This window comes from Exiguobacterium sp. SH0S2 (genome assembly GCF_004337185.1).
GTDB classification, from domain to species: domain Bacteria; phylum Bacillota; class Bacilli; order Exiguobacteriales; family Exiguobacteriaceae; genus Exiguobacterium; species Exiguobacterium aurantiacum_A.
This window is the reverse complement of sequence record NZ_SJVB01000002.1, coordinates 1-57,671: the sequence shown is the minus strand read 5'-3', so window position 1 is coordinate 57,671 and position 57,671 is coordinate 1. Positions and strand designations below refer to the sequence as shown.

Below are 57,671 nucleotides of genomic sequence, written 5' to 3'. Positions count from 1 at the left end.
CCGGGACGATGATGACACCGCCCCCGATGCCGAAGAAACCGGACAAGGCGCCGACGACCGCGCCGAGCGGGATAAAGAGAAGTGACCACATGACGACCCACCCATTTCTGTTTAGATTCCTCCTCACTATAGCGAATCGGAGAGCGGTTTGGGAAGCGTCTCAGAAGCGAATATTTGTTCGTGTATGTGCTATAATCAAGTCAATATGCAAGGGATAGAAAGCGAGGAATATATATGGACAAGATCAAGCTTCCGTTCGAATTACATTCGGAATATAGTCCGGCCGGCGACCAGCCGGAGGCGATCCGCCAGCTCATCGAAGGCGTCAACCGTGGCGACCGTTATCAGACGCTGCTCGGTGCGACCGGCACCGGGAAGACGTTCACCGTGTCGAACGTCATCCAGGAAGTGAAGAAACCGACGCTCGTCTTAGCCCACAACAAGACGCTCGCCGGCCAGCTCTATTCCGAGTTCAAAGAGTTTTTCCCGAACAACGCCGTCGAATATTTCGTCAGCTATTATGACTACTATCAACCGGAGGCGTACGTGCCGTCGACCGACACGTTCATCGAGAAAGATGCCTCGATCAACGACGAGATCGACAAGCTCCGCCACTCGGCGACGTCGTCCTTGTTCGAGCGGGATGATGTCATCATCGTCGCATCTGTATCGTGTATATACGGTCTCGGTAACCCGGAAGAATACAACAGTCTCGTCTTGAGTCTCCGCGTCGGCAAAGAGATGGGGCGCGACCAGATGCTCCGCAAATTGATCGACATCCAATATGAACGGAACGACATCGATTTCCAACGCGGGCGCTTCCGTGTCCGCGGCGACGTCGTCGAGATCTTCCCGGCGTCACGCGACGAGCAGTGCTTGCGCGTCGAATTCTTCGGTGACGAGATCGACCGTATCCGCGAGATGAACCCGCTCACCGGCGAGATCATCGCCGACCGTGAACACGTCTCGATCTTCCCGGCATCCCACTTCGTCACCCGCGACGAGAAGCTGCAAAAGGCAATCGTCAACATCGAGGCCGAGCTCGAGCAACAGCTCGAGAAATTCCGCGAAGAAGGCAAACTGCTCGAAGCGCAACGTCTCGAGCAGCGGACGAACTACGACCTCGAGATGATGCGCGAGATGGGCTACTGTTCAGGCATCGAGAACTATTCACGCCATCTGAACTTGACGGAAGAAGGGGCGACGCCGTACACGCTCATCGACTACTTCCCGAAAGACTTCTTGCTCATCGCCGACGAGTCACACGTGACGCTGCCGCAAGTCCGCGGGATGTTCAACGGCGACCAGGCGCGCAAACAAATGCTCGTCGACCACGGTTTCCGTCTACCATCGGCCAAGGACAACCGTCCACTCAAGTTCGAGGAGTTCGAGAAGAAGTTGAATCAGGCGATCTTCATCTCGGCGACACCGGGCCCGTACGAGCTCGAGCATACACCAAACATGATCGAGCAGATCATCCGGCCGACGGGTCTACTCGACCCGACAATCGAGATCCACCCGATCAAAGGACAGATCGACTACTTGATGGACCAGATCCGCGACCGCATCAAACAGGACGAACGCGTCCTCGTGACGACGCTCACGAAGAAGATGGCCGAAGACTTGTCGGACTATCTCCGTGAAGCGGGCATCAAGGTCAACTATATGCACTCCGAGATCAAGACGCTCGAACGGATCGAGATCATCCGTGACCTGCGGCTCGGCAAATACGACGTCCTCGTCGGGATCAACTTGCTGCGGGAAGGGCTCGATATCCCGGAAGTGAGTCTCGTCACGATCCTCGACGCCGACAAGGAAGGGTTCCTTCGTTCTGACCGGTCACTCATCCAGACGATCGGACGGGCGGCCCGTAACTCGAACGGCCACGTCATCCTGTTCGCGGACAAGATGACCGATTCGATGACGCGGGCGATCGGGGAGACCGACCGCCGTCGGACGATCCAACAAGAATACAATGAAGAGCACGGCGTCACGCCGCAGACGATCCGCAAAGAAGTGCGCGGCGTCATCCGCGCGACCGTCGCTGCCGAAGAAGAAGTGCTCGAGTCGCTCAGCTCGATGAATCAAGACGAGCGCGAGGCGGCAATCGGCAAACTAGAAGAAGAAATGAAACAAGCGGCCCGCGATCTTCAGTTCGAGCGGGCGGCCGAATTGCGTGACTTAATCTTGGAGTTGAAGGTAGGGAATTAAATGGCTGAAAAGAAAAATGCGATCGTCATCAAAGGGGCGCGCGTCAACAACTTGAAAAACATTGATATCGATATCCCTCGTGACCAGCTCGTCGTCTTGACGGGTCTGTCGGGATCAGGGAAGTCATCGCTCGCATTCGATACGATCTACGCCGAAGGGCAACGCCGTTACGTCGAGAGCCTGTCGGCATACGCCCGTCAGTTCCTCGGACAGATGGACAAGCCGGACGTCGATACGATCGAAGGGTTGAGCCCGGCCATCTCGATCGACCAGAAGACGACGAGCCGGAACCCGCGCTCGACCGTCGGGACGGTGACGGAGATCTATGACTACTTACGACTCTTGTTCGCCCGCATCGGGAAACCCGTCTGCCCACGCCACGGCATCGAGATCTCAAGCCAGACGATCTCACAGATGGTCGACCAAGTGATGGAGCTCCCGGAGAAGACGCGCCTGCAAATCTTGGCGCCGATCGTGTCGGGACGGAAAGGCACGCACGTCAAAGTGTTCGACTCGCTCAAAAAAGAAGGGTTCGTCCGTGTCCGCGTCAACGGGGAAACGATCGAACTGACTGATGACATCGAGCTCGACAAGAACAAGAAACATTCGATTGAAGTCGTCGTCGACCGGCTCGTCGTCCGCGCTGACGTCGAAGGCCGCCTCGCCGATTCACTCGAGACGGCACTCCGCCTCGCGGACGGCCGCGCCATCATCGACAAGATGGACGGGACCGAGTTGTTGTTTAGCGAACACCATGCTTGCCCGATCTGTGGCTTCTCGATCGGTGAGCTCGAGCCGCGCATGTTCTCGTTCAACTCACCGTTCGGGGCCTGCCCGACGTGTGACGGTCTCGGTACGAAACTCGACGTCGACCCGGAGCTCGTCATCCCAGACCCGTCGAAGACGCTGAAAGAAGGAGCGGTCGTCGCATGGCAGCCGACGAGCTCGCAATATTATCCGCAGCTGCTCGCCTCGATGTGTCAGCATTTCGACATCGACATGGACGTGCCGTTCGAACGGCTGTCAAAACGTGACCAAGACCTCGTCTTGCACGGGACGGAAGAAGAATCGTTCTTGTTCCGCTACGAGAACGATTTCGGCCAAGTCCGGACGAACACAATCTTTTTTGAAGGGGTGCTCCGCAACATCGAGCGCCGCTATAAAGAGACGACGTCGGATTACATCCGGGAACAGATGGAGACGTATATGGCGACGCACGCCTGCCCGACGTGTAACGGCTATCGGTTGAAAGAAGAGACGCTCGCCGTCAAGATCACCGACCGCCACATCGGGGAAGTGACGACACTCTCGGTCGAGCATGCGCTCGCCTTGTTCGAGTCGCTCATGGACGAACTGAGCGAAAAAGATATCGCCATCGCCCGGCTCATCTTGCAAGAAATCAAAGAACGGCTCAGCTTCCTGAACAACGTCGGTCTCGACTACTTGACGTTGTCGCGGGCGGCCGGGACGTTATCGGGCGGGGAAGCGCAGCGGATCCGTCTAGCCACGCAGATCGGGTCGCGGCTGACCGGCGTCTTGTACGTCTTGGACGAGCCGTCGATCGGGTTGCACCAGCGTGACAACGACCGCTTGATCGCGACGCTCAAACAGATGCGCGACATCGGCAATACGCTCATCGTCGTCGAGCATGACGAGGACACGATGATGGCGGCCGACTACTTGATCGACATCGGACCGGGCGCCGGAGAGCACGGCGGAGAAGTCATCGCCGCCGGCACACCGAAGCAGATTATGAAGAACCGAAAGTCGCTCACCGGTCAATACTTGTCCGGGAAACGGTTCATCCCGCTGCCGGCCGAGCGCAAAGTGCCGGACGAGCGTTTCATCAGGATCGTCAAAGCAGCAGAGAACAACTTGAAAGAGGTCGACGTATCGATCCCGCTCGGTATGTTCATCGCCGTCACCGGTGTCTCCGGCTCCGGGAAGTCGACGCTCATCAACGAGATCCTGTACAAGTCGCTCGCGCACCATATTAACCGCGCCAAAGCGAAGCCAGGGAAGCATAAGACGATCGAAGGGCTTGACCAGATCGATAAAGTCATCGACATCGACCAGTCGCCGATCGGACGGACGCCGCGGTCGAACCCGGCGACGTATACGGGTGTGTTCGATGACATCCGTGACGTGTTCGCGTCGACGAACGAGGCGAAGATGCGCGGTTACAAGAAAGGCCGCTTCAGTTTCAACGTCAAAGGCGGACGCTGTGAGGCGTGCCGCGGGGACGGGATCATCAAGATCGAGATGCACTTCCTTCCAGACGTTTACGTCCCGTGTGAAATCTGTCACGGCAAACGCTACAATCGGGAGACGCTCGAAGTGAAGTATAAAGGCAAGACGATCGCCGACGTGCTCGACATGACGATCGAGGAAGGGCTCGACTTCTTTGACAAGATTCCGAAAATCAAGCGGAAGATCCAGACGATCTCTGACGTCGGTCTCGGCTACATGAAGCTCGGACAACCGGCGACCGAACTGTCGGGCGGGGAAGCGCAACGCGTCAAGCTCGCGTCTGAGCTGCACAAACGTTCGACCGGCAAGACGATCTACATCTTGGACGAGCCGACGACCGGTCTTCACGTCGACGATATCGCCCGGTTGTTAATCGTATTGCAGCGCCTCGTCGAGAACGGGGACACGGTGCTCGTCATCGAGCATAACTTAGACGTCATCAAGTCGGCCGACTACTTGATCGACCTCGGACCGGAAGGCGGGGACGGCGGCGGCGCGATCGTCGCGACCGGGACGCCGGAAGAAGTCGCCGAAGTCACGGCGTCGTACACCGGCAAATATTTGAAACCGGTGCTCGAACGTGATGCGGCCCGGGCCAAACCGAAAGCAGGAAAAAAGAAATAAGTATAGAAATGTTTAGAAACGGGAACATGATTGACGTGTAACCAAATCGAAGGGGGAAACGAACGTGAAACAAGAAATGCGTGAACTGATTCTCCAGCAAGTGAAAGATGGCAAACTGACGATCGAGGAAGGGATGACCCAACTCGAGCGGCTCGAGAAGTTGGAGCCGGAGCGTATGCAAGCGCTTGAAGAACATCAAGAGACGGAGAAGGTCGATGCCTACTCGGTCGAGTCGCTCACGACGAAACTGACGTCAGCGGTCGATGGACTCGTGACGAAACTTCGCGACAGCGACTTCTCGTTCAGCTCGAACTTCGGGCCGGAAGTGACGTACTCGAAATCGTTCCCGTTCACCGGGAAAGACATCCTGCTCGACTTGTTCAACGCCTCGGCGACGATCGTCTCGTCGGACCATGACGAGTGTGAACTGATCGTCACCGGTCGTCCGCTCCGACAGCAAGACGCGGACAAAGCGCTCGAACAGCTCCAGTCGGCCGTCAAACATTCGGTCATCGGCGACCGTCTCGTCATCTCACTTCGTGACAAGCTCGTCCGGGCCCACGTCGAACTGTACGTCCCGCATCATCATTTCGACCACTTGAACGTCCAAACGTTGAACGGTGAAGTCCGTGCCGACGGGATCGACGTCGAGAGCTTCCGCGTCCAGACGGCGAACGGCCGCGTCGTGCTTCACGAGGTGCACGCTTCAGAGATCCTCGTCAACACGGGCAACGGTACGGTCGAGGTCGAAGCGACCGAGTCTGAGCTCGTCCACGTCCGGACCGGTAACGGTTCTGTCATCGTGAACGGGAAGTATGACAAGGCCTCGCTCAAGACCGGGAACGGCAATATCCGCGCCGAACTCGCGACGGCGCGTCCCGCCAAGTTCGAAATCGCTTCGCTTGCCGGGAACATCCGACTCGTCTTGCCGCACGGCGTCGAGATCGAAGGCGAGCTCGAGACGAACTTCGGTGGGCTTCACTGTAACTTGGACGACCTCGAGATCGTCCGCGACCGTAAAGACGTCGCCCAGCGTCGTCTCGAGTTCCTATCAGGCCGTGGTCAGACGCCGCGCATCGAAGTCGAGGCCGGTACACGTACTGGTACGATCGACCTCGAGCACGGTTCACTCCACACGCCGTCGACGTTCCTCGAAGAAGACAAGCACGAACCGACGGAACCGATCGATCCGGTCGACCCGGTCAATCCGGCCGACTTGAACAACCCGTTCCATCAGCAATGACAATCAACCCCGAAGGCGAGCGCCTTCGGGGTTGTTTTTGTACAGCGTGAATCATAAGAAGCCCGAAGGCGATTGCCTCCGGGCTTTGTCACGTCATAAATTCATTTCGTTCTCGAACTGTTCCCATTCCATCATCGGGGCGTCATACAACGTGAACGAGCCGATGATAAAGAGGATAAACAGAATCGGTCCAGCGATGAGTAGGAAGATCCCGAGGTTCCGCATTTTTTTCGAGCGGTTCCAGTAGAAGATGATGGCGACGATCATCGAAAGTAACGAGCCGGACAAGAAGACACCGACGATGTTCAGGATGAACAACAAGAGCACCGTCTCGTTCTTCGTCGTCGCATATTCGCGCCACATGTCGATGAGCGACTTGATCAGATAGACGAGCGCCGCGATCCCGACGATGAAAATAAAGACGATGGCAATCCAAAAGAGTGCGTCCATTTTGTTTCACCTCCTTATAAACTTCTATACCCGTTCTACGCAATTGCCACAAATTAGTTTCATTCCTTTTGAATTGACAAGTTCTGCCTCACTTTTCACTAACGCTTCTGCTAAGGAGCTATGATACAATAATGAGCGTGAAAGGGGCAGATACTTATGCAAAATATCGTACGCACGGCTCAACTCGTTGAGCGCTTCAAGCTTCAAGTCATTTCCGGGGAAGAAGGGCTTCACCGTCCTGTCGCCACACCGGACCTCAGTCGACCAGGACTCGTCCTCGCCGGCTACTATACGCACTATGCGAAGAATCGTCTCCAAGTGCTCGGCAAGACGGAGCTCACGTTTTACGCGAGCCTGTCTGAAGAAAGCCGCCGCGAGCGTGCCAAAATTCTTTGCACGGAGTCGACACCGGGCATTCTCATCACGCGCGGCTTCGACATCCCGATCGAGATCGAGGAAGAGGCCGAGGCGGCGAACGTTCCGCTCATGCGCACAAACGCGGTGACGACGTCGATCGAGTCACAGATCACGAACTTCCTCGAGATGGAACTCGCACCGATGACGGCGATGCACGGCGTCCTCGTCGACATTTACGGTGTCGGCGTCCTCATCAAAGGACAGAGCGGCGTCGGTAAATCCGAGACCGCGCTCGAGCTCGTCAAGCGGGGCCACCGTCTCGTCGCCGACGACTCGGTCGAGATCCGGCAGACGGGCGACCAGCTGCTCGTCGGGTCGGCACCAAAACTGATCCGCCACTTGCTCGAGATTCGCGGGATCGGCATCATCGACGTGATGACGTTGTTCGGAGCGGGCGCCGTCCGTTCGCACAAAAAGATCAGCTTGATCATCAACCTCGAGAACTGGGACGCCGGCAAAGTGTATGACCGCGTTGGGCTCGACCATAACACGATGAAGATCATCGACAGTGAAGTGCCGCTACTCACGATCCCGGTCCGTCCGGGACGTAACTTGGCCGTCATCGTCGAAGTCGCGGCGATGAACTATCGCCTGCAAAACATGGGCATCAACACGGCGGAAGAGTTCGCCGAACGACTCGCCAACGCGATCCACGATAACGAAGGGGACATGGAATGATGGTGGAGCCGACGTTTGACCGCGTAGCGTTCGAGATCGGGTCGCTCCCGATCTATTGGTACGGCATGATCATCGCCTTCGGAGCGATGCTCGGTCTCGTCCTCGCCTTGTTTGAGGCGAAGCGACTCAATTATGATTCGGAGCGGGTCGTCGACGTCATCATCTGGGCGATCCCGATCAGTATCGTCTTCGCCCGGATTTACTATGTCGTGTTCCAATGGGATTACTACAGCCAAAACCTCGGGCAGATCATCGATATCCGTCAAGGCGGGATCGCGATTCACGGGGCCATCTTCGGCGCCTTGCTCGTCGTCATCATCTACTCGATGCGTAAATCGATGTCGTTCTGGAAAGTGACCGACATCCTCGCGCCATCGCTCTTGCTCGGTCAAGCGATCGGGCGGTGGGGCAACTTCATGAACCAAGAGGCGCACGGGTCTGAAACGACGAGCCGGTTTTTGAAAGAGACGTTGTTGTTACCAGACTGGATCGTCAACCAGATGTATATCGACGGGGCGTACTACTTGCCGACATTCTTGTTCGAGAGCGTCTGGAACATCCTCGGCGTCATCTTGCTCGTCGTTTGGCGCATGGTCGGCAATCCGCCGCGCGGCTATATCTTCTTGTCGTACCTCGTCTGGTACTCGATCGGTCGCTTCTATATCGAGGGACTCCGTACGGACAGCCTCATGGCCGGTGATCTACGGACGGCACAGCTCGTCTCGATCGCGATGATCGTGTTCGGGATCGTGATGATGGTGTTGCGCCGGAAAGCGAAGCGGTACGATGACCCTTCTGAGAAAGGACTGTTTGATTGATGGATACGATTTTATTTGATTTAGATGGTACGTTGCTCGATACGAACCCGCTCATCCTTGCGAGTTTTCGTCATACGCTCGGGTATTACTTCCCGAACGAGACGTATCAGGACGAAGATATCTTCCCGTTCATCGGACCGACGCTCGAGAAGTCGTTCAAAGCGCTCAATGAGCCGGAATGGAAAGAGATGCAGGCGTTCTATCGCAGCTTCAACATCGCCATGCACGACGCGCTCGTCGCCGAATATCCTGGCGTGATCGAAGGACTGCATCGTCTGTACACCAAAGGCTATAAGATGGGTATCGTCACATCGAAAGGCCGGCCGGTCGTCGAACACGGACTTCGCTTGTTCAACATCGACCACTTGTTTGGCGTCGTCGTCACGGCTGACGACGTCGAAAACGAGAAACCGCACGCCGAGCCGGTCGAGCAGGCGCTGCGCGCGCTCGGTTCGACACCGGAGCGGGCCGTCATGGTCGGAGACAACGATACGGACATCTTCAGCGGCAAAAACGCCGGCACGAAGACGGTCGCCGTCGGTTGGGCCTTGAAGGGCCGGGCGTTCTTAGAGACGCTCGAGCCTGACGTCATCATCGAGTCGATGGAGCACTTCGAGACGTGGCTCGACGAGGTCACGGTCAATGCGTAAGACGGAACGGTATCATCTGGACGGGCCCAACCCGCTCTGGCAGATGTATCGGACGATCCGCTTCTTGCGCGTCTTCAAAAATACGACGGTCGTCCTCGTCGGTCGTTACTTCCCGTCCGTCAAGGCGAAGCGTTGGCTGTACCGGAACTTCCTCGGGATGAAGATCGGGGAGTATAGCGCCCTCGCCCTCATGGTGACGCCTGACGTCATGTTCCCGGAGCGGATCACGATCGGACGCAACACGGTCATCGGCTTCAACACGACGATCCTTTGTCACGAGTACCTCGTCGACGAGTATCGGATCGGTGACGTCCGGATCGGTGACGACGTCTTGATCGGGGCGAACGTGACGATCTTGCCGGGCATCACGATCGGGGACAAGGCGGTCATAGGAGCCGGTGCCGTCGTACATCGCGACGTCTTGCCCGGCGAACGCGTCGTCGGCGCTAAACTACAAACCATAGACACGAAATAGACACAATTTAGCGCGAAATCATTTCAAGCTGTTCGATTGGTCTTCGTGTGAAAAATACTTGAGCGGTATCACTTTATTTGAAGGTGATGCCGTTTTTTTGTGTCGTGTCGCGAGGTGAGACGTCATGTATATTTTTGTCGAAAAACAATTGTCAGACCTAGTAAAATATATTCATTATAGAAGGAATATAGTCCCGATTTTTTTAAACTTTTTCGGTTGCCCTCATGGATTGAGTGCGGTATTCTTAATCCTGCAACTAAAAAAAGATACTAGAGACGATGTGGAGGATTTAGAATATGGAAGCGAACTATGAAGCACTAATGACGCTACCCGAACCAGAATCTCCGCTTGCTGCGGAGCTCCACTACTATAGAGGTCGTCGAGCGTTACGAGAAGGTCGCCTAGATGAAGCGACTTTTTTCATGGCTGAAGCAACTGCTGCGGCAGTCCATCGCGTCGATTACCACAAACAGTACGCTGAACTGTTATTCGAAGTAGGGGAGGTCTACCACGCCAATGATGTGTGGAAACGGGTATTAGAACTCGACCAAACGGCGACAGAGGCACTTTATCACCTCGCGAGCAACTGCGCCTATATCTCACAGTACGAAGAAGCGGCCACGTATGCGAGCCGCTATCTTGAACAGGAAGCGCACGGTCGTTACGCGGAATCGGTCCAATCCCTTCTCGAACTGATCGAGCTTGAACAAGAGCTCGAAGACGAAGAAGAGGACGAGTTGATCACGTGGCACACCGAGGCGCAGCAACACATCGACAAAGGTCGGCTCTTCGCCGCCAAGTCGACGCTCGAGCGCTTGATCGATCAATATCCGACGTTTTGGCCGGCGTTCAACAATTTGGCCATCGTCCACTTTTACCTCGGCAACGACGAATCGGCGTTCGAGACGCTCGGGTACGTCCTCGACCAAAATCCGGGCAACTTGCATGCGATCTTGAACACGATTCTTCTATTACATGAGGCCGGACAGTCGGAAGCGGCGCTGCAACTGTCGGTCCCGCTCACACGCGTCCGTCCGATCCAATTTGAATTGCGCTACAAGCTCGCTACGACGCTAGCTCTCGTCGGCCAGTACGACCATGCCTACGAAGAACTGCGTCTATTGAAAGAACGCGGCTTCCGTGGCGACTCACTGTTCGGGCATTGGCTCAGCGTATCCGCCTACAAGACAGGACGTTCTGAAGAAGCGGCTACCTATTTGAACAGTGACGAGTTGAAACAGTTTGAAGAGAAAAATCCGTTCGATATCCGCGACAACCTCGAGTTCCGCTCGGCGCTCGTCCAAGGTCTGCGCCAAGAGGAAGACACGGCCCGCATCGAGATCATTCGGATCATCTCCAAGCTCGCCGATGACGAAGCGTTCGAGGCGCTCGCCTTGACGAACGGATTGACCGATAACGAGACGGTGATCTCGTTCGCCGAAAAGTGTCGCGCTGAAATTTGCGGTTCTCCGTTCACGGGCGACGCCCGGATCGAACGAGGATACGCCGCCCTCGTCCTCGCCGAAACAGAAGTGACGGAAGCAGAACAGATGAGCCTCGACGGCGATTTCTATGAGCGCTTCTCGCGACTGCTGCTAGCGGGAGAAACGTTCGAAGACGTCACGGCATCGGCCGCGGCGCTCGTCTGGATGTTTTACGCGAAACGCGAATCACTCCTGCTCGAGGAATGCGCCGATACGTTCGGCGTCTCGGTCGACACGCTCACCGGGACGATCCGGACGTTCAAGCGGACACTCGAGCAAGCATAAAGATAGACGATACCTCCCTAGGTTTCTTATACTGAAGTCAATCAATTTCATGCAGAGGTGGAATCACTATGACAGAAGAAAAAATCTATGACGTCATTATCATCGGGGCCGGCCCAGCCGGAATGACGGCGGCACTTTACGCGTCGCGTGCCAATTTGTCGACACTTATGATCGAACGAGGCATCCCAGGTGGACAGATGGCGAACACGGAAGATATCGAAAACTATCCAGGTTACGACAGCATTCTCGGTCCTGACCTATCTCAAAAAATGTTTGACCACTCGAAAGCGTTCGGTGCGGAATACGCGTATGGCGATGTCCAAAGCATCTCGGACGAAACCGAATATAAAGTCGTCCACGCCCATAACCGTGACTACAAGGCACGCGCCATCATCCTTGCTTCAGGGGCGCAGTATAAAAAAATCGGCGTACCGGGCGAAGAAGAGCTCGGCGGTCGCGGTGTATCCTACTGTGCAGTCTGTGACGGTGCGTTCTTCAAAGGGAAAAACTTGTTCGTCATCGGCGGCGGCGACTCTGCTGTCGAAGAAGGCGTGTTCTTGACGCGCTTCGCGGACAAAGTGACGATCGTCCACCGTCGCGATGAGCTACGGGCGCAGAAGATCCTGCAAAAACGTGCGTTCGACAACCCGAAAGTCGACTTCATCTGGAACCATACGTTGAAAGAGATCGTAGAAGCAGACGGGAAAGTCGGCGGGGCCCGTCTCGTCAGCACGATCGACGGCACGGAGTCGGAGCATGAGATCGATGGCGTATTCATTTACATCGGGATGAACCCGATCACTGGATTCGTCAAAGACCTCGGCATTTTGAACGAGCAAGGCTACATCGTCACGAACGAAGCGATGGAGACGACGATCCCTGGGATCTTCGCCGCCGGAGACGTTCGCGACAAGACGCTCCGTCAAGTCGTCACAGCGACGAACGACGGATCGATCGCCGCTCAAAACGCGCAACATTTCATCGAGGGTCTCCTCGAGAAATTACAAGAACAAAACGCGTGACCAAGGCAGAAGGGATTGCGGGCAACCGCAATCCCTTCTCTTTTTTTCGGGCGTTCGTTATACTGAGGGTAGAAGAGAGCCGAACACACGGCTCGGTTGTCAAATTTAAGGGGGCGTCAGCGACATGGAAGACTTTAAAGGATTAGAAGAATTGATCATCATCAGCGGGATGAGTGGGGCTGGTAAATCGGTCGCAATGAATAGCTTTGAGGACCTCGGCTATTTTTGCGTCGATAACTTGCCGCCAGTACTGTTGCCGCAGCTGATCGATGTCATCAGTTCGGTCCGTCCGAAGATCGCGGTCGCGATCGACACGCGCACGCCGGACTTCATCGATAGCTTGTTCATCGTCATCGATGATCTCGAACAAAAGAACGTGCACCCGCATCTGCTCTATCTCGACACACGGGACGACGTGCTCGTCCGTCGTTATAAAGAGACGCGCCGGTCGCATCCGCTCGCCCCGGAAGACGCACCACTCGTCGGCATCAAGATGGAGCGCTCGCTGCTCGAAGGGTTCCGTGACCGGGCCCACACGCTCTACGATACGAGCGACTTGAAGCCACAAATGCTCAAAGACCGGATCTTGCTCCAGTTCAACGAGGAACGGATCCCGTTCACCGTCAACTTCATGTCGTTCGGCTTTAAGCACGGCGTGCCGCTCGACATCGACTTGTTGTTCGACGTCCGCTTCATCACGAACCCGTTCTACATCCCGGAGCTAAGGCCTCTCACCGGACAGACGGAAGAAGTTCAAAATTACGTCATGTCGCATCCTGAGGCGCGGGCGTTTTATAAAAAAGTGATCGATATGCTCGAGTTCCTGTTGCCGCAATACAAGCGGGAAGGGAAAGCGCAAGTCGTCGTCGCTTTCGGTTGCACGGGCGGGAAACACCGCTCGATCACGTTCGCTGAAAAAGTATCGGCCCATTTCGCCGAGCGCTACAACGTCAAGACCGTCCATCGCGACCTCGTCCACGCGACGAAGGAGAAGTAAGATGAGACGCGAGAGAAAAGTTGTCGCCATCGGTGGCGGGACAGGGCTATCGACGCTCGTCCGTGGTCTCAAGCATTATCCGCTCGCGATCACGGCGATTGTCACGGTCGGGGATGACGGCGGCAGCTCGGGACGGCTCCGCGACGAGTTCCATATGCTCCCGCCCGGGGATATCCGTAACGTCATCTTGGCGTTGTCTGAAGTCGAGCCGCTCATGGACCGCATCTTACAGTATCGGTTCGACAGTGGCTACGGGCTCGAGGGTCATTCGCTCGGCAACTTGATGTTGACGGCGGCGACACATATTTGTGAAGGGTCGTTCGTCAAGGCGATCGACGTGCTGTCGCAACTGTTGAACGCCCAAGGGAAGGTCTTGCCGGTCACGGAGACGCTCATGACGCTCGCCGCTGAATTTGAGGACGGGACGATCGTCAAAGGCGAATCAAAGATCCCGCTCGTCGGAAAAGCGATCAAGCGCATGTTCTTGCTTGAAGAAGGCATCAAGGCAGCACCGGGTGTCGTCGAGGCGATTGAACAGGCGGATGTGATCGTCCTAGGTCCGGGAAGCCTGTATACGAGCATCATTCCGAACTTGTTGATCCCGGAAGTGCGCGACGCCATCGTCCGGGCCGGCGTCCCGATCGTCTATATTTGTAACGTCATGACGCAACCGGGTGAGACGCAAGGCTACGACGCGATGCGGCATTTGAAGTCGGTCGAGGCGTACCTTGGGAAGTCGACGGTCGATACGATCGTCGTCAACAACGAACCGATTGAAGATATTTATTTAGAGCGCTACCTCGAAGACGGATCGGAAGAAGTCCGGTTCGATCGGAAGAAGCTCCGCAACTATGGCACGAACGTGCTCGCCGGAGACATCGTCGACTATAACCGTGACTATATCCGTCACGATTCGGACGCGATTGCCGGGCTCGTCATGCAACGCGTGCTGCGGATCAAGAAACCACGCTCGTACCAGGAGCTTGAACTGAAATAGCAGGAATGGAAAGGAGGGGACCGAGATGAGCTTTGCCTCAGAAGTGAAAAAAGAACTGACGCAACTCGACGTCACCGATGCCGAGGCGAAAGCGGAATTGTCCGCGCTCGTCCGCATGAACGGTGTCATCTCGCTCGCTTTAGGACGGGGGATGACGCTTGACGTCTCGACCGAGAACGCCGCGATCGCGCGCCGCATCTACTCCCTCATGAAACGTCTGTACGACCATCACTTGGATCTGTTCGTCCGGAAGAAAATGCGGTTGAAGAAGAACAACGTCTACATCGTCCGTGTCTCGCAACGTGCCGAGACGATGCTCCGTGACCTAGAGATCCTCGGGGAGAACTATGAGATGATCCGGACACTCAACTCGGATATGACGCGCAACCAGAACCTGGCCCGCGCTTACTTGCGTGGTGCGTTCCTCGCCGGAGGATCGATCAACCATCCGAAGACGTCATCGTACCATCTAGAGGTGTACAGTCTGTATGAGAACCATAACCAGGCGCTCCGTGACCTCGCCAACCGCTTCGGCTTGAACGCAAAGACGCTCGAACGGAAAAAAGGGCATATCCTCTACATCAAAGAGAGCGAGAAAATCTCCGACTTCCTTAAACTGATCGGGGCGACGCGCGGTATGCTCGATTTTGAGGACGCCCGCATCATCAAAGACATGCGCAACTCGGTCAACCGGCTCGTCAACTGTGAGACGGCGAACTTGAACAAGACGGTCGGGGCGGCGCTCCGGCAAGTCGAGAATATCAAGTATCTTGAACGGACGGTCGGGCTTGAAATTTTACCGGTCAAGCTCCGTGAGATCGCCGAGCTTCGGGTCACCCATCAAGACGTATCGCTCCAAGAACTCGGGGAGATGCTCGAGACGGGACCGATTTCGAAGTCGGGCATCAACCACCGGCTTCGCAAAATCGACCAGATTGCGGAGAAAGTTCGCAGCGGCGAAGAAATCGGGTCATCCTGACACCGGTTGCGCCAAAAGCATTCTTCCTATATAATTAGCAATTGTGTATAGGAATTTGAAATGTAAACTAAAGGAGCTTCAACATTATGTCGAATGCAAAGAAAAGACTTTCGCTCACGATTGACGCTGAGCTAGACCGGGTCATCACGGACCGGGCCAAAGAAATCGGGATTCCGAAAAGTGCGCTCGTGACATTCGCGACAAGCCTCTTCCTCAACCAGTTGCGTGCTGAAGAGATGTTGTCGGGCGATACGAACGCGATTTACCAAGTTATCCGTAAAGACTATGAACTGCTCACGAGCGTTGATAATTTAAGCAAATGAGAAAAGGGCTGACCGCGGTCAGCCTTTTTTGGTTGCATCCGTCACGGAAATTTGGAATAGTGGAGTTACTGAATTGGAATGGAGGTCGATCCTATGGGACAAGCGAGCCAACTCTTGCTCATTTTATTATTACAATTACTATTTGTACCGGTGCTCACGCTTCGGACGATCATGCTCGTCAAAGGGAAAACGGTGATTGCGGCCATGTTCGGGACGCTCGAGACGCTCATCTATATCTTTGCGCTCGGTATCGTCTTTCAAGATTTGACGACGCTCGGGATGATCGTGTATGCGGTCGGGTTCGGGCTCGGTATTCTTCTCGGCGGTTTCGTCGAGCGGAAACTTGCGATCGGCTACAACATGATCCAAGTCCACACGCAAGAGTTTCCGGCTGAGCTTATTCAAAAAATGCGCGACAGCGGATATGGTGTGACGCACTATCAAGGCCAAGGCCGTGATGGAACGCGTTATCGTCTTGATGTCTTGGCGGCTCGGACGCGGATGAAAGAATTGCGCCGACTGGTCGAGGAGTATGAACCGAAGGCGTTCCTCGTCGCGTTCGACCCGGTCGATTTCAAAGGTGGATATATGTTGAAAGGGCTACGACGCCCGAAATGAACGGAAGACTCACGAAAGTGGGTCCTTTTTTGTGGAGTGGGGAATAGACAGGGAAAGGAGATGAGTGCGTTGAAGCGAAAAGGGCGATGGGTGTTGGTGATCGGGTTATTGGTAGTCGGGGGAGGATTGCTCGCGATGTCCTTTTGGAAAACAGAATCGTCGCTACGCCCGCCACTGCCGACGGTCCGGGTCGGTTCAGTGACCGCCGAAGTGAGACAGTCGACGTTTTGTTGGTCCGATCAGGGACAAGGGGTATGTGAAGACCACGGGTTACCGGGAGCGGACGACCTGCAGCTCGTCCCGGTCAAACCAGGTGCTGAAATCGACGTGACGTTCCACGCCGAGCCTTCGAACTTTTCATTCAATCAGATTGTCGACGGGGAACTCGTCCCGTCCGAGCAAGTCGTTCCCGATGAACCGGGCGTCTATTTGTTCGAGACGGGCGGGGACTGGGCACAAGGCGACAGCCGTTACGTGTTCGGCGTCAAGGTCGAGGAATAAAAGAGTTGACCTGTCCGTTACGGACGGCTTTAACATAAACGAGAAGGGGGAACGCCAATGATTCAAATCGGAAAAGTTGTCCATCTAACGGGGTTGTCAATTAAAGCGATAAAGTGGTATGAAGCGAAAGGGCTCGTCCAGCCGACTCGTTTAGACAATCAGTATCGGTTATACGGAATAGAAGAAATAAGACGCTTGAACGAAATCAAGTTATTGCGGCAAATAGGCATTTCGCTCGAACAGATTCAGACCGCAGGAAGTGTGAGCGAGTTACTTGAAGGCAGGCTTGATGAAGTCCAACGTGAAATCGAGGCGTTGCGACAAATCGAGCAACAAATCGAATGGATGCAAACAGGAGGGAATCAAATGAATGTTCGCTATGAGACGTGGGAGCAACCTAAAGTTGTGAACGGGTACGTATCCGAACTCACAGCAATCTCGGTCGTATGGGAAAAACTAAATCCAGAGCTGACGACAAACGAATCGTACGGTGTCTGTTTGCCTAAAGAAGAAGCTTATCTGGCCGGCATGACCGAACCCGTACATGGGAAGGGTGCCCGACAAGTCGAATTGTCGGCAGGACGTTACCTGGTCGCAACGGTCGAAGGGGGGATCCAGGCCATTCCATCGACGTACGATCAACTTTTGGCTTTGCCGGATGTGACGTTGCGTGATGCAGTCGATTTTGAGCGCTATATCCATGGGCAAGATGGGGCCGATGATTTGATTGAGATTTGGTTACCGACCCAATAAAAAAAGCGCCTTTCCCGAAGCTGGGAAAGGCGCCTGTGGTTTAACGTGTCATGACTTTATCGATGAGACCGTAGTTGCTCGCCTCATCAGCTGACATGAAGTAGTCGCGCTCTGTGTCGCGCTCGATGACTTCAAGCGGCTGTCCTGTGTTGTCGGACATGATTTGGTTCAACTTCTCACGCATCTTGATGATCCGTTCGGCGTGGATTTTAATGTCCGACGCTTGACCTTGTGTTCCGCCGAGCGGTTGGTGAATCATGATCTCCGCGTTTGGAAGCGCGAAGCGTTTACCTTTTTCACCGGCTTGGAGCAAGAAGGCACCCATCGATGCGGCCATTCCGATACAGATTGTCGATACGTTCGGCTTGATGAAGTTCATCGTGTCGTAGATCGCCATTCCGGAAGTGATCGAGCCACCCGGGCTGTTGATGTAGAGTGAGATGTCCTTATCTGGGTCCTCAGCTGCAAGGAAAAGAAGCTGGGCGACAATCGAGTTGGCGACGTTGTCGTCGATCGCGCTTCCGAGAAGGATGATCCGGTCTTTAAGCAAGCGTGAGTAAATGTCGTACGCGCGTTCCCCGCGACCTGTTTGTTCGATAACTGTTGGAATTAACATTGATTTTGCCTCCTTGTATGTATCGTGTAAACCTATCATAACCGCTATAGTCAATGTTGGTCAAACGATAGTCTTTGTTTCTCACATATTCCACCGTTCGGCCAATTATAAACGACAAAAGAGGCCAGGCATCTGCCTGACCTCTTGATTTGATACACCCGGAGAGATTTGAACTCCCGACACCTGGCACCGGAAACCAGTGCTCTATCCCCTGAGCTACGGGTGCATGTTCTCTGACACGATTTATTATACAATTGTTTTTTTGAAAAAGCAATCCTGTTATCACGTCTTTTTTTGTGAGCGCGTTTGGCGACCATTCGTTACAATTAGAAGTGAGAGGGGTGTGACCGATGCAACGGCAAGAACAGCGTCAACTTCAGAAGCTTCAGCTGACACAAGACATGGTCCGGCGTCTGCCGGTTCTTGAGGCGGACCGGGTCGCGCTCGAGTGGCAGCTCGCCCGGTTGGCTAAACGAAACACGCACGTCACAACGGGCGGTACGGTCGAATGGATTGCGGACGCGGCGGGCGGTTTTGAAGCACGGCTATTTGAACAGATTGACGAAGGAAGCGGGACCGAGGCCCAAAAGCAGCTTCAAAAGCAACTCGTCATGACGCTCGACCATCGCGGGCTACTGCCGGAGACCGATGCCGTCCTCGCGAAGCGATTCGGTGTCGAGATGGCGGACGTCGATTTGGCCCGGCGCGCACTGTTATTTTTAGAGCCGACCGGGATCGGTGCGACTTCAGAACATGACTGCCAATACCGTCACGCGATCGAGCATGACGATCCACACGTGCTCGACGTGTTCGAGGCGTTTGACGCAAAGGTCGAGCATATAGCGGACAAGCTCGGGATGACGACCGAAGAATACGAGCGAATCAGCCGAATCGTCGCCACGCTCCCGAGGATACCGATATTATATGAAGAAACCGAGCATATTCTGCCCGAACTCGAGGTCGTCGTTCAAGACGGGGAACTCATCACGACGTGGTTCAGCCCGATGATTGCCTTAGACGTCGGTTCGGACCGGGAGGCGAAGTGGTGGCAAGAGACGCTCGCGATGCGCGCAGAGACGCTCCGCTCTGTGTGGGCCGTCATCGAGCGACGCCAGGCGGACTGGCTCCGCGGCCAACTCGTCCTGCATCCGCTCACACGAAAAGAAGTCGCCATCGAGATCGGCAAGCATGAGTCGACGGTCGGCCGCGCGATTCAAGGCAAGTACGCCAAGACCGCGGGCGGCGTGATGGAGTGGCGTCACTTCTTCGTCCGCGCCACATACCACGGCCAAGCCCCGTTCATGATTAAACGGGCGCTCGCCGAGCTGATCCAACAAGAGACGGCGCCTTTGAGCGACCAGGCGCTCACCGAGGAGCTGGCCCGGATCGGTTACACCGTGACGCGGCGAACGGTCGCGAATTATCGTGAGGCGCTAGGTTTTGGCAACTCGCGGGAGCGGGAACGACAGTTATGGAAAGGGGAGACGTGACATGGTACTGACGTTATATCGCCGGGAGAACTGCTCGCTCTGCGAGGAGGCGCTCGTCATGCTCGAATGGCTACAGGAAGATTATCCATTCGAGCTCGAGCAAATCGACATCACGGGTGACGCGTTGCTCGAAGAAAAATATTTATTTGAGATTCCCGTCGTTGTACATGAAGGAACCCTTATCAGTCAAGGGCGATACGATGATGAGAAAGTTGAAGAATTTGTTAAGTATACGCTTACATCGAAAAAAAACGTTTGAAGGGGTTGCCAGACGGTAAGGTGATTGGTAAGATGAACTCGTAGCGGTGGGACGTAAAAATAAAAGTGGGACAATTTTTGTCCACACTTTAAGTCGAGGGGGAATGAGCATGATCCAGCAACTGATTCAAGTTCAGAAGCAAATCGTCCCTGACCTGCTCGACACGCTCCGACATCGTTATGACATCTTACATTATGTCCGGCTCATGCAGCCAATCGGCCGCCGGACGTTGGCCACAAGCCTCGGGCTGACGGAACGAATCTTAAGACGAGAAGTCGACTTTTTGAAAGACCAAGGTCTTCTCACAGTCGCGACCCAAGGGATCTCACTTACAGAATCGGGCCGAAACGTTCTCAGAGACTTGCACGAGGTCATGGGAGAAATCCTAGGGATTTCACAAATCGCACGAGTTCTCGAGCAAAAACTAGGCGTTCGCCAAGTCGTCATCGTACCGGGAGATTCGGACGAGACGTTCTGGGTCCAGCGAGATATCGGTCGGGCCGCCGTCACGCAACTAAAAGCGCGACTGGCACCTGACGACAATATCATCGCGGTCACAGGCGGGACGACGATGGCATCGGTTGCGGCAATGATGTCGCCCGATAAAAAAGAACGACCGATGCATTTCGTGCCGGCACGCGGCGGACTCGGCGAAACGCTCGAGTTACAGGCGAACACCGTCTGTTCTCGGATGGCGGACCGGGCCCACGCCGACTATCATTTACTCCACATTCCGGATGAGGTTTCGCAAAAGACGTTTGAACGGATGGTGGAGGAACCAAGCATAAAAAATGTGCTGGAAATGATTAGAGCGGCTCGAATAGTGGTACATGGAATTGGTGAGGCCGAAACGATGGCAAAACGTCGTCACGCTACACCGGAGCATTTGCGGATGATCGAACGGCACGAAGCCGTCGCCGAAGCGTTCGGATATTATTTCAACGCAGAAGGTGAAATCGTTCATCGGGTCAAGACGGTCGGCATCCAGTTAGAGGAGCTCGACGACATGGACACCGTCATCGCCGTCGCCGGAGGAAAGTCAAAGGCACAAGCGATTGCCGCATATGCGAAACATAGGCCGAACATCATCCTCGTCACAGACGAAGGTGCGGCCACAGAATTATTAAATCGTTATTAAAGAGTTGACCCCCGTTGGCTCTTCTAATAAATAGCTTCTACCCTAAGGAGGAAATTAACTATGGCAGTAAAAGTTGGTATTAACGGATTTGGACGTATTGGTCGCTTGGCATTCCGCGAGATCATCAAGAACGAAGGAGTCGAAGTTGTTGCAATCAACGACTTGACTGACACGAAGATGCTTGCTCACCTTCTCAAATATGACACGACACAAGGTCGTTTCGACGGAGAAGTTGAAGTACACGACGGTCATTTCCTCGTAAACGGCGAGAAAGTCGTTACACTTGCTAACCGTAACCCAGAAGAACTTCCATGGGGCGAGCTCGGTGTTGACATCGTCCTCGAATGTACTGGATTCTTCACAGACAAAGAAAAAGCGGAGCTTCATTTGAAAGCTGGCGCGAAAAAAGTTGTGATCTCGGCTCCGGCTACAGGTGACATGAAAACTGTTGTCTTCAACACGAACCACGAAATCCTTGACGGTTCTGAGACAGTAATCTCTGGTGCTTCTTGTACAACAAACTGCTTGGCGCCAATGGCGAAAGTTCTCCAAGATCAGTTCGGAATCATCGAAGGTCTCATGACAACAATCCACGCTTACACTGGCGACCAAAACACGCTCGACGCTCCACACCCTAAAGGTGACTTCCGTCGTGCACGTGCGGCAGCAGCGAACATCGTACCGAACACAACTGGTGCGGCTAAAGCGATCGGCCTTGTTATCCCAGAACTTCAAGGTAAACTTGACGGCGCAGCACAACGTGTACCAGTTGCAACTGGTTCATTGACTGAGCTCGTAACAGTTCTCGAGAAAACAGTTTCTGTTGACGAAATCAACGCAGCAATGAAAAAAGCAGCGAACGAGTCATTCGGTTACACTGAAGACCAAATCGTATCTTCTGACGTCGTCGGAATCACTTACGGTTCACTCTTCGATGCGACACAAACGAAAGTCATGACAGTCGGCGACAAGCAACTCGTTAAAACAGTTGCATGGTACGACAACGAAATGTCATACACTGCACAATTGGTTCGCACACTCAAGCACTTTGCTGAAATCGCGAAGTAAGTTCGTGAACTAAATAGAACCAAATAGGAGCGGAAACAAGAGATTGTTCTCCGCTCTATTTATGAAATTTAAACGCACGACATATGGAGGCGAAGTTTATGAACAAAAAGTCTATTCGTGACATCGATGTAAAAGGGAAGCGCGTCTTTTGCCGCGTTGACTTCAACGTTCCAACTAAAGATGGCGTCATTCAAGACGAGACGCGGATCCAAGCAGCTATTCCGACGATCAAGCATTTGATCGACGGCGGCGCGAAAGTCATTTTGGCGAGCCACCTCGGCCGTCCAGGCGGCGAGAAGAACGAAAAATACTCGCTCGCACCGGTTGCAAAACGTCTAGGTGAGCTTCTCGGCAAAGACGTACCGCTCGCTGAAGAAGCGTACGGTCCAGTTGCAGAAGAAGCCGTTTCAAAACTTGGTGAAGGTGACGTCGTCGTTCTCGAAAACGTCCGTTTCTACCCTGGTGAAACGAAAAATGATCCAGAACTCGCTAAAGGCTTTGCGGCGCTCGCTGACGTCTTCGTCAACGACGCGTTCGGTGCGGCTCACCGTGCCCATGCCTCGACGGAAGGGATCGCGCAAAACGTCGACACGGCGGTTGCTGGTTTATTGATGGAGAAAGAACTTGAAGTGCTCGGCAAAGCGCTCTCGAACCCGGATCGCCCGTTCACGGCTATCATCGGCGGTTCGAAAGTTGCTGACAAGATTGGGGTCATCGACCACCTTCTCGACATCGTTGACACGCTCATTATCGGTGGCGGACTCTCGTACACGTTCTCGAAAGCACTCGGGAACGAAGTCGGAACGTCACTCCTTGAAGAAGACAAGCTCGACCTCGCTCGTGAGTTCATGAAAAAAGCAGAAGACAAAGGCGTGAAGTTCTTGTTGCCAGTCGACGCTGTGATTGCGAAAGAATTCGGCGAAGAAACTTACGTCGGACCAGTCGATATCGACTCGATCCCTGCGGATCACATGGGTCTCGACATCGGACCGAAGACGGTCGAAATTTACGCGAAAGCGATTCGCGAATCGAAACTTGTCGTTTGGAACGGACCGATGGGCGTATTCGAACTCGATAAATACGCTAACGGAACGAAAGGTGTCGCTCAAGCACTCGCAGACAGCGACGCGTATTCAATCATCGGTGGTGGCGACTCAGCCGCGGCAGCAGCCAAGTTCGGCCTTGCTGACAAGATGAGTCACATCTCAACTGGTGGCGGCGCTTCACTCGAATTCATGGAAGGCAAGAAACTTCCAGGCGTCGAAGCGTTGAACGACAAGTAAAACTGAGGAGGATTATCGATGCGTAAACCGATTATTGCAGGTAACTGGAAAATGAATAAAACACTCTCGGAAGCGGTCGCTTTCGTAGAGGAAGTTAAAAACAATATCCCGTCAACGGACAAAGTTGACGCGGCGATTGGTGCACCAGCAGTATTCTTAGCCCCAATGGTAGAAGCGGCTAAAGGATCGAACTTAAAGCTTAGTGCGCAAAACATGTACGACAAAGACAGCGGGGCATACACAGGTGAAACGAGCCCGGCGATGATCGCCAACCTCGGCGTCACTTACGTCATCCTTGGACACTCAGAGCGCCGTGAATACTTCGGCGAGTCAGATGCGTTCATCAACAGCAAAACGAAAAAAGCGTTCGAACACGGTCTTACGCCAATCGTTTGTGTCGGTGAAACACTTGACGAGCGCGAAGGCGGCAAGTTCGAAGAAGTCATCAAGACGCAAGTCGAAGGTGGCCTCGCCGATCTTTCAGCTGACCAAGTCAAACAACTCGTCATCGCGTACGAGCCAGTTTGGGCAATCGGTACTGGCAAATCAGCGGACGAAGCAGACGCGCAAAGCTCATGCAAATACGTTCGCGACGTTGTAAAAGGCCTTTACGGTGAAGACGTGGCGGCTGCGGTTCGCATCCAATACGGCGGTTCAGTCAAACCTGAGAACATCAAGGAGTATATGGCTCAAGAAGACATCGACGGCGCACTCGTCGGCGGTGCTTCACTCGAAGCTGCTTCGTTCCTCAAGTTGTTGGAGGCGATTTAAATGGCAAGACCTGTCGCCCTTATCATCTTAGATGGTTTCGGTATGCGGAACGAAACGTTCGGTAACGCGGTCGCTGCGGCGAACAAACCGAACTTCGACCGTTACTGGGAGACGTATCCACACACGCTGTTAAACGCGCAAGGTGAGTACGTCGGTCTCCCGGAAGGTCAGATGGGCAACTCGGAAGTCGGTCACTTGAACATCGGTGCCGGCCGGGTCGTCTATCAGTCACTTTCACGCGTCAACAACTCCATCAAAGACCGGTCGCTCTTCGACCGTCAAGCGATGAACCATTTGGCGGGACATGTGAAGAAGTATGATTCAAGCCTCCACATCATGGGGCTCGTCTCAGACGGTGGGATCCATTCCCACATCCAGCACATGTTCGCCATCGTCGAGTTCGCGAAACTCCACGGCATTGAAAAAGTATTCATTCACGCTTTCACGGACGGCCGTGACTGTGATCCGAAATCAGGTGCAAGCTTCCTCGAACAGACGGAAGCGAAGCTCGCTGAACTCGGTGTCGGTCAAGTCGCTAGCGTGTCTGGACGTTACTATGCCATGGACCGCGACAACCGTTGGGAACGCGTCGTAAAAGTTTACGACGTCCTCGTCAACGCAAAAGGCGAAGTCGGAACGAATGCGGTCGACGTGCTCAACAAGTCGTACGCAGACGGTTTGACAGATGAGTTCGTCTTGCCGACGGTCATCGAGAAAGACGGTCAACCGGTCGCGACGATCAAAGACAACGACGCAATCATGTTCTTCAACTTCCGTCCGGACCGGGCGATCGAACTCGCGAAAGTGTTCAAAGAGAAGACAGGCTTCAAAGGGTTCGAGCTCTCGAGCGCGCATCCGGAGAACGTCTTGCTCGTCTCGATGACGAAATTCTCGGATGAGATCGATACGGATATCGTCTTCCCGCCGGAAGATTTGAAAAACACGCTCGGCGAAACGCTCGCCGCGCAAGGGTACAAACAGCTCCGCGCAGCGGAAACTGAGAAATACCCGCACGTCACGTTCTTCTTGAACGGACAACAAGAAACACCGTTCGAAGGTGAAGATCGCTTCCTCGTCCCGTCGCCGAAAGTAGCGACGTACGACTTGAAACCGGAAATGAGCGCATACGAGCTCACAGAAGGTCTTCTCGAGCGCATCGAATCAGACACGTACGACGCGTACATCATCAACTACGCGAACCCGGACATGGTCGGCCATTCCGGTATGCTTGAACCGACGAAAAAAGCGGTCGAAGTCGTCGACGAATGCCTCGGTAAAGTAGTGGACGCACTACTCGCCAAAGGCGGCGCGGCGATCATCACGGCGGACCACGGGAACGCTGACCTTGTCACGAACCCGGACGGCTCACCGATGACGGCCCATACGACAGAACCTGTACCGTGTATCGTCACGAAGCCAGGCGTTGAACTGAAACCAGTTATGAAAGGTTCGCTTTGCGACCTCGCGCCGACGCTCTTACACCTCCTCGGAGGAGAGCAACCGGCTGAAATGACCGGTACGTCAATCGTTAAGAAGTAAACTACATTTTCCAAACAAAAAGGAGCGATTTTTATGTCAATGATCACAGAAATTTACGCACGCGAAATTTTGGATTCACGCGGTAACCCAACAATCGAAGTAGAAGTATTCACAGAAGACGGCGGCTTCGGTCGTGCCCTCGTCCCATCAGGCGCATCAACTGGTGAGCACGAAGCAGTAGAGCTTCGCGATGGCGACAAGTCACGTTACCTTGGTAAAGGCGTACTCAAAGCCGTTGCTAACGTAAACGACACAATCGCACCTGAACTCATCGGCTACGATGTTTTCGACCAAAACGCACTCGATGCGAAAATGATCGAGCTCGACGGTACGAAAAACAAAGGTAAACTCGGCGCAAACGCGATCCTCGGTGTCTCAATGGCAGCAGCACACGCAGCAGCAGACGAGCTCGGCCTTCCACTTTACACGTACCTCGGTGGATTCAACGCGAAGACGCTTCCAACTCCAATGATGAACATCATCAACGGTGGTTCGCACGCTGACAACAACGTTGACTTCCAAGAGTTCATGATCATGCCTGTAGGCGCGCCAACGTTCCGCGAAGCGCTCCGCATGGGTGCAGAAGTATTCCACGCTCTCAAATCAGTTCTTTCTGGTATGGGTCTTAACACAGCTGTCGGTGACGAAGGTGGTTTCGCACCAAACCTTAAGTCGAACGAAGAAGCGATCACAGTTATCCTTGAAGCGATCGAAAAAGCTGGTTACAAAGCTGGCGAAGACATCTACCTCGCAATGGACGTTGCATCGTCTGAGTTCTACGACAAGTCGACTGGCAAGTACGAACTCGCTGGCGAAGGCAAGTCAATGACGACTGCTGAGCTCGTAGACTTCTACGCTGAGCTCGTTGACAAGTACCCAATCATCTCAATCGAAGACGGTTGCGACGAAAACGACTGGGACGGCTTCAAATTGCTTACTGACAAAATCGGTCACAAAGTTCAGCTCGTTGGGGATGACCTCTTCGTAACGAACACTGAGAAACTTGCTGAAGGTATCGAAAAAGGCATCTCGAACTCGATCCTCATCAAAGTTAACCAAATCGGTACGCTCACAGAAACATTCGACGCGATCGAAATGGCTAAAAAAGCTGGCTACACAGCAGTTATCTCGCACCGTTCTGGTGAAACAGAAGATGCGACAATCGCTGATATCGCAGTTGCGACAAACGCTGGTCAAATCAAAACTGGTTCACTCTCGCGTACAGACCGTATCGCGAAGTACAACCAACTTCTCCGCATCGAAGACATGCTCGGCGATGTAGCGAAATACGACGGTATCAAGTCGTTCTACAACCTCAAAAAATAATTGATTGATTGTTTCAGGTCCGCCTTATGGCGGGCCTGTTTTTTGTTGTCGACACTTCATCCGACGGTGGGACGCTTTCCTGGGGTGATGCGGATGCCTCCGCAGCGCCTTCGCGCTTTACGGGGTCATCCTTGCATCACTCTCCCCAAGGAGTCGCCCATCGTCTGATTCCGTTGATGTCAACTCGGACCGGTTATTCAAGCGTTGGATGCGAGTGACAACGAGACGAATCTATGTTCTAAGTGACACCGTCCGAGCGGCACTGCTAGATTGCCTGCAGACAACAGTGGTGGCGCCGGGTGGCTTGTACACACGTATTGGACGATCGGAAATGGTTGTGACGCATGTCACGACCGTTTTGAACGTGCGTGAAAGTCGAATTTTTGGGTATAATCATCTACATAATGAAAAAAGGAGATACGTTCATGAAACGTGTACGCAAAGCCATCATCCCAGCCGCCGGGCTCGGCACCCGCTTCTTGCCGGCGACGAAGGCGATGCCAAAAGAGATGCTCCCGATCGTCAACAAGCCGACGATCCAGTTCATCGTCGAGGAGGCGGTCGCCTCAGGGATCGAGGACATCATCATCGTGACCGGGAAGAACAAACGTGCCATCGAGGACCATTTTGACCGCGCCATCGAGCTCGAACAGAACCTCGAGTCGAAAGGGAAGACGGAGCTGCTCGAGTCGGTCCGCCACTCGTCGAACCTCGCCAACATCCACTACATACGCCAACAGGAGCCGAAAGGACTCGGCCATGCGATTTGGTGTGCCCGCAAGTTCATTGGCGACGAACCGTTCGCCGTCCTTTTGGGCGATGATATTATCGAGGCGGAAGTGCCGGCGACACGCCAGCTCATCGAGCAGTACGAGATACATGAACGCTCGATCATCGGGGTTCAGCGTGTCCCGTATGAAATGACGAATCGATATGGTATAATTGACCCGCTTGCCGTCGAAGGGAAGCTCATCCCGGTGCGGACGTTCGTTGAGAAACCGCCCGCCGGGGAAGCGCCCTCGAACCTCGCCATCCTCGGCCGCTACATTTTGACGCCTGACGTCTTTGAGGCGTTATCGGCCCAAGAAATCGGTACCGGGGGCGAGATTCAATTGACGGACGCCATCGCGCGCTTGAACGAGGCGCAGACGGTGTTCGCCTACGAATTTGACGGACGTCGCTTTGACGTCGGGGAACCGATCGGCTTTATCGAGGCGACGATTGCCTATGCGTTATGCGACCCAGATTTAAAAACCAACGTCCATAAGCTCTTGAAACGGTTCGTGGACGAACTCGAACAACAGTAAGGTGTGTTATTTTTGAAAACAATGTTAATGGTGTGTCAAAACTATTATCCGGAGATCGGCAGCGCCGGCAACCGGATGCAAAATATTACGCATCTCATGAAAGAACGCGGCTACGAGGTCGAGGTCATCACGGCCGCCCCGTCGTATCCGAACTTCAACTTGTATAAAGACGACCGGTTCTGGAACGACACGGAGCTGAACAACCAACCGTTCATCAAGCGGTTGATCACGAAACAGCGCAAGCATACGTCGAACATGTTGAGCCGGCTCGCCTTGTTCCTCGAGCAGATGATCAAAGGTGTCGCCGCCGTCAGAGCACTCGATACGAAACCGGATGTCGTCTTCGCGACGACCCCGTCTTTTTTTATGGCGTTCGTCGGGGTGTATGCGAAGCGAAAACATGGCGTCCCGTTCGTACTCGACGTCCGTGACCTGTGGCCGGAGTCGGTCAAAGGTGTCGGTGTGTTCAAGTACGACTGGATGCTCACGCCCGCGTTTTGGTTCGAGAAACGTCTCTACAAGTCGGCCGATGCGATCATCATCAACTCGGAAGGCTTCCGCAGCTATTTGCGCCAACGTGGTGTCGACAATGGCATGATCCACTATATGCCGAACTCGATCCGTGTGAGCGAGCGCAACTTGGAGCGGACCGTTCCCGAAGACGACCGGATGGAGATTTTATACGCCGGCAACATGGGGCTTGCCCAAGACGTGTCGCTGTTGCTTGAACTCGCGGAGCGGTTCCGAGACGAGCCGCGTGTCCATTTCAAGCTGATCGGCTACGGTTACCGGAAGAACGAATTGAAAGCAACGATTAAAGCCCGCGGATTCAAGAACTTCCTCTTCCTCGAGGCGATGCCACGGACGGAGGCGTTCCAAGCGATCAAAAATGCCGACGTCGCGTTCGTCAGCTTGATCGACCAAGACGTGTTCGACACGGTCATCCCGGGTAAATTAATCGATTATATGGCGGTCGGCAAACCGATCGTCGCTGCGGTGTCAGGCCATGCGGCGAATGTCATCGAAGCGGCGGAAGTCGGCTACGTGTCACGGAAGCGTGACATCGACGAGATTGAACAGTCACTCAGGACATTGCTCGATCGTCCGGACCTGCGCGATAAGTTCGGGGCGAACGGTATCCGTTACGTGAAAGACAACCTGTGCTGGGAAAACAATATACACGTCCTCGATGACGTGATCGAAAAGTTATTGATGGAGGAACAACGATGAAGGTATGTATGTTTGTTTGGAACCACTTTACGAATGACGCCCGTGTCCTTCGCGAATGCTCGGCGCTCGCCGAGGCGGGGTACGAGGTCGATTTGATCGCCTTGCAAGACCCTAAAAATAAAGATCTTCCGGCCGAAGAGATGCGCCCAGAAGGTTTCCGCGTCATCCGGGTGAAACGTCAACCGTCGATTCTCGTCAACGGGATGAAGGCGTTGAAATCAGTCCGGACGTGGGTGTCGGAGAAGAAGACGCGCCAACTCGGGGCTGGACTCGTCGGGGCGGGATTAGTCATCCTCGCGCCACTGACGATGCTCGGTCTCGGCGCGGCAGCGGGTGCGATTTTGCTCCCGCCGGTCCGTAAAAACATCGTCAACGCGAGCGCGATGCTCGAGATGGTGTTCGCCTCGACGAAGAAGTCGTACGACTTCTATCACGCGAACGACTTGAACACATTGCCGCAGGCGTTGATCGCTGGCAAACTCGTCAATAAAGGCAAGATCGTCTACGACTCGCATGAGGTCCAGACCGACCGGACCGGTTACGGCTACATCCAAAGTAACCTTGAGGGCTGGTTGTTGCCATACGTCGATTCGATGATGGTCGAGAACCATACGCGTGCGGCGCACAACGAAGGGTTGTACGGTTTCTATCCGTACGTGCTCCATAACTATCCGTTCTACCGTCCGCTCGACTTCTCGCTCCGGAAAGACTTGCACGCCTTGCTCGACTTGCCGCAAGATGAGAAGATCTTGCTCTATCAAGGCGGCGTCCAAGCGGGACGCGGTCTCGAACAACTCGTCTTGGCAGCAAAAGACTTTAAAGAAGGCACGCTCGTCATGATCGGCGATGGGAAACTGAAGCCGGTCATCAAACAGATGATCGAGGACGAAGGCGTCAGTGACCGCGTCAAGATGATTGATAAAGTACCGGTCGAGGCGTTACCGTACTACACGATGAACGCATATCTCGGTTTCCAAGTGTTGAACAACGTCTGCTTCAACCACTACTCGGCGTCATCGAACAAGCTGTTCGAATACTTGATGGCCGAAGTGCCGGTCGTGTCGTGTGACTTCCCTGAGATCGAACGTGTCGTCGCCGGCAACGACGTCGGTGTCGTCGTCGACTCACACGATCCACAATCGATTGCGGAGGGCGTCAACCGCCTGCTTGAAGATCAAGAACTTTACGCCCGTGTCAAAGAGAACACGAAGACGGCGCGTGAGAAATATAACTGGGATTTGGAAAAAGAGGCACTCTTGAACGTCTACGAAAACGTCGCAGACCGCAAGTTGCCGATTATGAAAGACGGTGCGCCAAAGCCAGTACAACGTTAAGACTGCGGCTTTTGCCGCGGTCTTTTTTATATGCAAAATGGAAAGGGGATTTTTTATGAAACGTCAGCAACAACATCTTTTGCGTCAACAAGTTTGGCAAAAACTCCAATCGATCTCATTGAAGGACATCGCCTGGATCATCGCCGGGTCGTTCATCCTCGCCTTCGGGGTCAACTACTTCACCGTCCCGAACGCCTTCTCGGAAGGCGGCCTGCTCGGGGTCACGATCATCTTGTACTACTTGTTCGGTTGGGACCTCGGCATCACGTCGATCATCGGGAACGGCCTGTTGTTCATCGTCGGCTATAAGTTGCTCGACCGCCGGACGATGGTCTATTCGGTCGTCGCCGTCGTCGCGACGTCGTTCTTCCTCAGCTTGACCCATAACTGGGGCAGCCCGGCCGAGGATAAACTGCTCGCGGCGATTTATGCCGGGATCTTGATCGGTGTCGGCATCGGCATGGTGCTCCGCGTCGGCGGGACGACCGGGGGCGGGGTCATCATCGCCCGGCTCATGGAACGCTATCTCCACATGAGCGTCGCCGTCTCGATGTTCATCATCGACGTCATCGTCGTCGGGGCGTCGGGCTTTTTCCTCGGGGAACAAGTCGTGCTTTATACGCTCATCGCCATCATCATCGGCTCGTGGGTCATCGACCTCGTCGCCGAAGGGTTGAACATCCGGAAAGCCGTCACGATCATCAGTGACAAGCACGAAGAGCTCGCCGCCGTCTTGACGGAGACGCTCGGCCGCTCAGCGACGATCATCCACGGTCACGGCCATTATTCGAAGCAAGATAAGAACATGTTGTACATGATCGTCGACAAGCGCCAAGTCGGTCCGCTCAAGAAAATCGTCGAAGTGACCGACCCTCGTGCGTTCGTCGTCATCCACCAAGTGAAAGAAGTGATCGGGGAAGGGTTCAGCTACCCATCCCGTTAATTTGAAAGCTGGCGTTTTTATCACAACTTCTATATAATAAGAAGCGTGTAAAAAGAAGGAGGAACTGACTATTATGCAAACGATCGCTACAATCAGCCTGCTCGTCGTGGCTGTTTTATTGATTGTCGTCGTACTGCTCATGTCAGGTCGGTCGCAAGGTCTTGGGGCGATTGCAGGTGGCGCGGAGCAGTTGTTCGGCCGCCAGAAAGCACGCGGCTTTGACGCTGTTTTGAACCGAACTGCAGCTGTACTAGGCACATTGTTTTTCATTTTAGGATTACTAGTCGCATCACTATGATGAAAGGCTGATCGTTCTCGGTTTTTACGTGAGGCGGTCAGCTTTTGTTTTTTTGCATTATTTTTTGGGAATAATGGAATGTATGAGGAGTTGACTTGGACGATGAAAGTGAGTGCACCGAAACCGTTCTTCTTCGAAGGCGGACCACGTGCCGTGTTAATGTTACATGGCTTTACAGGATCGAGCGCGGACGTCCGCATGCTCGGTCGTTTCCTACAAAAAGAAGGCTACACGTGCATGGGACCCCAGTACCGGGGACATGGCGTCCCACCAGAAGAGTTGCTCGAATTTGGACCGAACGACTGGTGGCAGGACGTCCAAGACGCCTACCAAGCGTTGAAAGACAAAGGCTACGACGAAATCGTCGTCTGTGGCCTATCGCTCGGCGGCGTCATGTCGCTCCGTCTCGCTTCAGAAGCGAGCGTCAAAGGTGTCGTGCCGATGTGCGCACCGACTGAAATCGATGCCGAGGACCGATTGTATAAAGGAGTCCAGGCATACGCCCGAGAATATAAATCAAGGGAAGACAAATCGACCGAACAAATCGAACGGGAGATGGCGGACTTCAAACCGATGCCGACACTCACCGATTTACGTGCGTTCGTCGAGGAGACGACGTCTCGGCTCGAAGATATCTTCGTACCGGCGCTCGTCATCCAAGGAGCGAAAGACCGCATGGTCGATCCTCAATCTGCACACGAGATCTACGAGGCGATCAACGCGTTCCAAAAAGAACTGCTCATGTACGAGCATTCGGGACACGTGATCACCCTCGACAAAGAAAAAGAGAAACTGCACCAGGACGTGCTCGATTTTCTCGAAACGTTAGACTGGTCAGTGTGAAAAAGGAGGTGTCACGTTGAATTTACGTGACCAACTACTAGAAATCATCCAGGCAAGCGACAAAGCGCTGACTGTAGACCAATTGACCGAGCGTCTTGCGCTCGAGTCGACGGATGCCTTTAAAGAGCTCATCCGCACCTTGAACGAACTTGAAGCGGAAGGCTTGATCGGCCGGACGCGGACGAACCGTTACGGCACGCTCGCCGTGCTCGGCCAAGCGGCCGGGATCATTTCGATCCACCAACGCGGCTTCGGCTTCTTGTCGGTCGAAGGCGAGACAGAAGACGTGTTCTTGCCACCGGACCAATTGAAAGACGTCTATCACGGCGATACGATTCTCGTCAAAAAACGCGAGGATAACCGTGGCAAGACAGAAGGCGTATTGCTCAAAGTCTTGAAGCGCGGCCTATCTGAATTTGTCGGGACGTATACACTCCCGAGCGGCCGCCTCGACCAGTTCGCCTTCATTGAACCGGACGACAAACGCATCAACTTCTGGCCGATCGTCAACACAGACAAATCGCTCGGTGCCGTCGAAGGACACAAAGTCGTCGTCCGCATCACGAAGTATCCGGATGGACGTTTCGCCGGAGCGTGTGACGTCGTCCGTATCATCGGACATAAGAACGACCCTGGCGTCGACATCTTGTCGATCGTCTACAAGCACGGCATCCCGACGGAGTTCCCGGAAGACGTCATCGACCAGGCGAACGCCGTGCCGGAAGAGGCGGACGATAAAGACTTCATCGGCCGTGTCGACCTGCGTAACGAGACGATTTTCACGATCGACGGCGAAGACGCGAAAGACTTGGACGATGCCGTCCACGTCAAGAAACTGAACAACGGCAACTATGAACTCGGTGTCCACATCGCCGACGTGTCGCACTACGTCAAGGAAGGCTCACCGCTCGACGTCGAGGCGTTCGAGCGCGGGACGAGTGTGTATCTCGTCGACCGTGTCATCCCGATGTTGCCACACCGCTTGTCGAACGGGATCTGTTCACTCAACCCGCACGTCAACCGCCTGACGCTCAGCTGTGTCATGGAGATCTCGCCGCAAAACGGGAAAGTCGTTAGCCATGAGCTGTTCCCGAGTGTCATCAAGACGACGGAGCGGATGACGTATACGAACGTCCGTGAAATCATCGAACGTGACGACGAGGAGACGCTCGCGCGCTACGAGCCGTACATCGGTGAATTCGACCTCATGGCCGAACTCGCGGAAGTACTTCGTGCACGCCGTAACTCGCGCGGTGCCATCAACTTCGACTTCGCCGAGGCGAAAGTCATCGTCGACACGGAAGGGAAAGCAGCCGATATCGTCTTGCGCCCACGCTCGGTCGCCGAGAAGTTGATCGAGGAGTTCATGCTCGCGGCCAACGAGACGGTCGCCGAACACTTCCACAAGATGGACGTCCCGTTCATCTACCGTGTGCACGATAACCCGAAATCAGACAAGCTCGATTTCTTCTTCGACTTCGTCGCCAACTTCGGCGTGCATATCGAACGCTTCAAAGGCCAAAAAGTCGAACCGAAGACGCTTCAGAAGATCTTGAAAGCGATCGAAGGGCAGCCGGAAGAGCCTGTTATCAGCACGATCATGTTGCGCTCGATGCAACAGGCGAAGTATGACGATGTCTCGCTCGGTCACTTCGGTCTTGCGACCGACTTCTATACGCACTTCACGTCGCCGATCCGTCGTTACCCTGACTTGATCGTCCACCGTCTCATGCGGACGTACGCCTTCAATCAAGATACGTCGGATAAGACGATCTCTAAGTACGAGGAACGTCTCGGCTCGATCGCCGAACAGACGTCGAGACGCGAACGTCGCTCGGTCGACGCTGAACGGGAGACGCAAGCGCTCAAGAAAGCCGAGTACATGGAGTCACGTCTCGGTGAAGAGTTTGACGGTGTCGTCAGCGGTATCACGAACTTCGGGATGTTCATCGAGCTCCCGAACACGATCGAAGGGCTCGTCCGTCTTCAAACGATGGATGATTACTACCACTTCGACGAGTCACAGCTCATGTTGCTCGGCGAGCGGACGAAACGTCAGTTCCGGATCGGTGACTCGGTCCGGGTCAAAGTCGACGCCGTCAACCTAGACGAGCGCACGATCGACTTCACGGTCGTCGGTATGCCGAAACGGGAACAGACGCGCCGTCGCCAACCGACGACGATCAAAGCGACGGAAGGTCGTCCGAAGAAAGACGATAAGCGCGGTGGACGCGGCCGTGACGACAAACGTCCGAAACGCGGCAAGCCGGGAAAACCGGGTCAAGCGGGCAAGCCGAGTAAGCCGGGCGAGAAGCCGAAATCGTCGCAAGGACGTTCGGCGCTCGATCTGAAGAAACAAGACGGTCAAAAACGAACAGGCGACGCGAAACGCGGAGCGAAGAAACGTCGCTGACGGGAGGGGGAGACCCCTTCCGTAATTTGATATAAAGGACTGAGTAATATGGCCAAGAAGAAAGATTCGAACGCGCTCGCGCAAAACCGAAAAGCGTCCTTCGATTATGCGATCGAAGATACGATTGAAGCCGGCATGGTGTTGACCGGGACCGAGATTAAATCGGTGCGCCAATCGAAGATCAACATCGCCGACGCGTACGTCCGCTTTGACGGTGGCGAGGCAACGCTTCACAACTGTCATATCAGCCCGTTCGAGCAAGGGAACCGGTTCAATCACGAGCCGCTCCGTATCCGAAAGCTATTGTTGCATAAAAAACAAATCAACCAGCTCATCGGCGCACAAGGCCGGGACGGGTATACGATCATCCCGCTCAAAGTGTATCTCAAGAACGGCTTCGCTAAATGTCTCCTCGGCATCGGGCGCGGGAAGAAGAAGTATGACAAGCGCGATGACTTGAAGAAGAAAGACGCGAAGCGTGACGTCGACCGGGCACTCCGGGACCGGCAAAAATACTGACAGCGAGACCTGATTGTGGTATAGTAGTGATAGTACCAATTACCACCTCGGGGACGTTATGGATTCGACGGGGGTAGGTCGGTCGTATGTGGCGTGTCGAGGGGTCGGCCTCGTTAAAACGCAAACGCCTATAACTGGCAAAACTAACACACAACTCGCAGCAGCCTAAGTGCCCTGCGGATCCTGACATCCATCGCTTGTGTGGATGATTATCAGGGTCTCAAACTAAGCAAGCTACGCTTCAACCTCGCCGTCTGAGGGCGCGAAGAAGAGATGAATCAGACTGGATGCGACAACGCCTGTTTATCGGCAGTGTCACATTGAGATCCAATAGATAAACTACACACGTAGAAGCATGCGTTACGATGCCTTCGGACGCGGGTTCGACTCCCGCCGTCTCCATTTTTAAGCAGTCTACAATGACTGGAATCAATGACTTTTAATGAAGACCTTCTAATTTCATTGAGATTAGAAGGTCTTTGATTTTAATGGAGCTATTAAATTAAAGCAGGTGAAGAGAATGGGAAAATATCAATTAGATCATAAAAGTAAAGTGGCGGCTGCAAAGTATCAAGACGGTAAAAAACCAGCTGTTTCGAATAAAAAAGAAAAGCTAAATCAGATTCGAGAAGCATATTTGCAGAAGCAAAAAGATAAGCAACAGTCTGGGGAATGATTAGACTGCTTAGCTGACTTTATGTGTCATGCTATCAGGAGTCGAAATGAAAGAAGAGGGCCAGCCGTGCGTATGTTTTGCATGGGTGGCCCTCTTCTTGTTTTTCCTTTTTCTAATCTGATGCGAGTTGATTCTCACAATAAGTTAAAAAAAATTGCAACAATTGTATCATTTTCATGAATGAAAATGTTTTCTATAAGAGGAAAAATTAATATCACTATTGCGATAAGTATTGCTCCTAGATATCCAATCAAACGTTTATTTCTTTCTTGCTTTTCGTAATTTGAAGTAATGATAGAATACTTATTATACATTTCTTCGATACCCTTATTAGAACTCAAATTATTATTTTCATGAGAGTTGTGTTGCGGTACTTCCTGCTCATATTTTTTTTCATGTAAAGGTTGATCTAAAGTCTGGACTACAATAGTTTTATTTTTCTTATCTTTAGATTTTAATTTTTCATACATATAATCTATGTCGGAATGATTTTCAACATTGTTAATTGTAGACTCATATTTCTTTGTATAATATCGAATTTTATCTAAATGCTGAATAGTGTGACATACTTCACTTTGAGAAAATTGAACAGAACTTAAGATACTAGACAATGCGTTAGCATTTTGTCTCATGATTCCTGCAGTCTCCATTCGACTCGTGCCACCTAAATGCGTAGAATAAAGAGATAGAGAGATAGAAAAAGCTAAAATGACATATGAAGCCATCGGAACATTAACAGTATAGTAATTATAAAGAGTTAAAATAGACAAAATAATAATAATCATATTGTAAAATAACAACAACTTGTTTCGCCACTCATGTTCTTTTTTTAAACGATTCGCCATGTGAAATCTACTTCTACGTGTGTCGTCAATTTTTCTAATTAAATTTTCATATTGTATGGTTAGATTTTCATTATCAAATGATTTTTGCTGAATTTTTTCCACATTTATTCCTCAATTTCATTAAAATTAAAAATGGTAATGTTAAAAACCGCCGATTTTTCAAACGTTAGTTTTCCTGTACAATGTCATAAACTAATTTAGATAGTGGTCTTTTATAGAATAAATTTTCATCAAGTTCTGTACCATATAAAAGTCTATTCTTATCAATTTCACTTAAATTCATATTTTTGAACAGCTCATTAAAAGAGTCTTTATATGCGTTATTATAAGCCTCTTTTTTATATAAAATCTCACTGACAAATATTTTATGACAATTGTACAGTTTTTCAAGCTCGAATAGTAAAGCATGATCATTATATATTTCATCTTCACAAATAAGTTTGATTTCAAAATTAGTGCTCTGGTTAAAAAAAATATCGAGGGTACTATCTTTATTTAATGTTGTACAAAATCTCATCTTTTTATAGTCTATTTTTTGATTGTAAGGATTTATTATTTCAATACCTTTTGCTAACTTAAATCTAGAATTGCAAATCTGACATGAGGGAACGAAATTGTATAAGGATAAAGAAAGTAGTTTAAAGTCTTTTTTTGGATAAAAATGATCTAAATCACTAGTTGTTTTTGATTTACCTTCTTTTTCGTAATTTGAAATGAAATTTCGATTACAATATGGACATACTTCAACTTTAAAGGAATATAAAATTTCATGTCGTTTTTGACTAGATATCATGCTATAGTTTATCGATTTATCAATTAAGCTATGTAATAATTTTAACTTCTTTTTTATTTCAGAAATAAATTGGAGATATTTAGTTTTATTTTTGTAAAAATCTTTATGTTCACTCAATATGTTATATAGCCACTGATTTTGGTACTTTTCCACTAATTCTTTTCTGATTTTTTTCAATTCTAAATTGTCCAGATTTTTTTTTGAAGCCCATTTATTTTTTGAATCAATATCTGATAAGAAAATAAGTTTAGAAGTTAAAAAATAGTTTTTAAATTCCTCATAATTTTTACATAAAAAAGCTATATCTTTAGCTAAAAGATGCTCTATAAACTCTTTTGAACTACTTTGTCTATTAGTGAACAGAGAAGTTATCTCTTCACCCGTAAATGGGTTAATATCTCGAGATGTATAGTGCAAAATTTTTTTTGAAATTTTCGGACTCATATAGCGAATGTAATTTTCGCTATAATTAATAATTGCTTCGTCACTTAAATTTATCATTTTTCAACTCCTCCTCAATTTTCTGTAGTTCTATTAATAAAGCTTCCTTTTTATTGATTAATGAAGTTTTGGGTGAAACAACGGATTCCATTTTTTGATTGTAATAATTAAGAAGTTGATTTCGAATTAATTGATCATCAATTAATTCAATAATAGTTTGTACTTTTTTTAGCTCAGCAAACATTTCATCTTTTTTCTTTCTTGATAAGGATACTTTTTTTTCATTGAGTTTTTTGATTCGTGAATCTATATCATGAATGATAGTATTAAAAGTAAGAGTTGCATAAGCCCCTATAGGCTGATCCATAAAAAAATTATTCTTTATTAAATCATAGAAATTGCTCATCAAACCGAAATCTGCATTAGTTATTTTTCTCTCAAGTTTGCCGCTTATTTCATTTTTATTTATATCGATACATTTTATATAGTGACGAGGTAAATCTGAAATCATAAACGGAGAATGTGTAGTTATAATAATCTGGAATTTAATTTTTTTATTTTTAGTCTCATTCAATGTATTAATTAACTCTAATATATATTTTCGAGACCATTCAGGATGGAAATTCGCGTCAGGTTCATCTAATAAGATAACTATGTTTTCAATGTGTTCATTTAAAGTAGCCACATGTACCGCTTTTGATAAGGTAGAAAAATGCTTGATATATTGAAATTCGCCACTACTCAAATTTTTGAATTGAACTCTAAGCGGATAGCGTGATCTTAGACTTTCCGTCCTATCCATAAAAATCATCAAGTCTGATATCGTCTCATCTGAACTAGATTGCTTAAATGGAATGACAATACGATCACTATCATAATTTTTATCCGCTATTTCATTGACGACTTTAAAAATATCTCTATAAAAATTAGGGTTATAGCTAGAAGTTTCTAAAAAAATAGATTTGAAAATAGTGTCTAATACACAGAGTAGATATTCTATTCGTGATTCAAAATCCTGAAAATCAATATTAGCATTAAGCTCATGAATTATATTATATATCTTGTGAATATCAACAATCTCATCTTTATTTTCAAGCATTTGGTAGTATATTATTTCTTCAAAAAACTCAATTATAAATCTTTCTTTTTGAGTCCATTGTTGATTTTTTTTTGATTTTTCAAATGGAAGTTGAATTTGATTATTAAATAGAATCACATATTCCTGGTTGCCATAAAGATTAATATTTTTAATCTCTTTTTCGATGCTATTCAATTTTTCATTCTGCAAATGATATTCATTGTATTGTATTGAATCCCGCTTAGTGATAATTATTTCGATATTTCTTGCGCTGAAGCTTGTAGTTTTTGAAGAGATAGATTTTTTAATTTTTTTATAAACATCTTGCATTAGGGGATTTTGTAAATACACTCTAGAATACCCAACAGAAGAATTTTCACCTCTATTTTTTTTTCCGAAATACCAATATTCTTCTAAATCCATTGGATTATATAAAATCACTAATTTGTCTTGTTCTCTTAAATCTTCATATTCTTGAATGACATCTATAAAGTCTAAGTTTTCCTGTTTATTTTCTACAACAATTGAGTACTCGTCGTTTAAATATTTGTGCTTTATATTAATATTTTCTATTATGTCAATATTGTTACCCTCTACCACAAAAAAATCATTCTTTAAATGATAAACTGCAAACCATGTTTTTGATTCGCTACCAGATAAAAAATTTATCCTATTTGATCTAGTAGAACCCACTAAGTCTAATATGGAGCTTTTTCCGCTCCCATTCTTTCCAACAATTAAATCTATGGATTCAATGTTATCTTCTTTAAAAAACACAGGTATCTGATTGTCTGTTTTTTTAATTTGAAGAGATTTATCTGCAACACTGAAACTGACTTTGAAGTTTGAAGAAAACTCAATCCCTTGATCGATAAAACAATCATTTAAGTTCTCCATATAAATATAAATTAATTTTCTAGTCATAATGTATCTCCCTGATTAATAATAACTTTTATTTCTAATTTTATTATTGAATATAATAACAAATATGCATAAGAATTTAACTGAAAAAATTGCTTTTATAAATTAAATTAGTTTTAGTATTTCAAATAATTATCTTTATATCTACCCACCGTTCATTATTATTTTGACACTTTATTTAATTATTACCAACTATTTAAAATGGGATAATTGAAGGCTAATAAGATTTTGCTATATCTTTATGTTGCACTACAACTCGTTTTTTTACAGAATGAGAACTTTACTGAAAAGTACAGTATCTGTGCAGGTATAGAGCAAATATTAAAAAAATCGGGTTCGTTTCGGCTCTTCAATCGCTCGACGAGTTCAAACAGATTTTACTGAGTCACGGTCATCCCATCTGTTTTTATTGCATGAAGCCGCTCAAACAGATTCACGTCGATCACTTTATCCCGTGGTCTTATATGCAGAATGATGTCTTATGGAATTTTGTCCTCGCTTGTCCGACTTGTAATACGAGCAAGAACAATCGAATGGCGAAGGTTGATTATCTTTACGCGCTCGTGGAACGAAATCATAAGTTAAAAATGGCAGAGCAGATGGAGACGTACAAAGAGACGAAATTGATTCACCTGTATGATTATGCGGTGCAAAATGGGCTTGAAGCCAATTGGGTACCGAAGACATAAACGTGTTCAATATTTTGCGAAATTCATAGATATCGGAATGCCATTTAAACAGAGGTTATGACCATCAATTTATGAACTTCATAATATTTCAGAATGGGGAACGTCACAAATATAGAAAATCGCTCATCTCAATTAGCAATTTAAACGGAACAATCATTTCCAAAAATTGTATGGTTAACTGAGGGAAAGAAGATTGTGAGGGGAACAATAATGGACATTCATTCTGAAAAGATGGACGAAGGGGAACTTACTTCTTATTTGACGTGGTTGATTGATGATTATGCGAACGACGTCGCCCGCAATTATCAATTACCTGCTGCACTGGCGCAAGAAGAGTCGACGCAATTGATTCGTAGTCTGTTTCCAGACAATCAACCGACTGAGGGACAAACAGTCGTCCATGTGATAGACGGTGCGACGCGAGTCGGGGTTTTATGGTATGCCTTTCAGGAAGAATCAAAGCGTGTCTTCATTTACCATGTTTGGATGCAAGAAGCCTATCGCGGACGTGGATATGCGACGGCAGCATTGCAACGACTTGAGACGATTACAGCACAAGAATTAGGGGGCGACGTCAATTGGTCTAAGTGTATTTGGTTCAAATCCGGATGCTGAGCGACTTTATGCACGCCTCGGATTCCAACAAGCTTCGATTGCGATGAACAAGCTTTTAGGTGAGGTATCGAGATGAAGCGCTTTTGGAAATGGGCATTGCTCGGAATCGGAATACTTGTCGTCGGGATGGGAGGGCTCGTTTTTGGCGTTCAATCAGTCGATGCAGTCCGATCCGGATGAAGAAGCAAAGGCAATCCAACTCGCTGAGCCGTATGTAGCGGAATGTTTTGACAATGCCGAATTGAAGAGAGAGGTCACGTTCGACAACATGGGGAATTTCCCGTTCGAATATGCGGCAACCTCAGTTGATTCTGTGACAGGGACCGAGTTTTTCGTTTACGCGGACGAGACGACAGGGGAAGTCGTCGACACGTTCCTGGCATCGAAATGGGAAGATGACGTGACGGATGTTATTGAGGATTCGGTCATGACGTGGTTTGGAAGCGACGTCACATACGACGTTTTTTTACGATGAAGTAACCCTACGACAACTCGGCGCTTCGGCGGCGAACCCGTTCGCCCATAAAACGGCCGACGTCGTACCGACAATCCTGGTGACGATTCATCGGGAGCCAGCGTCAGGAGACGAGGCACTCGTCCGCACTTGGATGACAGCGCTAAAAGAGAGCGACATGTTACGTCATGCGGAAGTTCATGTCGACTATGTCGCTAAAAATGGAGAGATTCTCAATGACGGGCCCTCGTTAATTCTATCGTTCTAATGAAAAAACACTTTCTGCGTGCAGGAAGTGTTTTTGTTCGGTCTATAGTCACCACAAGTTAAACAAAGCCGCAACAATCGCATCACTTCCATCTTGGAACATAAACAATCCGAGTGCAATTAACAAACCTCCGATGACGAGTGTGCCGAATCGCATGAATCCGTTCGTGTTTTTTTGAATAAGCCGCGCATCACGAGCCGTGCACCTGGATTTGAAAACGCCTGTTTATCGGCAGTGTCACATTGAAACTTATTCGATAAACTACACACGGAGAAGCATGTGTTAACAATGCTTTCCGACGCTGGTTCGACGCCCGTGGTTTCCATTATTTTAAATTTATTGCAAATGTTTTTATGTGTTAAACTTTAAGCTAAGGAGGTTAAAAAAACATGATATCACAAACTTCAGATCCAAATATTGAAACTATAAACTCTAGAATTCAAAAAGGTATTTATGACTTACAACCTGATTTTCAACGTGGAGAAGTGTGGGATGTAAACAAAAAGAGAAAATTGATTGATAGCATTTTAAGAGATTGGCATATTCCTCCTATTCACTTGGTCTATGTCAAAGATTCTGGAAAGCATGAAGTTTTAGATGGTCAACAAAGGCTTGCCGCAATTAGAGATTTTATAAATAATCAGTTTGGGGTATTTGGAGATGAGATCCCATTAGATCCTCTTATAAAAGAGTTAGATGGTTTGAAATTCTCTGATTTCCCTGAAAAAGTAAAAAATAAATTTTTAGATTATACTATTAGAGTGTTTATTATCAAAGAGTATCTTCCTGAAGAACCTGGAGAGCTCTTTTATAGATTAAATCAGTCCACAACCTTGAGTCCTGCTGAACAAAGAAATTCTTTCTACGGAGTTCCTAGAAACCAAGTGAAAAATTTAAGTGGCTACATGAGTCATTTAGGTTTAGATAAATCAGTTCTGGGGTTTTCTAATGCTAGAATGGCTCACGATGATATGTTAGCAAAAGTTTGTTTTACATTAGAAAATAAATCGTTAAAAAAACCTGCTTCATCAAAAAATATTACTATGAAATACAGAAGAGGTGAACCTTTTGACGAAAACGCAATAGAAAAAGCAACACAGTCTTTAGAAATTTTTAGTGACTGTCTTTCTCAATTTGATACGAACATTAGATTTAATAAGTCGACTATGTACAGTTTACTCTGTTTTATATCGCAACTTGATTCTTACATAGACACTCAATTTTTGGGTAAATTTATTTATAACTTTGAAACTTCAAAAAATAACTCAAGGAATATACTTTTTACTTATTATGATTTAGAAATTCCTGAAGAAGTAGTAGAAGATCTTTTAAATCTTTACAACGATAGGGCCAGTTATAGGGCTGAAAACACTAGCTCTATTAAATTAAGAGATTTAGTCTTATGGATTTTTATGTATTTGACTTATGATAAATTTAATTTAAAATATCCTGAACAACAAAAGTTACTCTCTAAATTAATTCAAACTATTTCTGAAAGTTATGATAGTAATTACTCAAGTGCTAACTTAGCGTATATTCTCGAAGAATTTTTGGAGAATTATTGGGATAACGAACTATGAGAAGTGCGGAGATAAATGATTATTGGAGTCGACTTGAAAGTAAAAAAGCCGAATTTAAAACAGGTATCGCAGAATTAAGCATCACGAGTTTAGGAATGCTTCACTCAGATAGAATTGCATTTGATGGACAATTGATAGCAATTTGTGGGAGAAATGGTGTAGGTAAATCCACTTTACTTAGTTCTTTAATTGCAGTTTTAGATCCTATTTACTTTCAGTCAAACGCCTACAGACAAAAAAAAGTAAATGAATCATCTTTTGTATTAAAAGTTTTGTATGATAATAAAAATCATTCAATTTCTTATCCACAAGTGGGGTTACAAGAGGGTGGAGCAAATGAAGCGGAAGAAGCTCAAGGTGAAGAATTAAATTTCTCTTCTATGATTATTGACACTTCGAATCATTGTACAGAATTATTAAGTTATTTTACTAAACAAAGTAATCTCTCTGAATTGATAGAGCCTGCTCCCTCAAAAAAGTTGAATCCTAAAGAGTTAAAAGAGTTAAGTTTTATTTTAAATAAAGACATTTCTAATTGTTATATCTATGATATTGAGGTAGACGATGACCGCTATATTCCTTACTTTGAAATAGAGTACTCAGGACACCTTCATGGGACCGAAATTTTAGGATTAGGGGAAATTGCAGCTATATATATATATTCTTCTGTTAAAAATTTGGCAAAGCATAGCTATTTGATAATAGAAGAACCTGAAACTTATTTATCTTATCAAACTCAAGAAAATTTGATTAACGTACTTGCTAAATATACTGTAGAAAAAAAACTTTGTACTATAATCACTTCGCACTCTCATGCAATAGTAAATAGGATTCCTGCACACAACATTGTATATGTTTCCAGGACCGGGTCTCGCTCAAAGGTCAAAAAACCTAAAAATAAATACTGGACCTTAAAGTCATTAGGAATGCCGCTCACAGTTCCTATTATTTTTTGTGTGGAAGACAATGTTGCTAAAACAATAGTTACAAACATTTTCAATAGATATAATTTAAATAGCCAATTTGATTACTTGGTGATTACATTAGGCGGTGTAGAAAATATCAAAAACACTTTAAAAGTGCCTCACTTATCTATACTGCCATCTAGAATAATAGGCATATTTGATGGCGATCAAAATGGTAAAATTACTGGACACTATTCTCATCCGTTTACCTTTTTACCTGGTTTACTTAGTCCGGAAAACCAATTTAAAGATTTGATATTATCTCAAATAGATGTTGTCTCATATAGTTTACAAATAGACTCTGAAAAACTAGAGGAAGTACTAACTGCCTTAGAAGGGTTTAACGAACATGATTGGCTAATTGAACTCTGTAGAGACCTTTCTATTAGTCAAGATATATTTATTGATAAAATGATAAATATATTATTAGAAAATAATAAAGAAGATTATGATGATTTCATTTCACAAGTAAGTAATTTTTGTACTTAATTTTCAATAGTATTTGCTAAACATTTGTTAGGAGTAGACAGATTTATTTCCCGCAAAGCTTTAATGTACTTCAACTATGAATAGCTTAAGAAAACTAGGAGATCAATTGTGATTGTTGGGTTAGAGACTGGATGAACTCGAATATGGACCATGTAAAAGAAGAAAATAGCGTTATTATTTTTTGTCTTTTTTATAGTTGGCAATAATGAGTATTTAAGGCTAAAATTTACAATTAAGTTCCTAAGATATAAGTGAATCGAACCTGTTTACAAAGGTTCGATTCACTTATATCTATTTAATCCTCACCACAAGTTAAACAAATCCGCAACAATCGCATCACTTCCATCTTGAAACATGAACAGTCCAAGCGCAATTAACAGACCACCGACGACAAGTGTGCCAATCCGCAGGAGGCCGTTCGTGTTCTTTTTGAATACGGCACGAATTACGAGCCAGCCACCGATCAACAGCATCAAGAAATACCAAAATCCCATAACCATTCCTCCTCTTCCTGTAATTGAGTCTAGTTTACATAAATTTTCCAATGCACACTGTAGGGCTCGCGACTGATTTAATCTCAGTCCAAGACGGGTACATAACCTCTATGTGCAAACTAAGGGGAGTGACCAATATGCGGAAAACGATCGTCATCGCGGGCGCGAGCGGCTATATCGGCTCGAACGTGATGGAACATTTAAAAGAAGAATATGACATTATCGCCTTATCCCGCTCGACGAAGAACAAGGAAGACGAGGCCCATATCACGTGGCGGTCGTGCGACTTGTTCTCATATGAGCAGACGCGCGAGGCGTGCGAAGGGGCGGACTACGCCATGTTCCTCGTCCACTCGATGATCCCGGACGGTGGGCTAACGCAGGCGACGTTTGAGGATATGGACGCGCTCATCGCTGATAACTTCGCCCGGGCAGTGAGCGCGAACGATATCGAGCAGATTGTCTATTTGAGCGGCATCATTCCAAAAGAGTCGAAGACGTTGTCACGGCACTTGAAGAGCCGCCTTGAAGTCGAACGCATCCTCGGTGGCCAAGGCGTTCCGGTGACGACGATCCGGGCCGGACTCATCATCGGTCCGGAAGGCTCGTCGTTTCCGATTCTCGCGAAACTCGTCAAACGACTCCCGGTCATGATCCTCCCGAACTGGACGAAGACGGAGACACATCCAATTGATTTGCGAGAAGCGGTCCAAGCGCTCATCTCGGTCGTCGGGGCCGAATCGTTGTACGACCATCATATCGACATCGGTGGTCCGGAAGTGATGACGTATCGGAAGATGATCGAAGATACGGCTGACGTCATGGGCAAGCGTCGCGTCATGATCGACTTCCCGTTCCCGACGATCAAGCTGTCACGGCTTTGGGTCATGGCTGTCACCGGTGAGCCGAAAGACACCGTCTATCCGCTCGTCGAGAGCATGGATCACGTCATGGTCGCCAAAGACACGGACGGCGTCAAGCAAGGTGAGATCCCGTTCAAGGAAGCGGTCGAGCACGCGCTCGAGGAAGAAGAGAAGCAGAAGTCGGCCGGCAAGAAGAAAAAAGCGCCGCAACAGTATACGGTCCGTTCGATTCAACGTTTCGGTCTGCCAGACGATAAATCAGCGGCTTGGATGGCCGACGAATATTTCGAATGGCTCGGGCGGATCGCTTATCCGCTCATCCAGACGACGAAAGAACAGGATGATTGGGAAATTGCGCTCCTCCGTCCGTCACTCGTCGCACTCCACTTGTCGCTTGAAGATGCGGCGACGGACGACATGGCCTCATTCGAGATCGATGGGGGACTGTTCGCGAAGCTGACCGAGGACGACAAGACCGGCCGCCTTGAGTTCAGGCGACTCCCTGACTCGGACGAGGGGCTGATTGCAATCCACGAGTTCGTACCGGCCATGCCGTGGTGGTTCTATACGAAGACGCAGGCGAAAGCCCATCTCGTCGTCATGTGGCTGTTCGGCCGTCACGTCCGTTTACTTGGAGAAGACGCGGACGAGGGCGATCAAGTCGTCAAGGCACCGACGAATTAATTTCATGTTCCCACGAGAAGACAGGACACCCTGTCTTCTTTTTTGTGCCCTTTCATCATGGTCTATGTCTGCTTTTAAAAGTTAAATGCGCCAATAGCATCAAAAAAATAAATACATTGCATAACAAGTTATTCATGTGGGAAAATTAGGTAACTCTGATTGGGATATAAATGGATGGACTTATGGAAATCGATAAAAAGTGATTGAAAAGGCAGATCGACACGATTATCTTGTCGTTGCTTAACGATCAGGATATGTACGGCTATGAGATTGTCAAAGTCGTCCACGCTCGAACGGACGAAACGTTCGAGTTGAAAGAAGGGACGCTCTACTTGTCTCTGAAACGACTCGAGAAGAAAAGGAAGCGTCGAATCGTATTGGGGCGACGATCAAGGTGCCGGTGGGCGCCGGAAATACTACCGCGTGACAATAGAAGAGCTGGCCGCGCCCGAACGCGATCGGTTTTTGGATGGCGAATCGTACTACATCGAAGGAGGAATAATATATGAAGCAACTCATTCAACGAGAACTCACTAACATCTGGACCGTCCGTTCCTTACTCGTCTATGCGACCATTATCTTCATCGTGCCACTCGTTCAGTTCATGACGATTCGAGAGGGGTATCAGTTCTTCGAGCCGATTGAAGTGTTTGAAGAAAGCGTCTCGACGATTCCGAGCATGTTGTTCCCGGTGCTCGCCATCTTGATTTTTTTACCGAATATCCTCGCGGAACACCGTCATCATTTCGTGACGTATACACGGACGCGCGTTGACCTATCGAAATATCTGTTCGTGAAGGGGCTCGTCAACGCGGTATTGAGCGGCGTCGTACTCTTCCTTATGATTTTCGTGACTTTTTTATTTGTGCTATACATCGAACCGATGTTCCATCTCGTCACGTATACCGACGTGACGGAAGGGGTAATCGTACCGCAGACGACGTTATCGTTTTTGGCTGACATCCATCCGCTACTATACGGATTCTCCTATGCCGTCTGGATTGGGTTGAATGGGGCGTTATATGCGACGATGGCCTATCTGTTCATGTTGACGCTTGAGAATGTGTTCGTCGCCATCTCACTGCCGTTTTTGATGTATCACATCCTGAATTTTGTCGCAGGTGTTTTTCAGTCGCCCCAGTTCTCACCGCTCAGCACGTTGTTCCCGTTCAACATCACGGCGCAGCCGGTGTGGACGATGTTCGTTCCGTTTCTGATTTTCGTTTCGCTTGGGGTCGGAATTTATGTCTTCCGGCTCCGTCCACGTCGCGAGTGGAGCTTTTAAGGGGGGATGGGTCATGGTTGTGGAACGCTTGAGACACGAGTTCACGCGAAAAATTTGGCTACTCGCGCTCATCATCGTCTTCTTATATGCTTTTTTTTCGAAGCGCGAGATGATCGAAATAGTGCACGTACAACAGACGAAGGTGAACATGTGGGATGGATTTTATGCGCTCACGAACGACATGTATTTGCTGACGTATTTCGTGTTTCCCATCATATTGTTTCTGTCGGTCGGCATCCTCATCCGTGAGAGCCGTCATGAAGTGTTTATTCGTTTCGCGACGCCTCGAGGCTGGGCTTACCGGACGTTGAAGCTATTCCTCGTCGAGACCGCTCCGCTGTTCACCGTCTTGTTCGTGCTCAGTCTCTTCATGACAATCGGATTGCCTTATGAAGGAGGATGGAGCGGTTATACGCAAGGGATCGATGATGTGAATGCGACGAGCGTGTTACAGGAGCAGTTCTCGATTCCGTGGCATCCGCTCCCGGTACAACTGCTGTTGTTGCTCTTGTTCCTTATCACTGTTCACTTCTCGCTTGCCGGTCTGTTTTTTTTCCATCAAAAGAAAGGCTGGCTGTACGCGCAGACGATTGTGACGTTCTTCTTCGGTGTTTTCGGGTTTAAGGCGCTTCCGGAGGAGCTGAAGTTTTTGTCACCGACGACGTATCTATCGGTCGCGATGACGTCCCTCTCCTATTCGAGTTTACTTGTCGCCGCACTCGTGCTCGTCTTTGTGATAGCGGGGCAACATCTCGTATTCGGTCAGCTGACGACCTTACAGCGTATGGACTGGGGAAAGTGGAAAGATTACGGGCCCTATATGTTATATGGTGGCTTAGTATTTTTACATATTTCATATACCGCGATGATGTCCTCAAACGAAATCACAACGGGTAGCGAACTCGTGACAGCGACGTTCATCGGGGTGAATTCAGATTATTTCTCCTATCTTTCGCTCATGTCGTACTTGATTCTCTTCTTTGGGGCGACGTACATGAGTCAAATCCGGATGCAGCGGGAACTGCAAGAAATCAGTCATTACAAGCTCATCCGGTATAAGAGTCCGCATCGCTGGTTCCATACGATCATTGTCCGAGAAGTGATGTTTTTCGCGGTGCTTATCACATGTCTGATTGGAGCGACGCTACTCGTTGGTCAGCTCATGCGCCTGGAGTTCAGCTTTGGAGGTGTGTTTGAGCACTCGCTCCCAGCCGTGGTCGCGTTTCTATTTGTCAGCACGGTGTTTCAATTACTTGTCTATACGTTGATCTGTTTTATCGTGACTTGGTTGCTTCAGGAGGCGTATGCGGTGCCGATGGTGTTAGGGGTGTTATCAATCTTGCTGTTTCCGAGCTTGAACGTCGGCTGGTTACCGGTCGGCATGAACGCTTTGGTCGTGCTTGAGTCGCACTCGATTCCATACGTGTTGTCCATATTAGCGGGAACGGTCGTTTTGTTGATGACGAGTGCGCACCTGTTGTTCAGAAGAAGTTTACAAGTATAAAGGGGGATGACCATGTCTGCAGTGATTGAATTAAAAAATGTGACAAAGTCATATAAAGGAAATGTGTTGTTTGACGCGGTCGACTTATCGATTCCACCAGGACGGATCGTCGGAATCGTCGGACCGAACGGGTCGGGGAAATCCATCCTTTTCAAAATGATGTGCGGGTTCGTCTTCCCGGATGTGGGAGAGGTGTACATCCGAGAGAAACAGATGGGGAAGGATCATCGTTTCCCGGAGGACATCGGCATCATCATCGATCGTCCAGGTTATATTGCCAATAAGACCGGGTTTAAGAACTTGAGCGAATTGGCGCAAATCCAAAACAAGATTAGCGAAGAGACGATTCGGAAAACGATGTCAATGTTGGGACTGAACCCGGACAATCAACAGAAAGTGAAAAACTATTCGCTTGGGATGAAACAGAAGCTTGCCATCGCACAAGCCATCATGGAGAATCAGCAGATTTTGATTTTGGACGAAGCGTTTAACGCGTTAGATCATGATAGCGTCCAATCGTTACGGGAGTTGTTGCTCGCGTTTCGAGACGAAGGGAAAACGATTCTCATCACGAGTCACAATCAAGAAGACATCGATTATCTCTGTGAGGACGTGTATCGGATCAATCGGGGAAAGCTAGAGAAAATTGTTTGAAAGGAGAAGTAGGCTCATCGTCATGTGGCTATTCGGCCGTCACGTCCGTTTGCTTATAGAAGACGCGGACGAGGGCGATCAAGTTGTCGAGACACCGACGAATTGAAGAAGACGCAACCATCACACAATGGTTGCGTCTTCTTGTTCTGTCTTTTAGTACATAATGAGTACTGTTCGGTTTTCTCTCATTATTCGTTTACTACGTGACGGTTCAAGTGTTGATTTATTAAATCATGAAGTATTCGGTTCTCTGATTCATTCAGTGCGGGAATCATTTTGGGGACAATGATAGCTTCGTTCGTTTCATAGTATAAAAAGAAGTGATGGTCGTCTTCGCCAACAACTTTAATTGATTCCCATGCCACGTCAGTTTTTTTAATCCCACTGACGTAAGATGAATTTACGTGAATCCCAGTTTCGTGAAGGTGCAACGTCACATCGCGCGGCCATCGTTTATCGTTTTTATACGCAGATTTGAGTTTACGAAGCGTGACGAAATCGTAATATTTTCCAATAAACGATTTTAATAAAATTACAGGGATAAGAGCTAAACAGACCACAATAATTTTAAATATATTCTCTGAATTCAGGTAGAGAGTATAAAAATAGAGAGACATTGGCAAGACGATATGGAGAACGATAAAGCCGAACAGGAAGACCATCATGGCGAGTGCGATAGTTGTGATGTTATATCTAGCTTGGTGATGCTCAATCCTCTTTAATGAGTCTTTCTGTAACGCCATAAAATCTTCAAACGTCAGTTGATATTTTGTATCCATCGTGTAATCCCTCTTTTTCTAAGTAAAGCCGTATACATTTTTAACACCTTACACGTAGTGATTAGATTTGTTGCCGTCACGACTTACCTCTTTTTATGTGTTGCACTTTAAAATAACAATAACAAAGTGTTTACTGTAATTTCCAATAAAGTAACTTTGATTGTTCTAGACGACGCAAGACGCGATTGACGCGTCTTACCGGACCGACAGGATGTGGCTGAACGGGATGCGGCGCACGTCTGTGTCGAACAGTTCGACTTCGCGTTCGGCGTAATAGATGGCATGGACGTAGCCACGCATAGAGCGGGCGAGACCATCCTCGAACAACGTCAGTTCGACTTGGTCGCCTTCCCGGATGGCCCGTTCGAGTTCGGTCTGCCACAGATAAAGGAGTTGCTCGTCGATGTCGGGCAGCTCGATCTTTTGGACGTGGGCGTAATATTTTTTGAGCAGCGCCACGTGTTCGGGCATGAGAAACGGGATCCACTTCAATTCACCGCGGTCTTTGTAGCGGGTTTGGCTCATGACGGTTCACCTCCTTGTTTATGTCCGCCGATCAGGCGTTGCCGCGTGCGGAGCGGACTGTCTTTCAGTAGACTCGAGGCCGGACGGATCGTGCCGCGGCCGAAGCGGACGTTCAATTGATCGACGAGGTCTAAAAAGTCGAACCGACGGGCCCGAGCCCATTCGTCCTCGAACAACGACAGCTGGACGTGGTCGCTCCGGGGCTCGAGCTTGCCGAGGGCGACCGAGACGTAACGGACCGCCTCGGTCTCGTCCCACGCCTCAAGAAACAGTTGGAACAGGACCGGCAAAAACTCACGCTCGTCCGCCGTGAAGCGGGCGAGCTTTTTTTGTTTGCTGAAGCCGCGCCGCTCGCTCGTCCGGGTGTAGCGGACACCGAGATGGATGTTGCCGCCGACGAGTCCCGACTGCCGCGTCCGCATCCCGACCTCGACGGCGATCGCCTGCAAGACGAGTCGGGTCGAACTTTCCGTCGTATAGTCTTTCATGAGCGTGATGCCGTGGCCAATCGTCCGGGGCCGTTGGCGTTTCGCCCCGAACAGCGAACTCGCCGGCAGGATCGTCGGCGACTCGTCGATGCCCCAGGCGTGATGCCACAGCTCGGCGCCGATGACACCGAACTTATCGTGCAACACGTCGAGCGGATAACGGGCCAGGTCGCCGATTGTGTCGATGCCGAGCCGATGGAGATGGACCGCCATCTTCGCCCCGACGCCCCACATCTTCTCGATCGGCGCCGGATGGATCAATCGTTCGACGTCGTGGAGGGCACAACTGGCGACACCGGTCTTTTTGCCATGCAAGTCGAGGACAAGTTTGGCGAGGACGTTGTTCGGTCCGATCCCAATCGTGACCGGGACGCCGGTGTAGCGGAAGACGGTCGAGCGGATGAGGCGGGCGACGTGGTCATCGTTCCCGAACAAGCGCTCCGTCCCCGTCAAGTCGACGAGCGTCTCATCGACCGAGTAGACGCGGATCGCCTCAGGCGGTGCGAACTGGTGCAAGATGTGGACGATTTGCACCGATACGTTCAAGTAATGGCTCATCCTGGCCTCGGCGTAGAGGACGTGCCGTCGCTCATGCCAAGGCAGGCGGTCGATGTGAAAGCGTCGGGAGCCGGTCTTGATGCCGAGCCGTTTCAGCGGCGGGGTCGCGGCGAGGACGAGGGCGCCGCTGTCCTGTAAGTTCGATAAGACGACGAGCTTCGTCTTGTACGGGTTCAAGTTACGGGCCGCGCACTCGCAGCTGGCATAAAATGAGACGCTGTCGACACAGAAGATCCGCCGGCGCATGATCCCATCTCCTTTTTTACGAACAAATGTTCTGTTTTTCTTATCGTATCACGGTCTCAAACCGTCTCAAATAGAAAAATGAAAATAAACTTGTAAATATATTTTGAAATTTACCCAATTTTTATAGGAATTTCACAATTTAAAAACCATCTTTTAGGAAGTTTTCGTAAAAAAGTCTCCGAAATGAGCAAAATTTCGCTATAATAGACGGGTATGGATTTGACAATGACTGTGAACTAAATGGAGGCTACAACGTGATTCAGTTTGTAAAGCAATTGACGAATGACCAGAGCCGGCGCTTGAAAGGCTATCAGCGACGCGTCGACCGGATCAACCAATTAGAGACAACGATGCAGGCGCTCTCAGACGACGAGATGCGCACATATACCGAAACATTGAAAGCAAAAATCGTCGACGGCGCCAAAGTCGATGATGTCGCCGAAGAAGCGTTCGCCCTCGTCCGTGAGGCGGCGGTGCGTGTCTTAGGCATGCGTCACTATGACGTCCAGCTCATCGGCGGGTTCGCCCTCCTCGAAGGGAACATTTCCGAGATGCCGACCGGGGAAGGGAAAACGCTCGTCGCCGCGCTCCCGAGTTACGTCATAGCACTCGAAGGCAAAGGCGTCCACGTCATCACCGTCAACGAATATCTCGCGACGCGTGACGCGAAACAAATCGGGCAGATCCACGATTTCCTTGGTCTCTCGGTCGGGTTGAACGTTCCTGAGATGGAACAGAGCGACAAGCACGCTGCTTACCAGGCCGACATTACATACGGCGTCGGGACCGAGTTCGGGTTCGACTACTTGCGCGATCACTTGGTCGGGTCACCGGAAGAGCGCGTCCAGCGCCCGTTCCACTTCGCCATCATCGATGAAGTCGACAGCATCTTGATCGACGAGGCGAAGACGCCGCTCATCATCGCCCAAAAAGACCGCTCGCACATCCGCTTGAAGGAGTTGGCGCAACGTGTCGTCACCGAGCTCGACGAGGCGGACTACGAAGTCGACCTCGAATCGAAATCGACGGCGCTCACTGACTCCGGGATCTTGAAAATCGAAGACATGTTCGCGGTCGACAACTTGTTCAGCGCCGAGCATCAAGTGCTCTATCACTACCTCGTCCAAGCGCTCCGGGCGAACGTCTTGTTCGAACTCGACGTCGACTATATCGTCAAAGAAGACAAGATCGAGCTCATCGACTTGTTCACGGGACGGATCATGGAAGGACGCAGTCTGTCGGAAGGGCTTCATCAGGCGCTCGAGGCGAAAGAAGGCGTCACGATCACCGAAGAGAACAAGACGACGGCCGAGATCACGATTCAGCATTATTTCCGGATGTATCCGCTCATCGGTGGTATGACCGGGACGGCCCAGACGTCTCGCCAAGAGTTTTTGAAGACGTACAACATGGACGTCGTCCAAGTGCCGACGAACCGGCCGCGTTTGCGCGAAGACAACTCGGACCGTATCTTCATGACGGTCGACCAAAAGTATGCGGCCGTGACCGACAAAGTCGTCGAGCTGCATGAGATGGGACGCCCGGTGTTGATCGGCACGACGTCGATCGCCCAGTCCGAGGCCATCAGTAAGCACTTGTCGAAACAGCGGATTCAGCATGAGGTGTTGAACGCGAAGACGGTCACGCAAGAAGCGGACATCATCGCCGACGCCGGACGCTTCGGCAAAGTGACAATCGCGACGAACATGGCCGGTCGCGGGACCGATATCATGCTTGATACGAAATCGAAAGAAGTGGGCGGCTTGTTCGTCATCGGGACGGAACGCCATGAGTCGCAACGTGTCGACAACCAGCTTCGCGGTCGTTCGGGACGTCAAGGCGATCCTGGCGCGACGCAGTTCTTCGTCTCGCTCGAAGATGAGATTGTCAAACGTTACGCGATCCAAAAACTTGAGCGGATCGAGAAGAAACTGAAGCCGGACGAACGTGGCGAAGTGTCCGCGAAAGACGCGGCTGACGTCATCGAGTACGCCCAGACGACAATCGAAGGACTCGGCGTCTCGATTCGGGACTACTTGTTCAAGCTCGACGACGTCTTGAACGAACAACGGAAAATCATCTACACGATCCGCGATCAGGCGGTCAACGCCGACGCTGCGGCGATCACGAACAACGTGCTCGGCATGATGCATCTCGCTTTAGCGAACAGTATCGACATGCACGTCTCGGACGAGCTCGTCCCAGAAGAGTGGCCGCTCGACGAGTTGAAGACAGACCTCGTCTACTTGACGACACGCGAGCCGGTCTGGTCAGATGAGATCGCCGACTCGTTGGAATTGAAGGCAGAGCTTGCGCCGTGGATCGACGACATCGTCAAAACGGCCGAGGCCCGTCTTCAAGCCGAGGAAGTCGTGACGTTCGTCAAAGAATCACTGTTACGGGCGTTGGACGGAAAATGGACGGACCACCTCACGACGATGAGCGGATTAAAAGAAGGCATCGGACTCCGTAGTTATGGGCAGGAAGACCCGAGTCGTCAGTTCGGTAAAGAAGGATTTGAGATCTTCGAACAGACGTATGTCAATATTGCCCGTGAAGTGACGACGGAAGTATGTCAGCTCGACCGCTATTTCGTCACGCAATTGGAGGAGGAGTAATATGTTAGGATTTCGTAAACGTAAACAAATCGATACAGGGAAGACCGAGACAGGGCGTCAACTGACGCTCGTGATCGACAGCGACATGGGGATTCCGAAAGAAGACGAGTACATGTTCCGCTATCACGCGAAGCGGCTGCCGGCGCTTCTCGACAACCAACTGTCGATCGAGCTGTTGCACGCTGAAAAGTTGATGGGCGGATTGTCGCTCGTCGCCTTGTTCCGGAACACGCTCCCGAGCTCGTTCGAAGTCAATGAATTGCCGGTTCTCCTCTTGAACAAAGACAACGTTCCGCTCGGGCGGAAAGTATTGAGCCGCGTCGACCTTCCGAGCTTCGAGCCGTGGACGAGCAAACCGGTCTATTTGGACTTTTTTGCAGATGAACTGTTCGGCGAGTTTGAAGCGGAAGAACTGACGTCGATGCGACTCGTCTTCCAAATGAATCCGATCGATCCGTTACAGATGCTTCTAGATGAGGAAGTCGAACAATTTTCGAACACGGCGTGGCAACAGCTCCGTCGCACGAACGTGTCGACACCGCCCGTCGGCGAGAATGAGTTCAATTTGATGCTCGTCTCGGTCGAAACAAGTGAGACGAACGTCACGGCGACGTTGCTTCTCCGTAACGGCTACGAGCATGAACTGAACGTTGAACAGTTACCGCTCGAACTCGTGAGCGGGGACGAAGCGATCGCGAACACGACGATTCGCTTGAGCGAGCCGGTCCAAGGCAAACACGCCTATCCGGTGCCGGCGACGTTTGAAGCGATTGAAGTGACAGGGCCGTTCACGGTCCGCATCAAACAATAAGGAAAAGCCCAGGTTCTCTAAAACTGAACTGAACCCCGAATGAAGGACACTTGAAATAAGTGACCCATTTGAACTGCCCCATAAAAGTTGGACATAAAAATCCAACTTTTATGGGGTGTTTTTATGGTCAAATTTACGAAGGCTTTCAAAATTCATGTGGCCGAACGCTACTTGACGGGCAAAGACGGATGCACAA

Annotated in this window: 55 protein-coding genes, 1 tRNA gene, 1 other RNA gene and 2 pseudogenes (1 of these 59 running past the window's edge); 48 read left to right on the top strand and 11 right to left on the bottom strand. The window is 50.1% G+C overall.

Features of this window, described 5'->3' with window-relative positions; genetic code table 11:
• On the bottom strand, window positions 1-91 hold the start of the coding sequence (locus tag EVJ21_RS05100; RefSeq protein ID WP_131490026.1) for a sulfite exporter TauE/SafE family protein. The gene continues 767 nt to the left of window position 1, outside the view; the window shows 91 of its 858 coding nt (coding positions 1-91); its start codon is at window positions 89-91; the stop codon falls past the left edge of the window.
• Between the two features lie 143 nt (window positions 92-234).
• On the opposite strand from EVJ21_RS05100, the gene uvrB reads away from it, so the two are divergent.
• From uvrB to EVJ21_RS05085, 3 genes are all read left to right on the top strand, one after another.
• Window positions 235-2,211, top strand: coding sequence for an excinuclease ABC subunit UvrB (uvrB, locus tag EVJ21_RS05095; protein WP_370251869.1), 1,977 nt, complete (start codon window positions 235-237; stop codon window positions 2,209-2,211).
• Window positions 2,212-5,085 (top strand): excinuclease ABC subunit UvrA, encoded by a 2,874-nt coding sequence (gene uvrA / locus EVJ21_RS05090; RefSeq protein ID WP_131490025.1) that lies wholly within the window; start codon window positions 2,212-2,214, stop codon window positions 5,083-5,085.
• A gap of 64 nt (window positions 5,086-5,149) precedes the next feature.
• The gene (locus EVJ21_RS05085; RefSeq protein WP_131490024.1) at window positions 5,150-6,328 is read left to right on the top strand and encodes a DUF4097 family beta strand repeat-containing protein; all 1,179 of its coding nucleotides are present in this window, start codon (window positions 5,150-5,152) and stop codon (window positions 6,326-6,328) included.
• A 93-nt stretch (window positions 6,329-6,421) separates the two neighbouring features.
• Here EVJ21_RS05085 and EVJ21_RS05080 read toward each other — a convergent pair whose 3' ends face one another.
• Window positions 6,422-6,778, bottom strand: a complete 357-nt coding sequence (locus tag EVJ21_RS05080) for a hypothetical protein (RefSeq protein WP_070328686.1) — start codon at window positions 6,776-6,778, stop codon at window positions 6,422-6,424.
• Window positions 6,779-6,934: 156 nt separating this feature from the next.
• On the opposite strand from EVJ21_RS05080, the gene hprK reads away from it, so the two are divergent.
• The 13 genes from hprK (at window position 6,935) to EVJ21_RS05015 (ending at window position 17,775) form a co-directional block, all read left to right on the top strand.
• A complete protein-coding gene (gene hprK, locus EVJ21_RS05075; protein ID WP_070328687.1) occupies window positions 6,935-7,873 on the top strand; it encodes an HPr(Ser) kinase/phosphatase in 939 nt (312 codons plus the stop codon).
• A complete protein-coding gene (lgt, locus tag EVJ21_RS05070; protein WP_070328688.1) occupies window positions 7,870-8,691 on the top strand; it encodes a prolipoprotein diacylglyceryl transferase in 822 nt (273 codons plus the stop codon). Before hprK ends, lgt begins: the two co-directional genes overlap by 4 nt.
• Window positions 8,691-9,341, top strand: a complete 651-nt coding sequence (gene ppaX, locus EVJ21_RS05065; protein WP_131490023.1) for a pyrophosphatase PpaX — start codon at window positions 8,691-8,693, stop codon at window positions 9,339-9,341. Before lgt ends, ppaX begins: the two co-directional genes overlap by 1 nt.
• Window positions 9,334-9,816, top strand: a complete 483-nt coding sequence (locus tag EVJ21_RS05060; protein ID WP_131441393.1) for an acyltransferase — start codon at window positions 9,334-9,336, stop codon at window positions 9,814-9,816. Before ppaX ends, EVJ21_RS05060 begins: the two co-directional genes overlap by 8 nt.
• A 296-nt stretch (window positions 9,817-10,112) precedes the next feature.
• On the top strand, window positions 10,113-11,585 hold the full coding sequence (locus tag EVJ21_RS05055) for a tetratricopeptide repeat protein (protein ID WP_236636558.1): 1,473 nt from the start codon (window positions 10,113-10,115) through the stop codon (window positions 11,583-11,585).
• Window positions 11,586-11,653: 68 nt separating this feature from the next.
• Window positions 11,654-12,607 (top strand): thioredoxin-disulfide reductase, encoded by a 954-nt coding sequence (gene trxB, locus EVJ21_RS05050; RefSeq protein WP_070328693.1) that lies wholly within the window; start codon window positions 11,654-11,656, stop codon window positions 12,605-12,607.
• A gap of 124 nt (window positions 12,608-12,731) precedes the next feature.
• Entirely contained in the window at window positions 12,732-13,604 is an 873-nt protein-coding gene (gene rapZ / locus EVJ21_RS05045) for an RNase adapter RapZ (protein ID WP_131463997.1), read from the top strand.
• A 1-nt stretch (window position 13,605) separates the two neighbouring features.
• Window positions 13,606-14,601, top strand: coding sequence for a gluconeogenesis factor YvcK family protein (locus EVJ21_RS05040; protein ID WP_071397965.1), 996 nt, complete (start codon window positions 13,606-13,608; stop codon window positions 14,599-14,601).
• Window positions 14,602-14,626: 25 nt separating this feature from the next.
• A complete protein-coding gene (gene whiA / locus EVJ21_RS05035; RefSeq protein WP_131455835.1) occupies window positions 14,627-15,580 on the top strand; it encodes a DNA-binding protein WhiA in 954 nt (317 codons plus the stop codon).
• Between the two features lie 86 nt (window positions 15,581-15,666).
• Window positions 15,667-15,903 carry a hypothetical protein gene (locus EVJ21_RS05030; RefSeq protein WP_016508644.1) on the top strand — a complete coding sequence of 79 codons (237 nt, stop codon included), beginning with the start codon at window positions 15,667-15,669 and terminating at the stop codon, window positions 15,901-15,903.
• Between the two features lie 93 nt (window positions 15,904-15,996).
• Window positions 15,997-16,521 (top strand): DUF2179 domain-containing protein, encoded by a 525-nt coding sequence (locus EVJ21_RS05025; RefSeq protein WP_236633352.1) that lies wholly within the window; start codon window positions 15,997-15,999, stop codon window positions 16,519-16,521.
• Between the two features lie 60 nt (window positions 16,522-16,581).
• On the top strand, window positions 16,582-17,022 hold the full coding sequence (locus EVJ21_RS05020; protein ID WP_131463995.1) for a hypothetical protein: 441 nt from the start codon (window positions 16,582-16,584) through the stop codon (window positions 17,020-17,022).
• Window positions 17,023-17,079: 57 nt separating this feature from the next.
• Window positions 17,080-17,775, top strand: coding sequence for a MerR family transcriptional regulator (locus EVJ21_RS05015; protein ID WP_131490022.1), 696 nt, complete (start codon window positions 17,080-17,082; stop codon window positions 17,773-17,775).
• A gap of 40 nt (window positions 17,776-17,815) precedes the next feature.
• Here EVJ21_RS05015 and clpP read toward each other — a convergent pair whose 3' ends face one another.
• Window positions 17,816-18,430 carry an ATP-dependent Clp endopeptidase proteolytic subunit ClpP gene (gene clpP, locus EVJ21_RS05010; protein WP_255569998.1) on the bottom strand — a complete coding sequence of 205 codons (615 nt, stop codon included), beginning with the start codon at window positions 18,428-18,430 and terminating at the stop codon, window positions 17,816-17,818.
• Window positions 18,431-18,544: 114 nt separating this feature from the next.
• Window positions 18,545-18,617, bottom strand: a tRNA-Arg gene (locus tag EVJ21_RS05005).
• 124 nt (window positions 18,618-18,741) lie between these two features.
• On the opposite strand from EVJ21_RS05005, the gene EVJ21_RS05000 reads away from it, so the two are divergent.
• From EVJ21_RS05000 to EVJ21_RS04915, 18 genes are all read left to right on the top strand, one after another.
• Window positions 18,742-19,881: an RNA polymerase factor sigma-54 gene (locus EVJ21_RS05000; protein WP_131490021.1), complete on the top strand. Its 1,140-nt coding sequence runs from the start codon at window positions 18,742-18,744 to the stop codon at window positions 19,879-19,881.
• Window position 19,882: 1 nt separating this feature from the next.
• Entirely contained in the window at window positions 19,883-20,140 is a 258-nt protein-coding gene (locus EVJ21_RS04995) for a glutaredoxin family protein (protein ID WP_070328700.1), read from the top strand.
• Window positions 20,141-20,252: 112 nt separating this feature from the next.
• A complete protein-coding gene (locus EVJ21_RS04990; protein WP_070328791.1) occupies window positions 20,253-21,278 on the top strand; it encodes a sugar-binding transcriptional regulator in 1,026 nt (341 codons plus the stop codon).
• A gap of 60 nt (window positions 21,279-21,338) precedes the next feature.
• A complete protein-coding gene (gene gap / locus EVJ21_RS04985; RefSeq protein ID WP_131490020.1) occupies window positions 21,339-22,346 on the top strand; it encodes a type I glyceraldehyde-3-phosphate dehydrogenase in 1,008 nt (335 codons plus the stop codon).
• A 98-nt stretch (window positions 22,347-22,444) separates the two neighbouring features.
• On the top strand, window positions 22,445-23,629 hold the full coding sequence (locus EVJ21_RS04980; protein WP_131490019.1) for a phosphoglycerate kinase: 1,185 nt from the start codon (window positions 22,445-22,447) through the stop codon (window positions 23,627-23,629).
• An 18-nt stretch (window positions 23,630-23,647) separates the two neighbouring features.
• On the top strand, window positions 23,648-24,400 hold the full coding sequence (gene tpiA, locus EVJ21_RS04975) for a triose-phosphate isomerase (protein ID WP_070328703.1): 753 nt from the start codon (window positions 23,648-23,650) through the stop codon (window positions 24,398-24,400).
• Window positions 24,401-25,939: a 2,3-bisphosphoglycerate-independent phosphoglycerate mutase gene (gene gpmI / locus EVJ21_RS04970; protein ID WP_131490018.1), complete on the top strand. Its 1,539-nt coding sequence runs from the start codon at window positions 24,401-24,403 to the stop codon at window positions 25,937-25,939.
• A gap of 33 nt (window positions 25,940-25,972) precedes the next feature.
• Window positions 25,973-27,265, top strand: a complete 1,293-nt coding sequence (eno, locus tag EVJ21_RS04965) for a phosphopyruvate hydratase (RefSeq protein ID WP_131455853.1) — start codon at window positions 25,973-25,975, stop codon at window positions 27,263-27,265.
• A gap of 425 nt (window positions 27,266-27,690) precedes the next feature.
• The gene (gene galU, locus EVJ21_RS04960) at window positions 27,691-28,572 is read left to right on the top strand and encodes a UTP--glucose-1-phosphate uridylyltransferase GalU (RefSeq protein WP_070328706.1); all 882 of its coding nucleotides are present in this window, start codon (window positions 27,691-27,693) and stop codon (window positions 28,570-28,572) included.
• Window positions 28,573-28,593: 21 nt separating this feature from the next.
• Window positions 28,594-29,802, top strand: coding sequence for a glycosyltransferase family 4 protein (locus EVJ21_RS04955; protein WP_236633718.1), 1,209 nt, complete (start codon window positions 28,594-28,596; stop codon window positions 29,800-29,802).
• On the top strand, window positions 29,799-31,136 hold the full coding sequence (locus EVJ21_RS04950; protein WP_201739979.1) for a glycosyltransferase: 1,338 nt from the start codon (window positions 29,799-29,801) through the stop codon (window positions 31,134-31,136). Before EVJ21_RS04955 ends, EVJ21_RS04950 begins: the two co-directional genes overlap by 4 nt.
• 55 nt (window positions 31,137-31,191) lie before the next feature.
• Window positions 31,192-32,079, top strand: a complete 888-nt coding sequence (locus EVJ21_RS04945; RefSeq protein WP_167615727.1) for a YitT family protein — start codon at window positions 31,192-31,194, stop codon at window positions 32,077-32,079.
• Window positions 32,080-32,152: 73 nt separating this feature from the next.
• Window positions 32,153-32,377: a preprotein translocase subunit SecG gene (secG, locus tag EVJ21_RS04940; protein ID WP_012726902.1), complete on the top strand. Its 225-nt coding sequence runs from the start codon at window positions 32,153-32,155 to the stop codon at window positions 32,375-32,377.
• A gap of 102 nt (window positions 32,378-32,479) precedes the next feature.
• A complete protein-coding gene (locus EVJ21_RS04935; RefSeq protein ID WP_070328793.1) occupies window positions 32,480-33,220 on the top strand; it encodes an alpha/beta hydrolase in 741 nt (246 codons plus the stop codon).
• A 16-nt stretch (window positions 33,221-33,236) separates the two neighbouring features.
• Complete coding sequence (gene rnr / locus EVJ21_RS04930) at window positions 33,237-35,633, top strand: ribonuclease R (protein ID WP_131490017.1); 2,397 nt, start codon at window positions 33,237-33,239, stop codon at window positions 35,631-35,633.
• Window positions 35,634-35,681: 48 nt separating this feature from the next.
• Window positions 35,682-36,152 (top strand): SsrA-binding protein SmpB, encoded by a 471-nt coding sequence (smpB, locus tag EVJ21_RS04925; protein WP_070328710.1) that lies wholly within the window; start codon window positions 35,682-35,684, stop codon window positions 36,150-36,152.
• A gap of 49 nt (window positions 36,153-36,201) precedes the next feature.
• Window positions 36,202-36,557, top strand: a transfer-messenger RNA (tmRNA) gene (ssrA, locus tag EVJ21_RS04920).
• Between the two features lie 115 nt (window positions 36,558-36,672).
• On the top strand, window positions 36,673-36,828 hold the full coding sequence (locus EVJ21_RS04915; protein ID WP_131490016.1) for an alcohol dehydrogenase: 156 nt from the start codon (window positions 36,673-36,675) through the stop codon (window positions 36,826-36,828).
• Window positions 36,829-36,962: 134 nt separating this feature from the next.
• On the opposite strand, the gene EVJ21_RS04910 is transcribed toward EVJ21_RS04915, so the two are convergent.
• From EVJ21_RS04910 to EVJ21_RS04900, 3 genes are all read right to left on the bottom strand, one after another.
• Window positions 36,963-37,775, bottom strand: a complete 813-nt coding sequence (locus EVJ21_RS04910; RefSeq protein ID WP_131490015.1) for an SLATT domain-containing protein — start codon at window positions 37,773-37,775, stop codon at window positions 36,963-36,965.
• Between the two features lie 64 nt (window positions 37,776-37,839).
• Window positions 37,840-38,967 (bottom strand): hypothetical protein, encoded by a 1,128-nt coding sequence (locus tag EVJ21_RS04905; RefSeq protein ID WP_131490014.1) that lies wholly within the window; start codon window positions 38,965-38,967, stop codon window positions 37,840-37,842.
• Window positions 38,951-40,909: an AAA family ATPase gene (locus tag EVJ21_RS04900; protein WP_131490013.1), complete on the bottom strand. Its 1,959-nt coding sequence runs from the start codon at window positions 40,907-40,909 to the stop codon at window positions 38,951-38,953. Before EVJ21_RS04900 ends, EVJ21_RS04905 begins: the two co-directional genes overlap by 17 nt.
• A 410-nt stretch (window positions 40,910-41,319) precedes the next feature.
• On the opposite strand from EVJ21_RS04900, the pseudogene EVJ21_RS15540 reads away from it, so the two are divergent.
• The 7 genes and pseudogenes from EVJ21_RS15540 to EVJ21_RS04870 all read left to right on the top strand — a co-directional run.
• Window positions 41,320-41,433 (top strand): annotated as a pseudogene (locus EVJ21_RS15540) (HNH endonuclease); the annotation flags it as partial.
• 6 nt (window positions 41,434-41,439) lie between these two features.
• Entirely contained in the window at window positions 41,440-41,595 is a 156-nt protein-coding gene (locus tag EVJ21_RS15500) for a hypothetical protein (protein ID WP_236636577.1), read from the top strand.
• 210 nt (window positions 41,596-41,805) lie between these two features.
• On the top strand, window positions 41,806-42,210 hold the full coding sequence (locus EVJ21_RS04890; protein ID WP_131490011.1) for a GNAT family N-acetyltransferase: 405 nt from the start codon (window positions 41,806-41,808) through the stop codon (window positions 42,208-42,210).
• Window positions 42,211-42,352: 142 nt separating this feature from the next.
• Entirely contained in the window at window positions 42,353-42,685 is a 333-nt protein-coding gene (locus EVJ21_RS04885) for a hypothetical protein (protein ID WP_131490010.1), read from the top strand.
• The gene (locus EVJ21_RS04880; RefSeq protein ID WP_131490009.1) at window positions 42,648-42,932 is read left to right on the top strand and encodes a hypothetical protein; all 285 of its coding nucleotides are present in this window, start codon (window positions 42,648-42,650) and stop codon (window positions 42,930-42,932) included. Before EVJ21_RS04885 ends, EVJ21_RS04880 begins: the two co-directional genes overlap by 38 nt.
• A 389-nt stretch (window positions 42,933-43,321) precedes the next feature.
• Window positions 43,322-44,512, top strand: a complete 1,191-nt coding sequence (locus tag EVJ21_RS04875) for a DUF262 domain-containing protein (protein ID WP_131490008.1) — start codon at window positions 43,322-43,324, stop codon at window positions 44,510-44,512.
• Window positions 44,509-45,966: an ATP-dependent nuclease gene (locus EVJ21_RS04870; RefSeq protein WP_131490007.1), complete on the top strand. Its 1,458-nt coding sequence runs from the start codon at window positions 44,509-44,511 to the stop codon at window positions 45,964-45,966. Before EVJ21_RS04875 ends, EVJ21_RS04870 begins: the two co-directional genes overlap by 4 nt.
• 302 nt (window positions 45,967-46,268) lie before the next feature.
• On the opposite strand, the gene EVJ21_RS04865 is transcribed toward EVJ21_RS04870, so the two are convergent.
• Window positions 46,269-46,460: a hypothetical protein gene (locus EVJ21_RS04865; RefSeq protein WP_131443139.1), complete on the bottom strand. Its 192-nt coding sequence runs from the start codon at window positions 46,458-46,460 to the stop codon at window positions 46,269-46,271.
• A gap of 137 nt (window positions 46,461-46,597) precedes the next feature.
• Between EVJ21_RS04865 and EVJ21_RS04860 the strand changes: the two genes are divergently transcribed.
• The 5 genes and pseudogenes from EVJ21_RS04860 (at window position 46,598) to EVJ21_RS04840 (ending at window position 51,450) form a co-directional block, all read left to right on the top strand.
• Window positions 46,598-48,007, top strand: coding sequence for an NAD-dependent epimerase/dehydratase family protein (locus tag EVJ21_RS04860; protein ID WP_131490006.1), 1,410 nt, complete (start codon window positions 46,598-46,600; stop codon window positions 48,005-48,007).
• Between the two features lie 203 nt (window positions 48,008-48,210).
• A pseudogene (locus EVJ21_RS15495) lies at window positions 48,211-48,544 on the top strand (PadR family transcriptional regulator).
• Window positions 48,513-49,292 carry an ABC transporter permease gene (locus tag EVJ21_RS04850; RefSeq protein ID WP_131490005.1) on the top strand — a complete coding sequence of 260 codons (780 nt, stop codon included), beginning with the start codon at window positions 48,513-48,515 and terminating at the stop codon, window positions 49,290-49,292. Before EVJ21_RS15495 ends, EVJ21_RS04850 begins: the two are co-directional and overlap by 32 nt.
• Before the next feature lie 13 nt (window positions 49,293-49,305).
• Window positions 49,306-50,796 carry a hypothetical protein gene (locus tag EVJ21_RS04845; RefSeq protein ID WP_131490004.1) on the top strand — a complete coding sequence of 497 codons (1,491 nt, stop codon included), beginning with the start codon at window positions 49,306-49,308 and terminating at the stop codon, window positions 50,794-50,796.
• 12 nt (window positions 50,797-50,808) lie between these two features.
• Window positions 50,809-51,450, top strand: a complete 642-nt coding sequence (locus tag EVJ21_RS04840) for an ABC transporter ATP-binding protein (protein ID WP_131490003.1) — start codon at window positions 50,809-50,811, stop codon at window positions 51,448-51,450.
• Between the two features lie 188 nt (window positions 51,451-51,638).
• On the opposite strand, the gene EVJ21_RS04835 is transcribed toward EVJ21_RS04840, so the two are convergent.
• The 3 genes from EVJ21_RS04835 to EVJ21_RS04825 all read right to left on the bottom strand — a co-directional run bounded on the left by EVJ21_RS04835 (window position 51,639) and on the right by EVJ21_RS04825 (window position 54,046).
• Window positions 51,639-52,229, bottom strand: a complete 591-nt coding sequence (locus EVJ21_RS04835; RefSeq protein ID WP_131490002.1) for a YcxB family protein — start codon at window positions 52,227-52,229, stop codon at window positions 51,639-51,641.
• 195 nt (window positions 52,230-52,424) lie between these two features.
• Complete coding sequence (locus tag EVJ21_RS04830; protein WP_071397939.1) at window positions 52,425-52,754, bottom strand: YolD-like family protein; 330 nt, start codon at window positions 52,752-52,754, stop codon at window positions 52,425-52,427.
• The gene (locus tag EVJ21_RS04825) at window positions 52,751-54,046 is read right to left on the bottom strand and encodes a Y-family DNA polymerase (RefSeq protein ID WP_131490001.1); all 1,296 of its coding nucleotides are present in this window, start codon (window positions 54,044-54,046) and stop codon (window positions 52,751-52,753) included. Before EVJ21_RS04825 ends, EVJ21_RS04830 begins: the two co-directional genes overlap by 4 nt.
• A gap of 254 nt (window positions 54,047-54,300) precedes the next feature.
• On the opposite strand from EVJ21_RS04825, the gene secA2 reads away from it, so the two are divergent.
• Complete coding sequence (gene secA2 / locus EVJ21_RS04820; RefSeq protein ID WP_131490000.1) at window positions 54,301-56,664, top strand: accessory Sec system translocase SecA2; 2,364 nt, start codon at window positions 54,301-54,303, stop codon at window positions 56,662-56,664.
• Between the two features lies 1 nt (window position 56,665).
• A complete protein-coding gene (locus tag EVJ21_RS04815) occupies window positions 56,666-57,475 on the top strand; it encodes an SLAP domain-containing protein (RefSeq protein WP_131489999.1) in 810 nt (269 codons plus the stop codon).
• The last annotated feature ends 196 nt before the right edge of the window (window positions 57,476-57,671 follow it).

Excerpts from the sequence above, each read along its gene's own strand:
- whiA (WP_131455835.1), top strand. The coding sequence starts at position 14,627 with ATGAGCTTTGCCTCAGAAGTGAAAAAAGAACTGACGCAACTCGACGTC.
- EVJ21_RS04860 (WP_131490006.1), top strand. The coding sequence starts at position 46,598 with ATGCGGAAAACGATCGTCATCGCGGGCGCGAGCGGCTATATCGGCTCG.
- EVJ21_RS04850 (WP_131490005.1), top strand. The coding sequence starts at position 48,513 with ATGAAGCAACTCATTCAACGAGAACTCACTAACATCTGGACCGTCCGT.
- EVJ21_RS04840 (WP_131490003.1), top strand. The coding sequence starts at position 50,809 with ATGTCTGCAGTGATTGAATTAAAAAATGTGACAAAGTCATATAAAGGA.
- EVJ21_RS04950 (WP_201739979.1), top strand. The coding sequence starts at position 29,799 with ATGAAGGTATGTATGTTTGTTTGGAACCACTTTACGAATGACGCCCGT.
- EVJ21_RS04980 (WP_131490019.1), top strand. The coding sequence starts at position 22,445 with ATGAACAAAAAGTCTATTCGTGACATCGATGTAAAAGGGAAGCGCGTC.
- eno (WP_131455853.1), top strand. The coding sequence starts at position 25,973 with ATGTCAATGATCACAGAAATTTACGCACGCGAAATTTTGGATTCACGC.
- galU (WP_070328706.1), top strand. The coding sequence starts at position 27,691 with ATGAAACGTGTACGCAAAGCCATCATCCCAGCCGCCGGGCTCGGCACC.
- EVJ21_RS04955 (WP_236633718.1), top strand. The coding sequence starts at position 28,594 with ATGTTAATGGTGTGTCAAAACTATTATCCGGAGATCGGCAGCGCCGGC.
- EVJ21_RS04845 (WP_131490004.1), top strand. The coding sequence starts at position 49,306 with ATGGTTGTGGAACGCTTGAGACACGAGTTCACGCGAAAAATTTGGCTA.
- EVJ21_RS04995 (WP_070328700.1), top strand. The coding sequence starts at position 19,883 with ATGGTACTGACGTTATATCGCCGGGAGAACTGCTCGCTCTGCGAGGAG.
- EVJ21_RS04870 (WP_131490007.1), top strand. The coding sequence starts at position 44,509 with ATGAGAAGTGCGGAGATAAATGATTATTGGAGTCGACTTGAAAGTAAA.
- EVJ21_RS04935 (WP_070328793.1), top strand. The coding sequence starts at position 32,480 with ATGAAAGTGAGTGCACCGAAACCGTTCTTCTTCGAAGGCGGACCACGT.
- gap (WP_131490020.1), top strand. The coding sequence starts at position 21,339 with ATGGCAGTAAAAGTTGGTATTAACGGATTTGGACGTATTGGTCGCTTG.
- gpmI (WP_131490018.1), top strand. The coding sequence starts at position 24,401 with ATGGCAAGACCTGTCGCCCTTATCATCTTAGATGGTTTCGGTATGCGG.
- EVJ21_RS04875 (WP_131490008.1), top strand. The coding sequence starts at position 43,322 with ATGATATCACAAACTTCAGATCCAAATATTGAAACTATAAACTCTAGA.
- smpB (WP_070328710.1), top strand. The coding sequence starts at position 35,682 with ATGGCCAAGAAGAAAGATTCGAACGCGCTCGCGCAAAACCGAAAAGCG.
- EVJ21_RS05015 (WP_131490022.1), top strand. The coding sequence starts at position 17,080 with ATGATTCAAATCGGAAAAGTTGTCCATCTAACGGGGTTGTCAATTAAA.
- EVJ21_RS15500 (WP_236636577.1), top strand. The coding sequence starts at position 41,440 with ATGGCGAAGGTTGATTATCTTTACGCGCTCGTGGAACGAAATCATAAG.
- EVJ21_RS05000 (WP_131490021.1), top strand. The coding sequence starts at position 18,742 with ATGCAACGGCAAGAACAGCGTCAACTTCAGAAGCTTCAGCTGACACAA.
- EVJ21_RS04815 (WP_131489999.1), top strand. The coding sequence starts at position 56,666 with ATGTTAGGATTTCGTAAACGTAAACAAATCGATACAGGGAAGACCGAG.
- lgt (WP_070328688.1), top strand. The coding sequence starts at position 7,870 with ATGATGGTGGAGCCGACGTTTGACCGCGTAGCGTTCGAGATCGGGTCG.
- EVJ21_RS04900 (WP_131490013.1), bottom strand. The coding sequence starts at position 40,909 with ATGACTAGAAAATTAATTTATATTTATATGGAGAACTTAAATGATTGT.
- clpP (WP_255569998.1), bottom strand. The coding sequence starts at position 18,430 with ATGATAGGTTTACACGATACATACAAGGAGGCAAAATCAATGTTAATT.
- EVJ21_RS05055 (WP_236636558.1), top strand. The coding sequence starts at position 10,113 with ATGGAAGCGAACTATGAAGCACTAATGACGCTACCCGAACCAGAATCT.
- EVJ21_RS04945 (WP_167615727.1), top strand. The coding sequence starts at position 31,192 with ATGAAACGTCAGCAACAACATCTTTTGCGTCAACAAGTTTGGCAAAAA.
- rapZ (WP_131463997.1), top strand. The coding sequence starts at position 12,732 with ATGGAAGACTTTAAAGGATTAGAAGAATTGATCATCATCAGCGGGATG.
- EVJ21_RS05030 (WP_016508644.1), top strand. The coding sequence starts at position 15,667 with ATGTCGAATGCAAAGAAAAGACTTTCGCTCACGATTGACGCTGAGCTA.
- EVJ21_RS05060 (WP_131441393.1), top strand. The coding sequence starts at position 9,334 with ATGCGTAAGACGGAACGGTATCATCTGGACGGGCCCAACCCGCTCTGG.
- EVJ21_RS04915 (WP_131490016.1), top strand. The coding sequence starts at position 36,673 with ATGGGAAAATATCAATTAGATCATAAAAGTAAAGTGGCGGCTGCAAAG.
- uvrA (WP_131490025.1), top strand. The coding sequence starts at position 2,212 with ATGGCTGAAAAGAAAAATGCGATCGTCATCAAAGGGGCGCGCGTCAAC.
- EVJ21_RS05040 (WP_071397965.1), top strand. The coding sequence starts at position 13,606 with ATGAGACGCGAGAGAAAAGTTGTCGCCATCGGTGGCGGGACAGGGCTA.
- uvrB (WP_370251869.1), top strand. The coding sequence starts at position 235 with ATGGACAAGATCAAGCTTCCGTTCGAATTACATTCGGAATATAGTCCG.
- EVJ21_RS04835 (WP_131490002.1), bottom strand. The coding sequence starts at position 52,229 with ATGGATACAAAATATCAACTGACGTTTGAAGATTTTATGGCGTTACAG.
- secG (WP_012726902.1), top strand. The coding sequence starts at position 32,153 with ATGCAAACGATCGCTACAATCAGCCTGCTCGTCGTGGCTGTTTTATTG.
- EVJ21_RS04825 (WP_131490001.1), bottom strand. The coding sequence starts at position 54,046 with ATGCGCCGGCGGATCTTCTGTGTCGACAGCGTCTCATTTTATGCCAGC.
- EVJ21_RS04890 (WP_131490011.1), top strand. The coding sequence starts at position 41,806 with ATGGACATTCATTCTGAAAAGATGGACGAAGGGGAACTTACTTCTTAT.
- EVJ21_RS05020 (WP_131463995.1), top strand. The coding sequence starts at position 16,582 with ATGAGTGCGTTGAAGCGAAAAGGGCGATGGGTGTTGGTGATCGGGTTA.
- trxB (WP_070328693.1), top strand. The coding sequence starts at position 11,654 with ATGACAGAAGAAAAAATCTATGACGTCATTATCATCGGGGCCGGCCCA.
- hprK (WP_070328687.1), top strand. The coding sequence starts at position 6,935 with ATGCAAAATATCGTACGCACGGCTCAACTCGTTGAGCGCTTCAAGCTT.
- ppaX (WP_131490023.1), top strand. The coding sequence starts at position 8,691 with ATGGATACGATTTTATTTGATTTAGATGGTACGTTGCTCGATACGAAC.
- EVJ21_RS04830 (WP_071397939.1), bottom strand. The coding sequence starts at position 52,754 with ATGAGCCAAACCCGCTACAAAGACCGCGGTGAATTGAAGTGGATCCCG.
- EVJ21_RS05080 (WP_070328686.1), bottom strand. The coding sequence starts at position 6,778 with ATGGACGCACTCTTTTGGATTGCCATCGTCTTTATTTTCATCGTCGGG.
- EVJ21_RS04865 (WP_131443139.1), bottom strand. The coding sequence starts at position 46,460 with ATGGGATTTTGGTATTTCTTGATGCTGTTGATCGGTGGCTGGCTCGTA.
- tpiA (WP_070328703.1), top strand. The coding sequence starts at position 23,648 with ATGCGTAAACCGATTATTGCAGGTAACTGGAAAATGAATAAAACACTC.
- EVJ21_RS05025 (WP_236633352.1), top strand. The coding sequence starts at position 15,997 with ATGGGACAAGCGAGCCAACTCTTGCTCATTTTATTATTACAATTACTA.
- EVJ21_RS04905 (WP_131490014.1), bottom strand. The coding sequence starts at position 38,967 with ATGATAAATTTAAGTGACGAAGCAATTATTAATTATAGCGAAAATTAC.